Raw genomic sequence first — 57,387 nt, forward strand, 5'->3', positions numbered from 1 at the left:
GGGGAGACGATGACGGCCCTTTTTTTCATGCGACGAACGAAGCGTGCCGCCGACAAAATCCATAAGCCGTCGCCGGCTTGCCGAGAGCCGGATCGAATTCCTCATCGCAAAGTCCTTGTTTATAAGCAAGGGCTTTTTTGCCTTTCCAAACTAACGTATAAAGAGTTCGATAAAAAAACATTATATTACAGAAATAGACCATACAAACAAAGGAGGATTTGCATGTCACAGCAATTGGATGCCCGCGCAAGAGAGCAAGGGACCAGATTTCTCATTTATCCGCAAAATAAAACGGTGCCAGGATTCGAACAGCCTGAAGTGGTATATATCAATGTTCCCCCAGGATCCGTTCAAGCCGGGCCCGAAGATGAAAGAATGTACGTCGTCGATGCTTTGGATAAGATCCCGTTCGGATTCAGCGGTTCACCTGATTTTGCGTACCGATATCAAGGACCTCATGCCCCTCCGGTTCAACCCGATGCCCAAGGTCATTTCGATCATCTCCGTCCTGGAGACCGCGAATTTTCGGCCGCCACGATGTACGCGACGGTTCGTAGGGTGATGGATATTTGGGAAGATTATTTCGGGAGGACGATTCCTTGGCCGTTTAATCCACCCAAGCTCCTGCTAATTCCTCGGGTGGAATGGGGGAATGCCCATTCCGGATTGGAAGGTTTTCTCGAGTTTGGTTTTCCCGCTAGGCCTGACAGCCATGGTTTGGATTACGATAATCCCTACTGCGAAAATTTTGACGTTCTGGCGCACGAGATGGGACATACGATCAAATACTCCGTCATCGGTGTCCCGCAAATTCAAATTACGGATGAATACGGAGGACATCACGAAGCTTTTGGCGATCTTGTGGCTATTGTATCCACGTTACATTTTGATTCGGTTCTCGACAGTCTACTGCATAGCACCAAGGGGAACTTGTTTTCGGTAAACGAATTGTCTCGGATGGGCGAATTGCGAAATGGACGGTCTATCCGGATAGCATTCAACAATAAGAAAATGTCAACGGTGGGCCGTGAGGCACACGATTTGTCGGAACCGTTTACAGGCGGGGCGTTCGATATTTTGGTGGAAATGTTCCAAATCAATTTGATCGAGCGCGGACTCCTCTCGCAGCAGTTGGGAGATCGCGCCTATTCCGCTCATTTTGAACAGGTTCCGGAGGTACAGCAGCAATTCGCGGCACTGTATCAAGGGAAGGAAAAGGAATTCAAAGATGCGTTGCTAGATGCAAGGGATCGCTTCGGTAAATTAATGGCAACCGCTTGGAGCAATACGTCCAAAGAAGATCTGCATTATGGAAAGGTGTTACAGGATATCTTGAACGCCGACCGGCAGTTATATGAAGGAAAATACGAACGGACAATCCGCAGCTGCTTCGATTGGCGCGAAATTACGACGAACACAGCGGTCGAGGCCCCGCGGCTTGAAACCCATCTTGTGGATGAGCTTGTAACGGTATGATCAGGGTTACCGGGCGGCAATCGCTTCCCATCAGGCCGTAGGAATCCCAGCCGCATTCCGGAAGATCATTTTCTGCGTTCCGTCGCTATTATTAAGCAAGATAGATTTTGAAACGGGCACCTAGCCAATCGATGGATACATCCGAAGAATCGTGAGTTTGACGGGAATTGAGACAAGGAAAGAGCAGGGGATTTTTACGCCTCTGCTTTTTTATTTGTTGAGAATGATAATTCTCGTAATGTTGCAGACGGCTGCATTTATAATAGAGGTACTGGGATGCGCTAAATGATTTTACGGTAACCGCCGCCTGAACTAGAGGAATTGCGATTCGCTATTCATGTCGAAATATAGTAAAAAGCTTTCTACGCAGCAGAATAGCTCATCTGGGTTCCTTTAAGCTGTCAAATCGGCCGGAGCGAGGCAGGATAGCGCATTGTGGTTCCTCTATGCTTGGCTCATAGGGTGCAGTTGGCTTAGGGGAAGATTTCCAATGTTCCGGCGCTGTGGGGTGGAACGTTTACCGTAACATTTACTCCGGATGCTGCCGCTTATTACCGGTTTGCGGAATTCAAAGGACAGGATAATTCGATTATCATTATGTTTTCCCGAGTTATTTCGGATCATGTTTGATATTCTAAAAAAAGAATACCTAGTCGTAGTAACGGATTGGAGAGTGGAAGCGTGAGCGATACGGAACAAATCAAACCAACCGCCCATGAATTGATGAAAATGCATGTTGAAGCCATGTTTACGCATGATCGGAACATGAGGATTCGCACGATAAACGAGCCATGGCCCGGAGAGCCTCTCGCCCCTCGGTTTTTCTTAGGGCGAACGATAGAGGGTTCGGCTCTCTGCCGGTTTCGGAATGATGTCCCGGAGACGCTTGCCCGGCAACTGGAGGAATTGTGCACTGACGAACCGGTCGTACGAGATTTTCAAACGAAGCCGAAGCATTTCGAGGTCTATATGAACCTCCTTCAAAGCGAACGCTTCACGATGGGACCTTGCTATCTTATTCCTGATACCACCGTGCCGACAATGGATGTAATTAGCGTCACTCGTGAAAATATGACCGATTTGTTGCGCGGCGGCTTCGAATGGCTGATCTCGGAAATCGATTATGCTCAACCCTGCATCGCGTTCGTGCACGAAGGCAGGGCCGTCTCGATCTGCCGCAGCGTCCGCATCGCATCCCGGGCACACGAAGCGGGGCTTGAGACCTTGGAGGAGTTTCGCGGGAAGGGCTATGCCGCCTCTGTAGTTGCCGGGTGGGCGATGGCGGTGCGGAGCATGGAGTGCATCCCGTTATACAGCACATTGTGCGATAATTTATCGTCTCAGAATGTGGCAAGAAAATCGGGCTTGTCCTTCTATGGAGTCAATTTCACTATAGCTTGACCTCATGCCATGTCCCCGACATTTCGATAGCTCGTCAGCTTTTACAAACCTGTCTTTGAAAAGCAGGGAGCGGGCATTTGACGATGAACTTTAGCCTGAGCGAGAAGGTAGCTCAGGTTTTTTTACGTTTTTGTAATGCGGCCGCCGGTTTTTTTATTCGATTGTAACGGCTCGGGCGGTAAGATAGGTCCTGTACGAAACAACTTCATAAACCCCTGCTTGAAAATACGTTTCCTGAAAGCGAGATGACTTTGATGAAAACGAAAAAGATGATCACGGCCATGGCGCTGACGACTGCCGTTACGCTCGGTTCACTTGCTCCAATTCATGTATTGAATGTGCAGGCAGCGGCTTCATTCACCGATGTCAGCGTCTCGGCGCCATACCAGACGGCGCTTGAAGCGCTCGAAAAAAGCCAGGTCGTTCAAGGTTACGGCCAGCATGACTTCCGTCCGAGCCAAGCGATCACCAGAGCCGAGCTTGCGACGATGGCGGCCAAAGCGTTCAAGCTTCAAGCTGCAGGTCAAGCTGCCGCGTGGGGCGATGTTAAAGCATCCGACTGGTTCCACGAATACGTGAACGCGGTTGTTGGCCAAGGCGCCATGTCCGGGGAGAACGGCAGCTTTAAGCCGAACGATTCGCTGTCGCAGGATCAATTGATCGCGATTGTTGCCAAGGCATCCAAAGCCGATGCGGCCACCCTAAAAAATGCGCTGGGCACGGCTTATTCGGGAAGCAGCTCCATGACCCGCGGCGAAGCCGCTATCGTCATCCATGCCGCGCTGCAGGTCGCTTCCATTCAAGTGACAGAGTGGAAAGCCGTAAACCCGATCACACTGCAAATTACGTTCTCCGCGCCGCTGCCAAAGGAAGAGATCGACGTGGAGAAGGCGAAAGCGAACTTTACGTTCGACAACGGCTTGACGCCGCTTAACATTCCGCAGCTGAAATCGGGCTCGAAATCGACCTATATTTTGCCGGTTTCCCCGCAAAAAGCGGGTACGACCTATACGTTTTCCTACAAAGGCAAAAAAATAGGCACTTTCGAAGCGATGACGAACAAAATTTCGATGAACTCCGCGCAGCAAGTGGCTTCCGATACGTTCGAAATCGAATCGAAGCTGGAAGACGGCGTTACCGACTACGGCAACGTGGTCGTGGCCTACCAAGGAAAACGCGGCGGCCTTGAGTTTAGTCTGGATGACAACAACATGTACAACGGCAAAACGTATCAGCTGATTTCGTCCATGAGAGGCAAGCAAGTTACGATTACCCCGGAGAACGGAGAGCCGATTGTCGCTTCGTACGTGCCGTTTACGCAAGCAACGGACGGGCGCCAGGCTCCGAAATTCCGTTTGCCGGAAGGTCAGATGCTGAAGCCGGGCGTGAAGTATACGGTCACCTCCGATTGGTCGACTTTTGCCAATCCGACGTTTACGGCGAAAGAAATCGCGCCGCTTCAGATTCAAACCGTCGAACAAGCCGATGCCGCTTCGCTGAACGTGACTTTGTCGGCAGACCCGAAAGACGAGCTTTTCGCTCTCCGCAGCATCGTACTGACAGCCGCCGACGGCACTAAGCTGAACGCGACTTACAGGCTGACCTCGCGCAAAGGCGCTGTCGGGACGTTCGATCTGCAGAACGGCGGCAAGCTGACGCCGGGTACGACATATACGGTTGCGCCGCTAGGCAACTGGGCTACGGCCGCGAACGTTACGCTTACCGCGAAATAAAAGCGGTAGAGCACGAGCAATAACACAAACTAAAATCCATCGGTCCTTGGAAAAGGCCGATGGATTTTTGGCGTTTAACCGCCGTTTTGGATCATATAGCCTACGCCAGGGTAGGTTACGATCCATTGACCTTCGGGGAGAACGGCTTTCAGCTTCTGCCGGATGCGTGCGATGGTGACGCGCAAATATTCCACATCGTCGCGGTATTCGCTGCCCCAAATTTCGGTCAGCAGCTGCTCGTGGGTCAGCACCTTGCCTTCGTGCTGAAGCAATTGGACAAGCAGCTTGTATTCCGTGTCCGTAAATTTGATTTCGCTGTCGCCGTGCCACGCCCGGCGCTGCGCCAGATTGACGACGACGGGGCCGAGGCGCAGCTCCTTGGCGCCGGGCATTTGTCCGCTGCCGCGATCGAAGCGCCGCAGCACGGCGCTGACGCGGGCGAACAGCTCATCCAGCGAGAACGGCTTGGTCAAATAATCGTCGGCCCCCAAATTCAGACCTTGCACCTTGTCGCTGGAGTTGCTCCGCGCCGTCAGGATGATGACCGCCACGTCCGTATAGGTTCGGAGCCGGGTCAAAACCTCGAAGCCGTCCATCCCCGGCATCATGACATCGAGCAGAATAAGATCAGGATCGAACAGGTCAAGCGCCTCCAGCGCTTCTGCGCCGCTTGCGCACGTGGCGGTTTCATAGCCGGCCGATTTCAAATTGGCAGCGATAAACCGTAAAATTTTCGGTTCGTCGTCTACGATCATAATTTTATGCTTCTTCATTGTCGTCCTCCGTTTGGCCGTAATAGCTTGGCACCGAGACGATCATCGTCGTGCCCGCGCCTTCCGTACTGTGCACTTCGATCGAGCCGCCGTGCGCGTCGATGATGCCTTTGCAGATCGCAAGCCCTAGTCCCGTTCCTCCGGTACGGCGGCTGGACGAAACGTCGACCCGGTAGAACCGGTCGAAAATGTGGGGCAGATGCGCTTCGGGAATGCCAATGCCGTTGTCCTTGACGAAAATCCGCACGTTCAGCCCGTCCGGCTCCGCTGTGACCCGGATATGAGGCTTCGATTCGTTGTAGCGGATGGAGTTGGTGAACAGATTGATAAAAATTTGCTCCATTCTCCGTTTGTCTGCATAGAGGAACGGCAGTTCCTCATCCAAGTCGATATGAAGCTGCGACTCGGCCGAAAGGGTGTGGGGCAGTCTCTGCCAAGCCCCTTCGACGATGGAACGGACCCGGACAGGAGCAGGATGAATGCTCAGTGCTCCGGCTTCGATCTTGGAAATGTCGAGCCATTCGTCGATCAGCTCCTGAATCCGGCCGATATCCTCATGAATGCCTTCCAGCAGCTCCTGCTTGAACTCCTCGTCCCATCCGGCATGCTTGCGCAGCAGCGTCTCGACGCTTCCTTTGATGCTTGTAATCGGAGTCTTGAACTCATGCGAGGCGAGCGAGATCAAGTCGTTCTTCAGCGAGTCGATCTCATGCTCCTTCGTCATGTCCCGGAAGACGTAGCCGCGTCCGAATTCCTTGCCCCCATCCGTCACTTGAAACGAGGCCAACTGGACGACCCGTTCGTCGCCGGGGGAGCGGACCAGCGTAAATTTGCCGGTCAGATTCGGCTTGCGGCCTGTTGGGGCGAAGTCCTCGTCCGGCTGCGGCATTTTGCGGGCGATCCGGCTTAGCAGTTCCTCCTCCGTCAAACTTAGGAGCTCTTTGCCGTCAAATCTGAACAGCTCGGCCATCCGGCGGTTGGCAAGCACGACCTGCTGGTTCACGTCAATAAGGACGATGCCGTCGGAGTAGCTCTCCAGGACGGCGGCGAGTGTGGCATGCTGCTGCTGCAGGCTGAGCGTCCGTTCCTCGACCCGCTGCTCCAGCTCGCTATTCAGCTCAAGCAAAGCCTGCCGGTTGTCATGAATCTGCTCGGCCATTTGCGCAAATTGGCTTGCCAAATAATGCATCTCGTACGGCGCACCCGGTGAAGACAGCGGCTCGCTCGGCACGGTATAACGGTCGGCCGCGAGCGACTGCGTGTAGCGCACCAGCGCATGGATCGTCCGGTTTAGCCGCTTCGCCAAATAGGACCCCAGAAGCACGGTCAAGCCGAGTGTAAGCAAGAGCAGCAGAAACGTCGATTTAAGCGAGGCGAAGAAAGCCTCCTGTACCGCAGCGTATGAGCGGCCGACCCACACCGTCCAGCCCAGACTGTCGATCGTTTTGAAGGAAACGAGCTCCTTCTGTCCATTGGCGCCGGAGACGAATTTGTCCATCCCTTCCTTGAGGGAAGCCGCCGCTTGGACTATCGGTTCGCCGGACAAATCCGCGATGGACTGCACCAGCTCGCTCCGGGGGTGATAGATGACCTTGCCGGCCGGACCAAGCACGGCGGGATAAGCGCCCGGCCCGTAATCGTATTGGGTGACGAGCCTTGCGATTTGGCCCATGTCGAGTATTCCGATCACAACGCCTTCAAATGCCCGGCTTTCGCTGTAAAACGGGGCGGCGATGGCGACGAACGGAGCAGATCCGCCCTCGGCGCCATGCATCGGTTCTGAAATCGCGGGCTGCAGCGTCAGCTTCACCTTGGTCCAATACTCCCGCGAGCTTAGATCGGCGCCGACCGGAAGCGCATGCGCATTGCCGCTTTCCGCATCCGGCGAGAGAGCTTTGATCGCGCCGTTCTCATCCGTCACATAGAGCTGAGAGAAGCCGGGCAGGTTGTTTTTCACCGACTGGATTTTGCGCGTCAAGCCGGCCCGGTCGCGAAACCCGGGACCCGATGCGCTGATCGTTGTGGCGAGCGTATCTACGGCGTTGCGGTAATAATAAACGTACGTCTCGACGGCGTCGGCGAGACGCTTCGTGGCATGATCTTGCGTCTTGTTGTACTCCTGCGTCAGCTTGTTGATTTGCTGCACTTGAATGGTGCCCAGGATCAGCACCGGCACAATCGCCATAACCGCAAAGGCCAGTGTCAAATGAGTGCGTAGAGAACGATGATTCACGGGTTCCTCCCGGTTTGTTAGAGTGGGTTGGAAAATAGAAAAGCAGAAGCCTTTCCATGCGGCACGGCCGCTGGAAATTCCCCTGCTTGTACTTTCTAGTGTAGCTTGTATTCGGTCTCAGGTCAATAGAGGAGGCTATTACCTATGCATCTTCGAAAAAAACGAGGCGATTCCCGAATGGGTCCGTTACGGTAAGCTCGCGGGTGTCCCAAGGGGTGGTTTTAATGCCGGGCCGGGCGTACCTATAGTCTTTTGCTCCAAGCTCCGCATGGAATGCTTCAAGATTCTCGGCTTCGATGCGGATCGCAGCCCCCGGGCAGCAATCCCCATGATGCTCGCTTAAGTGGAGCGTACACGCTCCAAGCGAAATTTGCATGTATAAGGGCAAGTTTTCTTCGAAACGGTGCTCCCAATCGATCTGGAAGCCGAGATAATCCACGTAAAATGCTCTGGCCTTGGTTTCGTCGAATATTCGAAGAATCGGGGTAACCGATTTCAAGGCGAATGACCTATCGCTCATAGACGCACCTCCGTCACATTTATTTACTTTATTGTATAACAAAACCGGGCAGTAAATCTATGAAAATCGGATCTTTTCCGCCAATCTCGCCGCATCGCGGCCTACCCAGCCGAGCAGGGCTGAGCCCCGGGAAGACTGCCATGGCAGGCCGAGATAAAAAAGGCCCGATACCGGGCTGACTCCGCCTTGGTGGACAGGGTTCCCCTGTAAATCGATGGCTCTGTCGATCCGTATCCACCGGTAATCGCTGCGGTAACCGGTCGCCCACACGATATTGCTGACTTCCGCCTCGGTACCGTTTTCGAAAACAATGCGGTTTTGCTTCGTCCCGATCGCTCTTGGCTTAAGCAGCACTTTTCGATCCGCCATAAGGGATTTCAGTTCGAGTCCGTAAATTTGCTCGGGCTGCCTCTTCAGCCACGAACCGAGAAGGGAGCCTTTATCCGCCTGGATAAATCCGAACAGGTTGAAATACCAAAAAATATTTTTGCCCAGTACATGCATCGGTTTAAAATGCAGCTCGCTTCCGGCGGACAAATAAACCAGTCGCTCCCGTGACAGCTCTGCGGCGATCTGCGCGCCCGAATTGCCGGCGCCGACGACAAGCACAGGTCCGTCACGCAGCTCGCGGGGATTCCGGTATGCGCTGCTGTGCATTTGGTAGATTTCGTCCGGTAGCCCGGAGGCAAAGCCGGGGACGAAAGGCGTGTGGAACGGACCGGTCGCCACGATGACTTTATCCGCCCGATAGATCCCCCGATTCGTTTCGACGAGGAAGCCTTGGCTCGTCTTGGTCATCGAAATGACCTGCGTTTGCAATTGAACCGGCAGGGAATAACGTTCCGCGTAAGCTTCTAGGTAGTCTGCTACTTCGTCCTTGGTTGGCAGTCCGTTCGGATCGCCAGGCATAGGCATGCCCGGCAGCGCATATTTTCGAGGCGTGAACAGCACCAAGGAGTCATAGCGGTTCCTCCAGCTGTTTCCGATGCGGTCGCTTGCATCCAACAAGGTAAACGACACCGCTTGTTGTTTCAAATAATATCCCATCGCGAGACCGGCTTGTCCGGCTCCGATCACCAGCACGTCAACCTGCTTCATCCTCATCAAGCTCCTTAAACGACGTTATAGTTAATTAAAAATTATAAACATATGATCACTCATTCATATATTTATATTGTAAAATAGTTCATCCAACAGTTCAAGAGAAAAATTCAGATAACTTTTTAGCAGCAGGAATAAGCAGCCGGGAAAGGGCATCCGAAGGAAAATTTACCGATTGAATGCGCGCACACCGTAGGAGAGTTTCGTTACTTCTAAATTTAACCTTTCTATATTTTGTAAACTGTATATAATGGATGGTATACCAATCGGAGGTGTTTCATTATGCAAAAAAGCTTGGCCTATTCACTCAACCTAAGGATTACAGGAAAGTTAAAACAACAAGCGGCATGACCCGTCCATCGGTGTGCAAGAGGCGATAGCGTAAGAAACCGTACTGCCCTGTGTGACGTGCTGTCTGCCGGAAAGGCGGATCTGATTACATGAAATTTCACGCGTCACAAGTTTATAAGATTAAAGTCTTTATGACGTCGCTCGCCAATGCGACGGCTTTTACGACCTACGCGGTCTATTACATAAGTCAACTCGGATTGAATCCGTTCGAGCTGCTGCTCGTTGGTACGGTTTTGGAAGTGACGGTATTGATTTTCGAAGGAATTACGGGTGCGGTCGCCGATACGTATGGCCGACGTCTGTCGGTTATTGCGGGGATGCTGGTGATCGGAGGCGCATATGTGCTGGAAGGCAGCGCGCCGTGGCTCGGAGGCGTCAGTCCTTTAATTTCGCTGTTCGTGTGGATATTGATTGCCGAATGCATTCGGGGCGTCGGGGAGACGCTGATCAGTGGAGCCGACACGGCTTGGATCGTTGATGAAGTCGGCGAGCAGAATGTGGGGCGCCTTTTCCTGGAAGGCAAGCGCTTGTCGCTTGTCGCTACGCTGATCGGCATCGCGCTAAGTGTCGGGCTGTCCACGCTTGCGCCTAATCTGCCTTATGTTTTTAGCGGCCTGATGTTTCTCGGCCTAGGGGCGTTTTTACTCCTTTTTATGAAGGAAACCCAATTCGTTCGTCCGGAGCGGCTGGACAAATTCTCCTATTGGCAGGAGATGAAGTCGACGTGGCTATCCGGAGCACGGGTAATACGCCGCCAGCCGGTGCTGCTGATGATTCTCGTCGTCACGCTGTTCAGCGGCGCGGCGTCGGAAGGCTACGACCGGCTCTGGGAAGCGCATCTGATCAAGGAGATCGGTTTCCCGGCCGAATTGCCGTTCTCGATGGCGATGTGGTTCGGCTTGATCTCCGTCCTCACGACATTCCTCAGTCTGATTGTCGTACGACTGGCTGAGAAGCGATTGGATATGAGCAGCGAACGGGTGGTCGTCGTGGCGATGTTCGTTTTGACCGGCTTGCGGGTTGCGGCCATCTTGTCGTTTGCTTTTGCTCCCGGCTTTGCTTGGGCGCTTGGCTCCGTACTTGCGCTTGGTATCATTGGAGCGCTCAGCGGGCCGATCTATGACACGTGGCTTAATCTGAACATCGAAGGCAAAGTCCGGGCGACCGTGCTTTCGATGATCAATCAATCGGATGCGCTCGGCCAGACGGGGGGCGGTCCGTTCGTTGGATGGGTCGGCAGCCGTCTGTCGCTTCGGGCGTCCCTTGTGACCGCCGCAGTGCTGCTGCTGCCGATTTTGGCCGTGTTCGGCCGGACGCTGCGTAAACGATAAAGAACGGCAAGAGGGTGTCCCAAAAATTGGGACACCCTCTCAGGCGCTTTGCGCATGCTATGTTTATGGATTAAATGTTCTGCAATGTTCAACTGCGCCGCATGGCGGTTCGTACAAACCGTCTGCTTCGGGCGGCACTTTTATCCGTTGACAATCTCGCCGCCGTTGATATGCAGAAATTGGCCGGACATATAGGAAGAATCGTCCGACGCGAGGAACACATAGGCCGGTCCCAGCTCTTCGGGCTGCCCGGGCCGTTTCATCGGTGTGTCGCCGCCGAATTTCGCCACCTTCTGCTCATCGAACGTCGAAGGGATCAGCGGCGTCCAAATCGGTCCCGGCGCGACGCCGTTCACACGGATGCCCTTGCCGGCCACGTTCATCGACAGCGAACGGGTGAAGGAGACGATCGCACCTTTGGTTGCCGAGTAATCGATCAACTGGGGATTGCCCCGGTACGCCGTAATCGAGGCCGTGTTGATGATGGACGATCCTTCCTTTAGATGCGGCATCGCCGCTTTCGTCATATAAAAGAACGAAAACAGATTCGTCCGGAACGTCCGCTCCAGCTGCTCCTGCGAAACATCCTCGATGCCAGGCTGCGGATGCTGCTCGCCCGCATTGTTCACGAGAATATCCAGCTTGCCGAAGGTATCGACCGTCCGCATCACGGCTTCCCGGCAAAACGATTCGTCCCCTATATCGCCCTGAATCAGCAGACATTTCCGCCCTTCCGCTTCAATCAGACGTTTCGTCTCCTCCGCATCCCCGGTTTCGTTCAAATAGACGATGGCCAGATCCGCTCCTTCAGCCGCAAAGCAAACCGCCGCTGCGCACCCGATGCCGCTGTCCCCGCCTGTAATCACCGCAACCTTCCCATGCAGCTTTCCGCTCCCTTTATAGTTTCGGTCTACCGCTTTTGGCTTAGGGGTCATGCGGCTTTCAATGCCCGGCTGCCGATCCTGATGCTGTGCCGGCATCGTTTGCTTCTCCGTTTGACCTGTGCTCATGTTCGATCGCTCCTCTCCAGGTTTTAAATTGTATTTGTTAAGCGAAAAGCTAAGAGTAATTATGCGATGTCTCCACAGTGCCGTCTTTGCGGTGCACGATCGCGCTCGTATTCGCGTCGGAGGCCCATTGCTTCGCCTGCTTCACCGCCTCAGGCTTGGTGTCGGCTTGATAACGGACCTTCCCGCCTTCCTCTTTAACGGCCCACCCGTTCTCATGAGGAACGACGTGGAGCTTGGTGGGGCGTTTCTCCTGCGGATGCTTCGGATGCTCTTCGTTCCATTCCTTCGCTTGAGCGGTAGCAATCGCAATTGCCCGCCCTTCTTCGTATCCTTCATCCAGCAGAGCATTGGCGATGTCGACGGCCTTTTCCCTCACTCGAGGCTCCAGGTTTTTCATGGAAACCGGATAATCTCGTTTGTTCCATGGCATGGAACACCCTCCTCTCCTGAATGGCCTTACGCTTCTTACTTACCCGCCGGGCCTGCGATGAAACAAGCGTCCCGAAGCTTCCCTACTATAAAATAGACGCATAGAGAGGCAAGGTTCGTTCGATCTCCTTCAACGCGGCGAATATCTCCGGTTTCGCTTTGACCGCATGCAAAACAAAAAAGCCGCCGCCCGACGATCCGTCAGGCGCGCAGCCTTTTCCCTTCTTGCGTATTAACCTTTGCAATCGCATCATAGCTTGTCCGTGCTGTTATTTCGAGAAAAACCGGTGCATCAGCGACGCATGGAAATGCGAGAAGTCGATCTGCGCCCCGATAAAATAGCCGATGGAGATAAACAGTACGCACCAACTGAACGCGCCGACAGCCGAGAACAGCAAATATTTGCGCTTGCCCATGCCGATGACACCGGACAAGTAGCAGGTCAAATGACGGATGCCGGGAATGAAATAGCCGAAGCTGACCGTCCAAGGCCCGTAACGCTGGAACCAGGCTTCCACTTTTTCCAGCCGTTCCGGGGTCAGCTTAATCCATTTGCCGTGCTTCCACAGCAGCGGCTTGCCGAACTTGCGGCCAAGCGTGTAGCTGCAAAGCATGCCGGTCATCGCTCCCGCGAGACTGACGGCGACCGAGATCGAATAATTCAGCATACCGACCGACGCCAAATAACCGATGAAGGTCATCAGCAGCTCGTCGGGGATGGGCAAGCCTACAATGCCGAGCGCCAGGCTGAAGAATAAAGCGATATATCCGTACTGTAAGATCATCTCCTGTATAAATTGCATGCGGACACAGCTCCTCTCCAGCCGTAGGTGCTAGACGTTCTCGGTATCGTAATCGTACACGGCTTTGTTTGGACGAAATGCGGGAATCTTGATCGTGCTGATCATCAGGAAAGAAAGTCCGACAATGACCAGTACCGTCACCGCCAAAAGATGCGATGGCGGGTTCCACAAGGCAAAAGCGGACAACAGACAGCCTGCTCCGGTAATTGGCAGACCGATATGACAGCGGTTTTGACAGGTTTTTACGTTGAAGCGGGCCAGCCGCAGCGCGCCGCATACCATGAACAACCCGGTCAGCAGCGTACCGTATAGCGGCAGCTCGCGCAGGGCGACGACATAAATAATGATAGCCGGCGCGGCGCCGAAGGAAATCAGCTCCGATAAGGAACGAAGCTCCTTGGCGAATTCGCCCGACAGCTCCAGCTTTTCCGCGATATAGCCGCCGAACATGTCCAGCAAGGCCGCAATCGCGACCAGCAGCACCGCGGAAAGCACCTTGCCGTGAAACGCCAGCAGGAGCGAAACCATGCCTATACCCAGCCCCGCTGCTACGAACACAAACGGGATCGATTTTCTTAACATTGTGATCATTCCTCCTTAGGGGATGGGGGAAGCGCAAGGCGAATCGGCTGTCCCACCGTTTGAACCTCCAATAAATCAAGGATAAATACGAATGTCGGAATTCCGACGATCAGGCCCCAGATTCCGAAGAAATGCTCGGAGAACAGGAGCACGATAAAGGTGTAAAAGATCGGCAGATGCGTCTTCGAAGCCATCAGCCGTGGATTGAGCACGTAGGCTTCCAAGGCGTGAATCAAGGTAATTGTCACGACCAGATAGATGACATAGACAAACCCGCCAAGGCTGAACGCAATAGCGCACAGCGGAATCAGCGAGATAAATACGCCGGCGACGGGAATCAAGCCAAGAACGAAGATTAGGAGCGCCAGGCCGAACAAATTGGGAAAGCCCATCGCCCATAAGGCGATTGTCGTCAGCACGCAGTTGATCAGTGCAATCAGCAGCTGGGTTTCGATCACTTTGCCGAAGGTGAGGACGAATTTTTGGCCGAAGTATTCGATTTCTTCCACCAGCCATCCGATCTTGCTCGCCCGAAGCTTGTGCGTGAACCGGATGACGCTCGATTTGCTGAGCAGTAAAATCAAGCTCATAATGACGGCCAGAAACCATTCGAAGCCCCAATGGCCGACCCTTTTGATCATATCCAATCCGGGCTTGATGATGCTGTGAAGGTCGAGCTGATGAACGACGGAGACGAGATAGCTCACGATTTCGTTCTGCGGATGAGCGTATACGTGCTTGACGGTGACGATCAGTTGACCTATTTCGTGAACGAGGGAGGGAAACACTTTGAAGCCCCCGGCCACCAGTACCGCGACAAACAAAACGTACAGAATGGAGAGCAGCAGCTTGGAATCGACAGGAATGATCGGTTTAATCCAGCGATGGACCAAGTGATGAAGACGATCCATAAGGAACGTCATCAAAAATGTCAACAAGATGAGGTTCAGCATGCCTCTCAGCCAGAACAACAGCAGGCAGAAGAGCGCGAGAATGCCGAAGCGCCGCACATCTTTTCTTTGAAGAAAGGCCATCATATTCATACGAACATCCTTTCGATGGGAACGCGCCAAGTTTGTCTGCCAACATTATAACGCGCCGTTGTGTACTTCATGTGTCCTATCGGCAAAAGAAGGCTCTTGTTTTAATTGCTGCCCGGAACACACGAAAAACACAAAACACATGTATAATGGAACAGGTAAGCACGTTACCGGATAAACAGGAGTTGTCATTGCTATGGAACGAAAAGTTCTTCTCATCGAAGATGAGAGCCTCATTCGCGAGATTGTGGCGGATTATTTCGAAAGGGAACAGTGGACCGTCTACGAGGCGGAGAACGGCAGGCAAGCATTGGACATGCTGGATGGTCTGAATGCGGACCTCGTCATTTTGGATATTTTGATGCCGGAGCTGGACGGATGGATCGTATGCAAGCGGATCCGCGCCAAATCGGCGATTCCGATCATCATCCTCACCGCGAAGTCGGAGGAAGACGACAAAATGCTCGGCTTCGAGCTGGGCGCCGACGATTACGTCACCAAGCCGTTCAGCCCGAAGTTGCTCGTTGCCCGCGCTAAAACGCTAATGAAGCGCGTCGAGGGGACGGTCGGAAAAGAAGATCATATGCTCAGCTTTGGCCGGGTCACGATCAACAAACGGTCGCACCGCGTCGAAATGGAAGGGTTGGAAGTCGAGCTGACGCCCAAAGAATATGAGCTGCTGCTTTATTTGGTCAAAAACGAAGGGATCGTACTGTCCCGTGAAGCGATCCTGAATCAGGTATGGGGGTTCGATTATTTCGGCGATCCGCGGGTCGTCGATACCCATATTAAAAAATTGCGCGGGAAGCTGGGGGACGAGGCGCGGCATATTCGCACCGTCATCCGCGCCGGCTATAAATTCGAGGAGGACCGATGAGAAAAGGCGGCGTTACCTTCAAGCTGTTCGCGATCACAGCGTCTTTTTTCTTGTTGTTTTATGCAATCGTTCTACTCGGGCAATTGCTATTTTTTGAGAAGTTTTACCAGAATCAGAGATTGGCCGGATTGGAAAAAAAGCTGCAGTCCTTTAGCGAGCAGTATGCATCGAACCGTTGGGACGAGCCGCGTATCACCCGCGAGATGGGGCTGTTTATCAGCCAAAATAAAGCCCAGCTCGCAATCTTGAATCCAGAAGGAAAGGTGAAATACGACAATTTTTTTCGCATCGTCATCCGTGACGATAAAGGCGCTTCGGTCAAGATTTCCTTGATGCTGCTGTCCGAGTCCGACCAGAAGGAATTGCTGGCGGCCCACTTGCAGCGTGGCGACCGGATTCAGGTCGAGGGCGTATTCGATGACGAACAGACCAAAGAATTGATCTACCCGCTCGTCATAAAAAAAGCCGGAATGAAGGACATCGGCAGCGCGGAAACCAGCAGCATCGAAGGTCCGTTGGAGCAAATTTCCGGCGTCATCACCGACGCACTGCTGCCCAGCCCGAATCTATGGAACTTGCGCCAGGGCTTATTGTACCTTGCCATTGACGACTGGTTCCCGCTTACCGACGAGCAGAAAGCCGATTTGCAGAGCGGCAAAATGATCGAAAAGGAATGGACGGAGACGCTTACCGGCGTGCGCAGCTTTATCGCGGTTCAGCCCGTGATCCGCGAGGGCAAAGTGAGCGAGCTGCTCTTCGCGGTCACCTCGCTGCAGCAGATTAGCGAGGCTTACGACGCGCTGCGGCTGTTCTACCTATATATCGCGATTGGCGGCATTGTGCTGATCTTGCTGCTCTCGCTGATTTTTTCCAAATTCGTGACCAAACCGCTTCTTGCGCTTAACAAAATCGCGCTGCGCATGGCCAAGCTGGACTTCTCCGCCAAATCGCCCATCCGGGGTAACGACGAGTTCGGCAGCTTGTCCCTCAGCTTGAACAGCTTGTCCGAAACGCTGGATCATACGCTCAAGGAGCTGCATCAGGCCAACGAGCAGCTTCGGGCGGATATGGAGCAGAAGCAGCGGATGGAGCAGCGGCAGAAGGAGTTTGTCTCCAACGCCTCCCATGAATTGAAGACGCCGCTCAGCATTGTCAAGGGGTTTGCCGAGGGGCTGCGGGACGGCATCAGCGAAAGCAAGCGCGAGAGATATTTGGAAGTGATTCTGGACGAAACCGGAAAAATGGAAGACCTCGTCAAAGATATGCTGGAGCTGACGAAGCTGGAATCCAAGACCATCAAGCTGAAGAAGAGCCGGTTTATGGTAAGCGAGCTGATCGAGGATATCGTCGACAAGCTGTCGCATCATTTGAACGAAAAGGGATTGAAGGTCGTTCATATGGCTGCGGGCGAGCATCCCGTCTATGCGGATCAATCCAAGATCGAGCAGGTGCTGTTCAACATCTTGATCAATGCAATCCGTCATGCCGTGCCTAGCAGCGAAATTACCGTCCGCATCGAAAGCGACGGGGAGCGGCTCAAAGTCTCCATCGATAACGAGGGAGAGAACATTCCCGAGGATCAACTGGATGACATCTGGGAACGATTTTACCGTGCGGAACGCTCTCGCAACCGGAAAACCGGGGGAACGGGGCTGGGCCTGGCGATCGTCAAGCATATTTTGGAGCTGCACGAAAGCCGTTACGGGGTAACGAATACCGAGAAGGGCGTCAGTTTTTATTTTTTGTTATAAGCCGGAAAGCAAGTCACGCAGAAAAGCATCGGTTGGATCGACTCCGGGTTCGGAGCTCGACAAGACCGGCGCTTTTCATTTTATTTACAGAAAAGGTTGACGTATTCCTGGGGGCTCGTTTATGATAATCCAAATGATGGAAGGGAGGAACGGTCTATGAATAAAAAGACTAATCGAAGTTTTCGCATTGTTGTAAGCGCTCTTCTGGGTTTATCCATGCTCTCGGCCTTGATCTATTCCGTCCCGGCGCCGTCACTTGCCGCAGGGCCGCTCCCGGCCGATACGAACCTGGTGAAAAACGGAGGCTTCGAGCAGGGCAAGGCCGACTGGGAGGATTGGGGAGCGTCGACCGTAGTAACCACTGACGTTCAAAGCGGAACCAAGGCACTGAAGCTTGGTCCCACCGAAGGCGGCATGGGGCAAAAGATTGACGGGATAGGCGAAAATACGATCGTCACGCTAAGCGGCGCAGGCAAAGCCGGCACGCCGGGCGAAAAAGCCTGGATCGGAGCGGACTGCCTCGATGCCTCCGACAAGAAGCTGGCAGGCGGCAAATTTGTGCTTGGCTTCGAATCTACGGCTTACGAACAGAAGTCACTCTCGTTCCGGACGGTTCCGGGCACCCGGAAAGTACAGGTTTACGTATACAAAAATCCGGACAATGGCAAATTCGCCTATGTCGATGACGTCGCTCTCAAGATCGGCGGCAGCTTGCCGGATGAAGATCCGCCGGTCAAGTCGGTAGGTCCGCTCCCGCCGCCGCATCCCCCGGGCGTGTTCTTTGACGATTTCAAGAACGGCATCGACCCTGAAAAATGGCTGATCGCGAAGCAGCAGTGGGGCGGTCAAGACGTGAACGGCGGCGTGCTTCCGGCCAATGTGGCCGTCACCCGGGACGGCATCGTGGAACTAACCGGCAACGGCGATCTTTACAGCGGACCGGTCCGGGGAATTAACCGTGACGGCTCGACTCGGGCGGACGGCAAACGAACCGGGGCGTCCATCGTGACGAAATATGCCTATGCGTCGGGAAGCTATGAAGTGAGGGCCCAAATAGTGCCGAAGCTCGGTGCAGTGTCGGCCTTCTGGACTTTTTTCAACAACGGCGAGGTTAATCATGAGATCGACTTCGAAGCGCCCGGTGACAAGAGCCTCCGCAAGATCATGACAACGACCTGGGTCGTCGAAGCGCGGAATACTTCGCAGGTAACGGACTTTCCAGAGCAGATCGACGGCAATTGGCACGTGTACCGGTTCGATTGGCACACCGATCCGAAGAGAGTCGATTTTTACGTCGACAATAAGCTGATTCATACGAGCTATACGAACGTGCCCCGGGCAGCCTCGAAATTTTGGCTTGGCGTCTGGTTTCCTAAGGAATGGGCAGGGGTGCCTAACTTTGCTACCGATAAGATGTACATCGATTGGGTGAAAATTACGCCGTTTCTGGAGAAGGGGGATGTCCGGGCAGGGAACGGGGAAACCGGCGAAATCGGTCCGGGCACCGGCTGGGCCGGCTTGAACGAATATCCCGCTCCGCGGTAACGCCGGTTGTACTTACAGGGAAACGTCCCGGAACACAAATCAAGCCCTTGGCCGCTCCCGCTGGGAGAACCAAGGGCTTGTACGTTTTAATCCAACTGTCCATGCTCCGCCAGCAGGGTGACGGCTAAAATAAACATCGCGTGCGACCAAGTTAGCGGCACGACCCAAGCGGTTTCTCCCGTTTGTTTGTCGACCTGTTCGGGCAGAAGCCCTGCCGCCGTGCGGTGATCTATCGCCCATTGCAGGAGCGACTTGGCTTCGGCGTATTGTCCGCGATGAATCCGGTAATGGCACAGCCACAACGTCGTTAAAATCCACGGATTGCCGCCGATGTAATGGTCGTTCTCGTACCGCTTGATGCCGCCGACTGCGGGAGACGTCAAGTATTGCTCGATCGTATCCGCTGTGCGGATCATTCGTGGATCGTCGGCAGGGAAGACGCCGAACGGAACGGAAATGCCGATCAGGCTAATATCGACGATCGGGTCGTGCTCCAGGAAGTAGGTCGTATATCCTTTCGCATTGACACTCACGGAGGTGCCGAGCCCGTGCTGCTGGGCCTCGCGATAGGCCGCCTCCGGCACTGCCAGCTTTAACGCGCGGTAGAAAGCCCCATTCTCCTCGTTCCAGCACAGCTCGCCGATCGACTGGCGGATGCGCTCTGCTTCGAGGCTCCATTCGCTTGCCAGCTCCGGCTTGCCGAGCTGTTCGGCAAAAGAGGCTGCCGCGGTCAAGCCGCCAAAAACCGCGCCCGCCGAATACGTGTGCTCGGCGAATCGCTCTTCCCATAGGTCCATGCTGCAGGCGGGCAATCCGGTTTCGGCATCCATGTAGCCGGTAAGGAAGCGGGCGCCCCGTTCGACGGCCGGCCATACGTTTTGCAGGAAAGCTTCATCTTGCACCTGCAGATAATGCTGCCACATGCCCCAAATAATCGAGGCGCCTTCGTCGATCTGTAATCCCCAGGACGGAGCCAGCCGGCCGTCGTGGTAATGCCGCTGCTGCCAGGAGCCGTCCGGGTCCTGAGCTGTGAGGGTCCACTCGTAAAACTTGGCGGACAACTCCGTCAGGCCGACGCGGTCCAGCGCCGTCGTAATAAACGCGGCGTCGCGACCCCAGCAGTAAGAGTAGCCCCCGCAGCGGGAAAACTGCTCGTCGAATTCGGGAGCGGCCACGACGCTGCCGGACTTCTCGTCGCTCATCAGCTTCATCGCCAGCAGCGAACGCTCATACAGCTCGCGAATCTCGCTTCGCGATCCGGGGGCTGGTACGGCATCGTTCAGGAACCGGTGCCAGTAGCTCTCTGTGAAGTCGTACCAGTACGTATGCGGCTGACTCTTCGCTTTGGCCAGCGATTGCTGGGAGGCTTCGCGCGTCTGGCCCGCGGCAATGTATACGGGCACCTCGACAGCCGCGCCCGGCTCCAGCTTTTCAATGTGCCAGCACAGCGCGCCGTCCGGCTTCATGTCAATGCCGTTCCCGTTTAAACGGCCGGTCTGCGCTTGTTCCCACACAGCGGCTCCGGCTTGGTATCCTGTGCAAACGTTTGAACTGGAGACCGAAAAAATATACTCGTGCCGCAGGTGCATGAGCGAATCGTGCACTTCGTCGAACTGGGTCGTATGATAAAAAGGTGTTTCCATCGAGCGGAACGACGAGTAATACATAAAGCGGAACGATACCGGCGCCTCGCCGCGGTTCGTGAACGTATACTGGCGGACGACGAAATCTTCGCCCGGAACGGCGTAATCGACCGTCTCCGCGGACAGCGGGAAGCGTTCGGACACGGCCGTCGTCTTAAACATGTTCGTCCGGGGCACGTAGGAGGAATCATGCCGCCAGCCGTCTTCCTCGCCGTCGAACCAAGTCGTCACTGGTGTGGTCCCCTCGATGTACAGGCCGCTGCGGATTTCGTCCACATGCTGCGGGTAATCGATATGCGGCCACCACAGGCGGTACATCCGGCCGGTGCGGCCCAGAGAGGCGAGAAATCGGGAATTTCCGACGATCGCGTCGATCAAGTAAGGCTTTTTCGTTGTGTACATGTGCTGCATCTCTCCTAGTTTTTGACTTGAATGAGGGACGATTCCCGCACGATCAGGCGGTGGGGAATGATCACGCGCTTTTGGGGCATGGCTTCGCCCTTTACGGCCCGGATGAGCGTTTGTGAAGCGGTGTAGCCGATCTGGTATATCCCGATATCCATGGAGCTGATCGGCGGCGTCGACAGCTCGGATAACGAGATGTTGTTGAAGCCGACGAGGCTGAGATCATCCGGTACCTTGTAGCCAAGCTCTGTCAGCCCGCGCAGCACACCGAAAGCGACGACGTCGTCAATCGTCACAAGCGCCGTCGGCCGTTCGGGGAGACACATAAAAAACGACATCGCACGATAGCCGCTTTCCTGCAAAAAGTCTCCTTCGACGATCCATTCGGGGCGAGCTTCGATTCCGGCGTCCTTGAGCGCTTGCAAATATCCTTTCATCCGGTCGCCCGAAACGATCAGATTCGGCGGGCCGCTCACAAATCCGATGCGCTTGTGCCCTTGGGCGATCAAGTGGCGGGTAGCATCGTAAGCCGCCTGTATGTTGTCGTTGTCCACCGACAAAATATCGGGGAACTCGTCGCTTCGTCCGATCAGGACAAAAGGGAAGCCGTGCTCAAGCATGAACGAAATGAGCGGATCGCTTTGACGCGAATACAGCAAAATCACGCCGTCGACCCGCCGGCCCTTGACAAGCCGGGTAACGGCTTCAAGCTCTTCCCGCTCTGTTGTCCCCGTCGTCATCATGAGATCGTACCCCGTACGTGCCGCTTGGGTAACGATGCCGCGGATCACCTCGGAGAAGAACAGATTCAGGAACAGCTCCTCCGCCGGTCTGGGCAAGATTAAACCGATGGTATTTGTCGTTTTGGAGACGAGGCTCTTTGCCATAATGTTGGGGTGATAGCCAAGTTCCTTCAGCACTTCCCTCACCTTGGCCGCGGTCGCCGGACTGATCCGGGGATGATTGGAAAGAACGCGCGATACGGTGGAAGGGGAAACGCCGGCTTTTTTGGCGACGTCGACGATTGTGATTGCCATGGATGCATAACCTCCGGATGTTCTGTTGGTAGGAGAGTCGCTTTCTTGCGGAATATATGGCAGCAGGATGCTGTCTTGCAGGAATGAAGCTGCGTATGTTCCCCATGGTAACATATCCGAGACGCCAAATGTAGAATGCGACTTGTGCAAACGTTTGAACGCGAACCAGTGCACAAATGCATGCCATTTTAGGTTTAATGTTAGCTCAAAAGCGGGGCTGTTGTAAATATGCGTTTTCAAAATGATCACAAAATGGTTTATTTTCCCTAAAATACGGCTTTAGATGCTGGGAAGTTGAGAAAATGGAAGGATTAGGGGGATCGGAGTGAGAGATTTTGCCAAAATCGGCTTAAATGGGGTATGCAAACGTTTTTACAATTTTTCGTGCACGAGGTATGATATGTTGTGAATGAAGCGTTTCCAAGCTGGGATGTCGACGGAAGTTGAGTTGTTTTTAACAGGTATTGCAGCTTGGTGTGCAAAGGTTTGCGCGAATTGATTTTCGCAAGCGCGAAGGCAGGACGACTATTTTTAGATACTGAAAGGGGTACTCACAAAAATGGAATTTAAGAGAAAGCTCTTGGCGCTGGTTGCCGTATCTTCCTTATCCGTCTCGATGGCAGCTTGCTCCGGCACGAACAAACCGGAAGCCGAGACTCCGGCCTCAAACAACAATGCGCAGTCGCCGGCGGCAGCGGGAGAAACGGGCGCATTGACGCCGGAAGCGGGCGCAAAGCTGGTGATCTGGGAGAGTAAAGATGAACGCGTGTTCACTGATGAAATCGCGAAGCTGTTTACCGAAAAATACAACATTCCGGTTCAGATCGACGAAATCGCTCCGACGGACCAGGTTACCCGACTGACTAACGACGGTCCGGCTGGCGTAGGAGCCGACGTGGTAGTGTTTCCACACGACCATTTGGGCCGGGCCGCATCGGCGCAATTAATTCTGCCGAACGATTCGTTTGCCGAGGAAACGAAGAAAAACAATACGGACAACGCAATTCATGCCGTTACCTTCAACAACACGCTGTACGGTTTTCCGCGGGCCTCCGAAACCTACGCGCTGTATTACAATAAGGAGCTGGTGAAGGAAGCTCCGAAATCGTTCGAGGACGTCGTCGCATTCAGCAAAACGTTCACAAACAAAGACAAAAATAAATTCGGCATCATGTGGGAAACGGGCAATACTTATTTTAACTATCCGTTCATCGCTTCGACGGGCGGGTACCTGTTCGGCAAAAACGGCACGGATAAAACCGATATCGGCCTGAACAACGAAGGCGCACTAGCAGGAATGAAAGTGTATGCCAGCTTGAGAGAAATTTTGCCCGTGAAATCCGGCGATATCAACCCGGACATCAAGCGGGGACTGTTCACGGCAGGCGATGTGGCGATGGACATCAACGGTCCGTGGGAGCTGACCGGCTACAAGAAAGCGCTTGGCGACAAGCTCGGCATCGCTCCGATTCCGACGATCGGAGGCAAGCCGGCGGTATCGTTCTCCGGGGTAAAAGCATGGTACGTCAACTCGTTCTCGAAATATCCGAACGCGGCCAAGCTGTTCGCCCAATTCGCTTCCAGCAAAGAAGCCCAGCTTCTGCTGCACAAGAAGGTCGGAGCCATCCCCACGAACAAAGAGGCGCAAGAGGACCCGCAAATCAAGAACGATCCAATCATCTCCGGCTTTGTCGCGCAGTTCAAAAACTCGCAGCCGATGCCGTCGATCCCGGAAATGGACAGCGTCTGGAATCCGCTTGACTCTGCGCTGACGGAAGTATGGAACAACGGCAAAGATCCGAAAGAGGCGCTCAATACGGCGGCTACCCGTCTGAAAGAGCTCATCAACAGCGGTAAAAAGCAATAACGGACCGGGAGGCTGAGCCAGGGTTCACCCGTCGCGGAATACGGCGGGTGATTCCACATTTTTTTTCGGGGAGAGGAGCATCGTCGTACTATGTCTCAACATCGGATCACCGCAGCGGTGCTGTCATGCATCGGATTAGGCTTAGGACAATGGTATAACCGGCAATGGCTTAAAGGGCTGGTGCTGTTGCTCATCGAGGTGGCGACGCTGAAGTATTTCGTCCAAAATTTAGGCCAGGCGCTGTGGGGCATTGCAACGCTTGGCGAACAGGCGATGCATCTGGAGAAGGTGAACGGCATTGCCAAAATGGTTCCCGGCGACCACTCCATCTTTTTGTTGATTCAGGGCGTCATTACTTTGCTGGTGCTTGGCTTGTTCATTTTGCTGTACGTGCTTGCCGTCAAGGATGCGTATCTCGTCGGAAAGCTGCGGGAGGCAGGGGGAAGGCCGAATAATTTCATCCAGTCGCTTGCCTATATCCGGGACAGAAAATTTGCGGAAGCGTTTCTGATGCTGCCTGCGGCCGGTATTTTGTTTTTTACCATTATGCCGATCATCTTTATGATTCTGCTGTCCTTCACGAACTATTCTTCTCCGAACCATATGCCCCCGGCCAAATTGGTCGACTGGGTAGGGTTTCAGACGTTTAAGGACCTTGTCGGACTCAAGACTTGGAGCCATACGTTCTTCGGCGTCCTGCGCTGGACGATCATTTGGGCGGTATTGTCGACTATCACGACCTTTTTTGGCGGGTTTCTGGTGGCCCTGATCATTCAGCAAAAGGATATCCGCTTCAAAGGGTTTTGGCGGACGATCATGATCATCCCTTATGCCATTCCGCAGCTTATTTCTCTGCTGGTGATGCGAAATCTGTTCAACGGCCAGTTCGGACCGATCAATCAATATTTATCGTATTTCGGACTGGAGAAGCTGCCGTGGCTGACGGACCCCCTGTGGGCCAAAGTGACGGTTATCGTCGTGAACATGTGGGTCGGCGTGCCCGTTTCCATGCTGCTGATCATGGGCGTGCTGACGACGATTCCGCGCGATATGTATGAGGCGGCGGAAGTGGATGGGGCGACCGCGTTTCAGAAGTTCCGCATCATTACGCTGCCGATGGTCATGTTCACGACGGCTCCGATCTTGATTACGCAGTTTGCGGGAAATATTAACAACTTCAATGCGATCTTCCTGCTGACGGACGGAAATCCGGTCGAAGGGGAGTATCAATACGCAGGTGCAACCGATCTGCTTGTTACCTGGTTATATAAGCTGACGCTGAACCAAAGCCAGTTCAACATGGCCTCGGCGGTCGGTATTATCATTTTCCTGATCATTGCTTCGTTCTCGATCTACAATTACCGCAGGACCCGTTCGTTCCGGGAGGAGGATATGATCCAATGATAGGGAGAAAATTAAGCAATGCGATTCGGCTGACGTTCAGCTATCTGTTTCTGATCGTGGCGTGCATATGCTGCTTATATCCGGCGCTGTGGGTCATTCTGGCCTCCTTCCGGCCGGGTCGTTCCTTGTACAGCAAAACTTTACTTCCCGAGCAATTCGTGTTCGAGCATTATACGGAGCTGTTCACGTCCAAAAGCTTCCTGTTCGGTACCTGGTATTGGAATACGCTCAAAATCGCCACTCTATCGATGGTTTTCGGGACGTTAATGGTGCTGCTGTGCGGCTACGCGCTGTCCCGGTTCCGGTTCAAAGGACGCAAAACCGCGCTGTCCACCTTATTGATTCTCGGGATGTTTCCCGGCTTCATGAGCTTGATCGCCATTTACATCTTGCTGAAGGAATTGAACCTGCTGGATACGCATCTGGCGATGATCATCGTCTATTCCTTCGGCGCTCCGCTGCTTGGAAGCTTTATTGCCAAAGGTTTTTTCGATACGATCCCGCGCAGTCTGGATGAAGCGGCAAGAATCGACGGGGCGAACAACATTACGATCTTCGTCAAAATCATGCTTCCGCTCTCCAAGCCAATGCTCGCCTATGCTGCGCTGACGCAGTTTGTCGGCCCTTGGATCGATTTTATTTTCGCGCGGATGGTGCTGCGCACAAGAGACAAATGGACGCTGGCCGTCGGCCTGTACGACCAGATCAGCAGCAACCAGAACAGCAATTTTACGCTATTTGCGGCGGCGGCCGTGCTGATTGCGGTTCCGATCTCGCTCCTGTTCATTTATTTACAGCGTTTCCTGGTGGAAGGGCTGACGGCGGGGGCAAGCAAAGGTTAAGACCAGCGCTTGAAGACCAATCGAAACGGCAAAAAGGAAAGGGGACAAGTCCCGCATAACCTGCGGAGCTTGTCCCTTTTTTCGTGCGGACATTAGCTTGGGGAGGGGCGCTCTTTATTGGGCAAGCAGAAGACGGAAGCCGTTTGCGGGCAAGCACAGATGCAATTCGCCGTTGTCTGCGATCAGGTCTTCTTCGGTCAATAGGTCCCTCCAATGACGGCCGGCGACCGGCAGAGCCAGCGTATCGGCTTCAGCCCCCGCATTGGCGGCGACGATCAAGCGGTCGCTGCCCAGCGAGCGTTCGTAGGCAAGGCACATATCGTTTTCTTGCGTGAACAGGAAGGTCAGATCGCCCGTGCGCAGCGCTTCGTATTGTTTGCGCAGCGCGATGACCTGCTGGAAGAACGTGAACAGCTCACGGTCCTGCTTCGCTTCGTCCCATTCCATGCATTTGCGGCAGCCGGGATCGTAGCCTCCGGTCAGACCGATTTCGTCGCCGTAATAGACGCACGGCGTACCGGTGAGCGTGAATTGAAGCAGCGTAGCCAGCTTCATCCGCTGCTTGTCTTCATCGCAGAGGGTTAGCAGACGCACCGTGTCGTGGCTTCCGAGCAGGTTGAAGGCGGCTTCGTTCGCCTGCTGCGGATAGCTGGCCAGGAGAGCACCCAGGGCGTTGGCGAAGCTTGCGCCGTCCCGTTCCTTTTTGGCGGCAAATTCGATAATGATATTCGTCAGCGGATAGTTCATCACCGCGTCGAACTGGTCGCCCATGAGCCATGGCATGGAGTCGTGCATAATTTCGCCGAGGATGTAGGCATCGGGCTTGGCCTTCTTCACGACGTCGCGGAATTCGCGCCAGAAGCGGTGATCGACTTCATTCGCCACATCCAGACGCCAGCCGTCGATACCGACTTCTTCGATCCAGTACTTGGCAACGTTGAGCAGGTATTCCTTCACTTCGGGATGTTCGGTATTCAGCTTGGGCATGATCGGCTCGTACGCGAACGTATCGTAAGTCGGAATGCCCTCCTTGACGTCGAGAGGCCATTCCCGTACGTGGAACCAGCCGGCGTAACGGGAATCTGCTCCCTTTTCCTTCACGTCGAGGAAGGGAGGGAACGTGTGCCCGCAATGGTTGAAGACGGCGTCCAGCAGCACGCGGATGCCGCGTTCGTGGCAAGTCTCGACCAGCTTCTTCAGCGTCTTGTTCGTGCCGAAGTGAGGATCTACCGTCATATAATCGGCGGTATCGTATTTATGGTTGGTGGTCGCTTTGAACACCGGATTGAAATAAATGGCGTTGACGCCCAGCGCGCTCAGGTGATCTAAATGGTCGATGACACCCTGCAGATCGCCCCCGAAATAGTTTTTGGGCGTCGGCTCGCCGCCCCACGGTTCCACGCCTTCCGGATCGTTGCCCGGGTCTCCGTTGGCAAACCGTTCGGGGAAGATTTGGTAGAAAATGGCGTCTTTGACCCAAGCCGGGGGGGTGAACACGTCCGCCGGATTCAGGAAAGGGAAATCGAACATTTTGATGCTGTCCTTCGGCTCTTCGTTCAAAATGCCGGTCTCGATCAACCAGACGGCTTCTTCGCCCGCTTCCAGCCGGAAGGCGTACTTCATACGGCGCAAGGGCGGCTGCACCGCTACATGCCAATAATCGAACAGCGTGTCGCTGACCCACTTGGTCATGGGTAGCTCTTCGACAGTTCGGTCCCACGCGTATTTGTCGCCAACGATCAAAGCGACCCGTTCGACGTCATCCCGCTTGGTACGCAGGCGCAGATGGATCGTGCGCTCATCGTAGGCATAGGCCCAGTTGGATTTCGGGCGATGGTAAATAGCTTCCAGTAACATGATGGCATCCTCCTTGGCAATAAAAAAAGGCACAACCCCGATGTGAAACGCGAGGTTGTACCTTTTTTGCTTGGTAGCATTGCCTTTAATTTTAGCAATACTATAGCACCTCTTTGGCGGAAACTCAAGACCGATTCGACCTACTCACCGAGTTTTTTTGCCGGCTGCAATCGGGCCGCATTACGGCTGCCAGTTCACCGTTACGGTTGCCGTACCGCTGGAAGGCGTGGTGAACGTATGGTTGGAGCCACCTTCCCAGGTGACGGAACTGCCGTTTTTCTTGATAAATTTAAATTCGATGGCCGTTCCCGCTGGAACGCTGACATCGTAATACCAGTTCGGATAAGCGTACATCACCTTGTTAAACAGCGGACCGATCGCTTTAGCCGGTTCCCACTGCCCGAGCTCGCTCACGCTGCCTGTCAGATAAACGTTTTCCCCCAGCGTCGTCGAGGCGTTGTTCAGCACGAAGCGAACGCTGACCTGCTCCTTGGTCAGGAGGTTGAAGCTGCCGTACACGTTGCTGTCCGCCGCGCCGGCCGTTCTGACTTTGATGCCGTATTTGCCCGCTGCGGCCGCCGGTGCGACGACTTTGATCTCGGTATCCTCCCAAGAGACGATATTGGCGCCGGTAACGGCCGTCGTGCCGAAATAGACCGTGCCCTTCGTCGAGCCGAAGCCTCTGCCGTCAATGGTGACGGTATTGCCGGCTTTGGCCATCATCGGGCCGACATGTCCGATCGCCGGAGCCGTTTGCGCAGCTGTGTACTGCCAGACGGATACGCCGCCGGCGGCCAGCGTGAACGAGGATGCGGCGCCGCCGCTGCCTACCGACAGGCTACCGCCGCTAAGCAGTCCTCCCAGCGCATCGGTGTAAGTGCCTGCCGGCAGCGAAGTAACGAGCCCGCTGATCGAGGCGGGGGAGGTCAGGTTGCGGTTGATGGCGACGACCGCCGCGCTGCTGCCGAATTTGCGTTTGTAGATATAGACGTCGTTGTTGATCCACCGCTGCTGTGTTGTTCCGTAAGCGATCGCCGGGTTCGACTTGCGGAGCGGGGCCAGCTTCTTGATGACGTTATAGGCGGTGGTTGCCGTCGAGAACGAGGTCATCTTCGCCCGGTTGTTCGGATCGCCGTTCCCGGTCATATACTGCTCGGTTCCGTAATAAATGGCCGGTACGCCACGGGATGTCAGCGTAAAGGCAAGCGCCTGCTCCAGCTTTCGGTTGCTTGTGCCCGATAGCTGGAAACGGTCCATATCATGGTTATCGATGAAGGTCACCTGATCGTTCACTTGGGCATAATCTGCGGCCGTCCCGGTAATCATGCTGTCCAGACCAAGCATGGAGTCCGTATTGTCACGGAACACTTGCCGCACTTTTTGCCCGAACCGGAAGTCGAGCAGGCTCATGCCGCTTTCGTTGGCGAACTGATGATTGGCGGGATCTACCTCATTCGTGCCCAGAAACCATTCGCCGAACGTGAAGACGGGCTTCGTGTTATAGATGGAAGCCATCCAATTTTTTTGCCAGCCGAAAGGCATATGCTTGACCGCATCCACCCGGATGCCGTCGATCCCGAGATCCAGCCAGGTCCGGATCGCTTCTTTAAAATACGTATCGATGAAGCTGTTATTATGGTCCAGGTCCGCAAGATCGAACAGGTTTTTGTAGATTCCGTTTTCCAGCGTCGAAAAATCCGTTCCGCCGTTATGGTGGAAATAACGGTTCGTATCTCCGGTGTAGCTTCCGACCAAGGCGCCGTTATTGTACAGTTTGCCGTTTTCCGCGAAGGCGGTGTTCGTCTCCGTGGCCGGGGACGTATGGTTCGGCGCAAAATCGATAATGACCTTGATGTTTTTGGCGTGAGCGGCGTTGATCAGGTTTTGAAAATCGGTCATGCTGCCGAAGGCGGGATTGGTCTTTTGGAAATCGCGCGCCCAGTAGCCATGGTAGGCGGTGCTGTTCGTGCCGGAATAGTTGATGACGGAATAAATATTTTCGACAGGCTGGGAAATCCAGATTGCGGTTATGCCCATGCCGGTCAAATAGCCGTCATTGATTTTATTGACGATGCCCAGCCAGTCGCCGCCGCAATACAGCTTCAGATTGCTGCTGCAGGTGCCGTCGAACGCATTCCCCGTCGGATTGTTGCCCGGATTGCCGTCGGAAAACCTGTCGGTCACGATCTGGTAAATAACGTCCGTCGAAAAGTTTTGTTTGTTGGACACGGACGTATCTGGAGAGGCCGACGCCGCCGGCGAAAGCGGGGGCAGGGCCGCGGTCAGCGACAATGCAAGAACGGCTGCAAGAAATTTCGGGAATGTTTTCAATATCATGTCCTCCTGCTTCCTAAGTGTGTGTAAAAAAATGAAACGCTTACATTTTTGTCGTTCGATCCGGTTTCTGATGAGTCACCCCCTTTAAAACAAACAACCCCGGCGTCTCCTAAGAGATACCGGGGTTGTTTTTCAAACCGATAACAATATCGGTCTAAAAAATGCATGGCCCTTATGTTGATTTTCTACAAGATTATTGTAAATTCGATTGCATGAATTTGTCAATCGAGAGATTTTTTTCTTCAGCCCCTCATGCGGCGCGAAGCTTTACGGCTTCGTCTTGCGCCAATACACCCCGGTCCTATCGATCGGAATGAGCGGGTCCTCGATGTTGTGCGCCTTCCTGTAATCGTGTACCGCAGCCGAGCAATAACCGATCGAATAGTCGTCGATAATGACATAGCCGCCGACAGATACTTTGGGGTACAGGTTCGTCAAGCTATCCATCGTCGAGGAATACATGTCGCCATCCAGCCGGGCGATGGCGATTTTCTCAATCGGCGCCTTTGGCAGCGTGTCTTCGAACCAGCCTTTCAGGAAGCGCACTTGATCGTCCAGCAGATCGTACCGCTGAAAATTTTTGATCACGTCGGATAACGAGACTTTTAGAAACTCCTGCTCGTGAAATATAGCCCCCTTATCGACGGGATAGCGGGCTTCATCCGGGGCGGGCAAGCCTTCGAACGAATCGGCCACCCAGACGCGCCGGTCCTTCACGCCGTTTGCTTTCAAGAAGCCTCTCATAAAGATGCATGCCCCGCCACGCCATACTCCCGTCTCGATAAAATCGCCTTCGATGTTATCCGCGAGCACGGAATCCATATGCTGATGCAAGCTGTTCATGCGCAGCCTGCCGATCATACTGTGCGCGAGCATCGGCCAGTCCAAGCCTTGCCTGCGGTTTTCGACGGTAGCGCCGGGTTCGTGTTCGAGCCATATTTCATACAAAATCGTTTTCTTCAGCAACTCGAGATACAATTCTTTTGCCGTATCGCTCGGCATGCTCCCACTTCCTTTCGGTGTCGTTCCACTAAATCCAATATATTCGGTTCCAACGGCAAGGTGTGAGCGTTTGTCCAGCACGCGCGGGCGGGGAGGGCCGGTACAGCCGAAAATGTATTGACAAAACAGCTAATATCAGGTAATTTCATTCATGACAATGATAATCATTATCATTTTTGTGGCAGCCGTTTATTAAACACATTGGGGGAGAGCGTAGTTGTTAAAACAGTTTCGATTTAGAATGTCTGCTTTTTTTCTGCTTTGCATGATGATCGTCCTTGCGGGCTGCGGAACGAAAGCGCCGGAAACGGGCGGGAACGCAGCTAACGGTACCGACAGCAAAGGAGCGGCTACTGCATCCGCACCTGCGGCCAAAGCGGACGAGGTACGGAAGATCAAGCACATCATGGGCGAGACGGAAATCAAGGGAACGCCCAAGCGCGTCGTCGTCTTGACGAACGAGGGGACGGAAGCCGTGCTCGCGCTCGGCATCAAGCCGGTCGGAGCCATTCAATCGTGGGAAGGCGAGCCTTGGCATGACCATATCAAAGCGGAGATGCACGGCGTTGCGGTACTCGGCTATGAGGATCAGCCGAATCTCGAAGCGATTGCTCAGCTAAATCCCGATCTTATTCTTGGCAATAAAACGCGGCATGAGAAGATCTACGAGCAGCTGTCGAAGATTGCGCCGACCGTTTTTTCCGAAGACTTGACCGGCAGGTGGAAAATAAACTTTAATTTTTACGCCGATGTGTTGAATAAGAAAGCCGAAGGCGAAAAAGTGATGAAGGAATTCGATCAGCGCGTTGCTGATGCCAAAGCCAAGCTCGGACCGAAATTGGCGAGTAAAGTGTCCATCGTCAAATTTTCGTTCAAAGGCACGCAAATCTACAAGAAGGATACGTTCAGCGGCGTGCTGCTGGAGCAGCTCGGGTTCGCCCGTCCGGCATCACAGGACAAGCCGGAGTTTGCCGAAATGATCTCGCAGGAAAAAATGGATCTCATGGATGGCGACATTTTGTTCTATTGGGTGTCCGAATCCAAAGGGAAAAACGATGTCTCGAACAAGGCGAAGGAATGGTTCGACAGTCCGGTATTTAAAAACTTAAACGTCGCCAAAAATAATAAGGTGTTCAAGGTGAATGAGACGATCTGGAACACGGCGGGCGGCATTAAAGCGGCCAATTTATTGCTGGATGACATCTTGAAGCGTTTTGAAGTGAAGTAGCAGTGAAGTAGCATCTCGCTCAGGCGCGAAACAGTCGGAATTCTGTTTTAAGACAGGAATTCCGGCTTTTTTGCATCAGAGGGAGGTTTTCCTAGTAGCGGGCTTTCTACGGAGATTGACAAAGCCGACGGGGTCGTATATCATTTTGCTAAGTGGTCACTTAGTGAATGTGGATTCCATTGCGCAAAAGGATGAGTTCCGATGAAAACAAGAACAAGCCGCCAGCAGCAGGCGTTGGAAACGAAAAGCAAGCTGATCGATGCCGCTCTTCGGACGTTTTCCCGCAAAGGCTTCAGCGAAAGCACGACCAAAGATATTGCCAAGGAAGCGGGTGTTACGGACGGCCTGATCTATCACTATTTTCAGTCCAAGGAAGATTTGCTGTGGGCCATACTGGACAAATACACGCTCCTGCATTCCATCCGGCAAGCGCTGGCGGCCATGGACAAGCAAGCTCCGCTAGAGCACAATTTGACGGCGTATTTTCAAGCCTTGTTCCGCAATTTGCGCGAGCAGCAGGACTTGATCGTGATGTGCTTCGGCGAGGCTCAGCGCAATTCCGAGATTCGTGCCCGAGTGGAGGACATTATACGGGAAGGCGTCGAGCTGCTTTACGCGTTTGTTGCGCAGCAGGTTCGTTTGGACCCGCAGGAGCTGCTGGTCGCGATCCGCAATGTGCAGACGTCGATGGTTTTTTATTTCTTAATGACCGCCCGGTTCGCTGACGATGACACGCAGAGTACGGAGTATATCCGGATCTCGATCAAGCAGTTTTTGAACATCGTCACCTAAATTTTTTTAGCCATTTCATTAACTAATTACTTAATAAACGAAAATGGAGGTTGGTTTGCTATGAAAATAATCGACGTAGACGTCGCGGTCGTCGGGGCCGGACCCGGAGGGTGCATGCTCAGTTATTTGCTTGCGCGGAGCGGCGTGAGAACGGCGCTGCTGGAACGGCATAACCGCTTGGACCGCGAATTCCGGGGCTATTTTTTTCAACCGTCCGTCGTTAAGGTGTTCGATCAGATCGGTGCGCTGGAAGACATCTTACATATTCCGCATCAGCGTGTGCCCAAATTTACGTTTGTCGACCATGGCAAAACGCTGTTCGAGGTTCGCTTCGACGAGCTGGAACCGCCGTACAATTACGGTCTGACCATTCCGCAGCCTCCGCTGCTTGAGTTTTTCATCGGGCAGGCTGCTCGTTACTCTAACTTTACGTACTTCGGAGGGACGGCGGTGGCGGACCTGATCGAAGAAGATGGCGCGGTGCACGGCTTGATCGCCAAAAACCACGAGGGCGAGGAATTGGAAATGCGCTGCCGGCTTGTTGCCGGAGCGGACGGGCGCCACTCCACGATTCGAAAGCTGGCGGGCCTAGGCCAGACGATGGGGGAGTTCGAGTTGGATTTCGTATGGTTCGATATGCCCAAAGTCCCGGGCAAGGATTATCCGCTGCAAATCCAGATCGAAGACGAAGGCATGCTGATCTATATTCCCAAAGGCGAGGATCAAGTGCAGGTCGGCTGGGTGATTCCGAAAAAGACGTATCCGGAGCTCGTGAAAAAAGGTATCGAAGATTTCGTCCGTACCTTAATTGCCGTCGAGCCGGATCTGCAGAACGTGCTTCCGTGCCATCTCAGGAGCTTTAAGCAATGTTCGGTGCTGGACATACAGGTTGGCATGACCGATACATGGGTGAAGGACGGCTTGCTTCTGCTCGGAGATGCGGCACATATCGCTTCACCGTTTTCCGGGCAGGGCAACAGCCTGGCCATTCAGGACGCGGTCGTCGCGCACGATACGGTGATGAAGGCGTTGGAATCCGGAGGCTACGGCATTGTGCCTGCCGAGCTTCTGAAAAGGTACGAGCTTTACCGCAAGCCGGCGGTAGCTGAAATTCAGAGCATGCAAGCGATGCAGGCCCGCTTGATCGCCATGAAGTCCCCGGGGCTGCTCAGACTGCGGCGCATGCTCGCGCCGGTGATGCGCCGGACACTGCTATTTCATCAGATGAGGAATAAGATTGCTCTAGGCGTTCAGCGGGTGGATGTGAACACCTCGTATTTTATAAGGTAAGACTGGCCTCAAACTAGATATATTTTGACAATCGGAATCCCTTTCGTTTAAAGTAGGTAGTATACTAACTACTATGAGGGGGAACTATGGAAGACATATTCAAGGAACTGCAAAAGCTCGGTTTTTCGCCATACGAGTGCAAGGCTTACGTCGGCCTGCTGAAGTCGCACCCTGTCACAGGCTACGAAATAAGCAAGCGTTCGGGCGTCCCCCGGTCGATGATTTACGAGGTGCTCGGGAAGCTGATGGACAAAGGCGCGGTTCATCTTGTCCCATCCGAGCCGGTAAAATATGCCCCGGTGCCGGCGGACGAATGGATCGGCCGGTTGAGGAAACAATTCGACCAGTCCTTTGCATATTTGGAGAAATCATTGACGATGCTTCAGCAAGAGCGGGAAATGGATGTCATCTGGCATATCCGCAGCGATGAATCGGTCATGAACGAAATTGCGGATCTGATCGGCAGAGCGGAGAAGGAGCTGTGGCTTTCCGTCTGGGAGCCGCAGGTTCCCGAGGTTAAGGCATCGGTGGAGCGTCATCTCCGGGAGGGCGTACCTGTTTTTTCCGTTCTGTTCGGAGCGCCGGGGACGCAGATCGGGACGACGTTTCACCATGACTACATGACTCCGGAGGTGGTGAAAGAGCGGACCGGCGGCTGTTTGACGATTGCCGCCCGGGACGGGGAAGAGGTGCTGATCGCGAACTTTTCGGGCAAATCGACCGCTTGGGCAGTCAAGACGCACGACCCGGCTCTCGTGCTGGTAGCGACGGAATATGTCCGGCACGACATCATGCTCGAAGAAATCACGGTCCAAGTCGGTCCGGAGAAGCTGGATGCGCTGTGGCGGAATAACCAGGCCCTGACCCATGTCGTGACCGGAAAACGGAACGACGGGCGGGAGGAACCATGAGCGAGAAACCCATTCATGCAGTTTACCCGGGGAGCACTGGAAACGAAGAAGGCTTTATGCAAGGCGTGAAGGACTGCTTGCCTACGGTGCTGGGCTATTTGAGCATCGGCTTCGCGGCCGGCGTCGTCGAGAAGACGGCAGGGATGTCCCTTGCCGAAATTGCGCTGATGTCCTTGCTGTTGTATGCCGGTTCGGCGCAGTTTATCGCTGCCGGCATGATGGCGGCTGGGAGCCCTGCCACGGCTATTATATTTACCGTATTTTTCGTCAACCTGCGCCATCTCCTTATGAGCGCTGCGCTTGCGCCTTATTTCCGGCATCTGCCGGCATGGAGGAATGCGGGGATCGGCTCCTTGTTAACCGACGAGACGTTCGGCGTAGCCGCTTCCCGATTAACGGGCAAGTCCAAGGGCAGCGAGAAGTGGATGTTCGGCCTCAACGTGACCGCTTACCTCAACTGGCTCGTCGCCAACGTGGCCGGGGGCATTTTCGGTCAATGGATCCCCGACCCGGAGAAATTCGGGCTGGACTATGCTTTGCCTGCTATGTTCATCGGGCTGTTCATGCTTCAACTGATGGAGCGGTCGAAGCCTGGCGTAGATCTCCTCGTAGCATTTAGCGCCGTCGTGACGGCCATTGCCGGGAGTGTTTTTATATCCGAAAGCGCAGGCGTGCTGATCGCGATTTTGTTCGCCGCAAGTATAGGAGTGTGGATTGAAAAATGGAAATAAGGCCGAGCTTTCTATGGATGCTTCTGGGAGCGTCGCTCGTGACGCTGCTCCCGAGAATTTTGCCGCTTATCGTACTGAGCCGCGTCCGTTTGCCGGATTGGGGGCTTCGCTGGCTCGGTCATATCCCGATTGCCGTCATGTCCGCTTTGCTGGCGCAAGAGCTGCTCGTTTCGAAAGGCGCTTTCTCGCCGCAGCCCGTCGCTCTGCTGTCCGCCGTTCCCGCCTTTGCCGTAGCCTATTTCACGCGGAGCTTGTTGGGCACGGTTGTGACGGGCATTGCGGCGACAATGCTGTTCCGTTACGTTTCATCGCTGCTTGCCTTATCATGAAATTGAGCATCTAGAGGGGATAGGGAGTTCCGTGGATGATTCTTGTCTGCCCTGCATGGCGAGAAGCGGGACTGACCCGTCCTCTGTTTCCTAATTCAGAAACGCGTTGATGTAACCCCTCGCGGTTAAGTACTCCACCACTTTGGCTGCGCTTGCTTCTTCGGTTTCCTGTTCCGTATCGACAACAAGGTCGGGCTGCTCCGGCTCTTCATATGGATCGGAGATCCCCGTGAAATGAGCAATTTCCCCGCTTATCGCTTTTCGGTAAAGTCCTTTGACGTCCCGACGGATGCATTCTTCCAACGAACATTTCGCATATACTTCGATAAAAGGGTCGATTTCCTTGCGCGCATAGTCTCTCATGGACCGGTAAGGGGATATAAAAGAGGCCAACACGATCACCCGGTTGCGGGTGAGCAGCCTGGCCACGTAGGCCACACGCTCGATGCTTCGGAAGCGGTCTTCGCGCGAGAAGCCAAGATCGGCACAAAGCTGCTGCCTTACCACGTCGCCATCCAACCGTTCGACGGGGAGCCCGGCGGCTGCGAGCTTCTCTTCGACCCGACGGCAGATCGTTGTTTTTCCGGCGCCGGACAGACCGGTTAACCAGACCGTAGCTCCGCTGGACATATGCATTTCTCCTTCTTTTTTCATTTAACGGACATAGACATATTAAGAAAAAAACTTGAGATGGCACCTATCATCAACGAACCGTATCCGGACTTAGATGTCACTTTGAACGAAAAGGGGAATTGGAATGGATATCATTATCTCGGCCGTCGCTAACCGTACGGGCTCTACCCTGGTTCAGCGCATCTTCAACGCACGCCGGAAAACGCTGATTTGGGGAGAGCACGGGGGAATCGTATCCGAATTCGTCAGAATCGGCGAGCTGGCGGGATACTTCTCGATCCAAGGCAGGGAGGAAAAGGAAGCTTACTTCAAGAGCGGCGAGAATCCGAACACCTGGATCGCCAATATGTCGCCCGATTTGATACGAGTCAGGGAAGGAATCGTACAAGGCGTTAGAGCATGCTTCAGCGCCATGTATGCGGAATACCGGGACAGTCACGACCGAATCGGCTTCAAGGAAGTCCGTTACGGGAAACCGGAAATCGAACTGCTGAAAACATGCTACCCTGATGCCGTGATCGTTCTGTTGGTCCGTCATCCCGTTGATGTATGGAAAAGCGAGACGTCTTACTGGTCGGGGGATGCCGGCTTGTTCGCTCGTACCTGGAACGAGCGGGCGCTTCAGTATGCGGAGCTTCGCGATCCGGGGCGGGGCATTCATCTGCTGCGGTACGAGGAGCTTGTCGAACGGGACGAAACCGCGCTCGGTCTGCTGGAGGAGCTGGCCGACGTTTCGCGCGACGAGATCGACAACGTGCTAAATGTGAGCTTGAACAGCACCCGTACCGAACGAGCGGCCATCGACATCGAGCAGATCCGGGCGATGTGTCAGGAAGGGATGGAGCGGCTTCGCTACATGGATTAAATGGTGCAGCCAATGCGTATCTTTCCTGATAATAAGCGGCAGGGTCGATGTCGAAAAGGGCGTAGGTAATGTGGTCCTTCGTAAAAGGAGATTTTTCGCTGAACGTACATTCCTCCTCAGATTGTGCGCGACCCGCACAGATGCATAAACCACTATATTCTGCGACCCCATGCGGCGAAACTTCAAAGACGACTTCTTGCGAAATTTGACATTCAGCCGGGAAACCGAGTAAACTAATGTTGAAGTGAACTTAATAGTTAAGGTGATTAAGATGACTGAAGAGCTGATCCGTTACGTGAAAGAGATCAACAAAGCCGAATACGACACCAATGTGATGCTAACGCTGGAATATGCCGCGTTGGTCGATGAGACGATTACGGATAAGCAGCTCATTGTGCTCGGGATGGTCCATAAGCACGGCCGGCTCAATACGGGCGAGATCGCCGATAAAATGGGAATTACGCCAAGCGCCGTCAGCCAGTTTCTCGGCAAGCTGGACAAAGCGGGGTACATCAAGCGGTCGATCAATCCAAGCAACCGCAGGGAGATCATTGTTGAACTGGATCGGCGGGGCACCGAATATATGGCCCGAAACGAGCAGATCGAACGTTCCATTATTGAGCGTTACTATTCAAAGCTGGGGATGGACGATATTTTGACTTTGAGAAATATTGTTTTGAAGCTGAAAGCTATTGTTGAAGAGGAACAGGCGAAAGGAAACTAATTTTTTTGACCTACTGTTAAGTTAACTAAAATATTAATTAAAATTAACTGTTGATAACGAAATCGGCTCCATGAGAGGAGAGCAACTCGAATGCGCGTGAATCATACGACGAATATTGAACAAGCTGTCGAACGTATCGTTCAGCCTTATGTCAGCAAAAGGAGGCATGCGGTGCTGTCGGTCGGCATCTTGCGCGGAGGGGAGAGGCTTGTGTTCGGGTTCGGGGATTTGCGGCCGTTCGGAGCGGTGTCCTGCGATAACCTTATATACGAAATCGGTTCGATCACGAAAGTATTTACCACCTCGCTGCTCGCGCTGCTGATCGCTGAAGGGGCGCTTCGCCCGGACGATTCGCTCGGGAAGTTCGAGCCATCGCTTCCCGGCAATCATCCGGTGACGCTTGCCCATCTGGCCACGCATACGTCGGGGCTGCCGGGCTATCCGATCTTCAAAGCTTGGCGCAACCGTTTCGATAAATCGCAGCATCGCGATCCATACTGCCACTTTACGCTGCAGGAAGCTCTTTCCTATCTGCAAAACGTACCTCCGGGCAAAGTAGGGCGAAAATTTCGCTATTCGAACGAGGGAACGGGGATACTCGGCCAGGTTCTGGCGGGATGGCTTGGAACGGACTACGAGACGGCCATCACCGAACGTCTATGTGTGCCGCTGCATATACCGGATACCGGCATCACGCTGACTTTGGAGCAGCAGGCGCGAATGGTTCCGGGCTATGCGGGGAAAGACGTGCAGCGGCCCGAGACGCTGCTGCGCGATTATGCGGGAGCGGGAGCGCTTCGCTCCACGCTCAACGATCAACTGACGTTCCTGTCCGCCCATTTGGGCGACCATCCCAACGAAGAGCTGTGTCACGACCTGTTGATCAGCCAACAGGCCTATGGGCGACACAGTAAGACGATCAGCGTCGGTCTGGGATGGATCATCGACGAGCGCGGCAAGTTCGCTTGGCATAACGGATCGACGCATGGATTTTCCAGTTTTATGGGGTTTCATCAAGACCGGTCGTCCGGCATCGTCGTGCTCTCGAATTACCGATCCGGTCTCTTGAGCGATTCGGTCGACCGGATCGGCCTTGAGTTGCTCGATCTGTTGAAGAAGCCATAGCCCCGCTACCAGTCCGCAGCCTCATCGATATTCGCTCCGATCGATTGGAGCTTTAAGACCGCGATTTCCTCGTCAAGCAAGTAAGGCACCTTCATGACTTCATTGCCCAGCCGGTCGTAATGCTCGTTCATATATTGGAGCGACAAAGCCATCAGGGCCAAACGCATATCGGTCACCTCGGCGCAGTCAACGTCCGCAGTTGCTTCGCTCGCGGGCGGTTTGGCGTCATAGATATAAATGTTCCGTCCGTCGATAAGCTCGTATCGCTCCAGATTGTTCCGAACGGTGCAGTGCGATACGGCGATGTCCGCAAGCTCGCTCGTATTGATCTCGCCGTTGGCTGGACCTGTCTGGCAGAGCAAGACGCCGTCTTTCATCAAAAAGCAATGCTTCCCGCCGATCGTATCCGAAGCTCCAGTAGTCGTGATCAAAAGATCTCCGATCAAGGCCGCTTCCTGCAAGCGCATGACTTGGCAGCCGTCCATAAAGGCCTCGACCGCTTTCGAGGGATCGATTTCCGCGACCACGACATGGGCGCCGAGGGCTCTGGCCTGCATGGCGATCGCTTTGCCGCGCCGGCCGTAGCCTGCGACCACGACGGTTTTGCCTGCTACGGCGAAGTCCGTTGTCTGAAGCATGGCATCCCATACGGACGGTACGGTTCCGCACCGGCGGTCGAACGTATTCATGCCGAGAGCATCGTCCAGTACGATCATCGGAAACGGAAGCCGCTGTTCCTTTTCCAGCCTCGTCAGGTGCAGCAGGCCGGCTCTCGTCCGCGCCACGCCGCCGCGAATGTCTGCCAGCAAGTCCGGGTGCTCCGATTGGAGCGTGCCGATCAGCTCCCCGTTGTCGTCGACGATCAGATGAGGCCGCCCCGTCTCCATGGCGCAGATAAGCCGTGCCTTGGCAGACTCCGGCTCCGAATCGGATTCGGCGATCACGGTGATCCCGTCGGCTGCCAAGGCGGCGCCTATCTCGCCATCGTTCGAATGGGGGCCGCTGCCGGTTATGACCAGCTCCGCACCCCCGGCCTGAAGCGTTTTCCCGAGACAGGCCGCCGCCGCTTCCAGAGGAAGAGCAAGGGCGATCTTCAGTCCCTTGAGCGGCTGCCCGAGCGCGAACCGATCCCGAATTCGGCCCAGAACGGGCATTTGCGAGCTTGCCCGGCTGATCTTCAGCCGTCCTTCCTGCACCAAGGCGCTATCGTCAATCGAAGAATGGGCTATGGCTTGCATCGTTGTTTATCCCTTCCTTTCCGCGGTAGGATTAGAAATACGCAAACGATTAATAGTGCGATCATCCGATAGGGAGATTCGAGCCAGCCCAGGGCATAGCCATAAATAAGATAACCAAGTTCTTGGAACGGAATCGTTTCGCCCGTCGCCATCCGTGAGATCCAGGAGAGCAGCGACACGATATCCATCGTCAGCCCTCCTCCTTACGGCATACATACACGAACGCCGGAGGGACATTAAACGGAACGAAATAAATCCCTTCAATGGCAAATTGTTTGCTGAACTGCTTGCGCATTTGCTGCGAATATTGGAAAGCGACAAACCGTCCACCCGGTCTGAGGGAGGCCGTAATTTCGCTGAGTAGCTGATCGCGCAAGCTTTGCGGGAAATTGAAATATGGAAGTCCGCTGATCACGCAGTCGAGCGAATCGATTCCTTCCGTTCGTAGAACGGATTGCAAGCATCGGGCATCGTCGTAACAGGCGCAGTCGGCAAATCTCTCCTGCAACCGATCGCGCAGCTCCGTATCTCTTTCGAACAAAAGAACGCGGGTATTGTCCTTCTTGGCCTTCTGAATATATTCCGTAATCGCACCTGTACCGGCGCCAAGCTCCGCGACAGCGCTCACTTTCTCCCAAGCCACCGATTCGACCATCTTTTTCGCCAAAAACGCGGAGCTTGGCGTCACGCTGCCGATTTGTTGAGGATCGCGCGAAAATTTATATAAGAACAGCAGCTTTTCCTGAAGCGTGCTCATGCCAATACTCTCCCTTCTCCATCTGCTTTCTTCATCCTATCGAATAAATCTTCAGAACGAGCGCAGAAATTTCTAAAGGAATTCTGAAGAATTTATAAAGCGGGATTAATCCAAATTATTCGACGTGTGGGTTTGCGGCAACATTTTTGGTAAAATGGTACATGTTCCGCATGTACTGAACTTCTGCATATGAAGAAAGGGGATCGAGATGACATCACGGACTGTTTTGCCGACGCCGGATGATTTGAAGCGGCGCTTGCTGACGCTTGCAGCCTTGGACGTGATCTTATGCCCGGAAGAATGGCTCCGGTATCATACGTTTATTCCGAATTGGGCGCCAAACGTCTCGCTTGCGAAAATCGACAACGGCGCCGGAGACCACTTGTTCGTTTTGTTTGCGCCGGAGGGCGTCATTTTGAAAGGGTTCGACCATGAATCCGAGCTCAGCCCGCACGCCCGGGACGAGTATGCGGTATGGCCGGGAATCTACGACGGGGCGCCGGAAGCTTTGCTGGCTTTCCTTGAGGATGAAGCGTTGGAGAAAGAAGACGTAACCTTCTGTATATGGCGCGAATCCGGCGACTCGCAGTGGAGAACGGGGAAAGTGCGGATGCCGAAAGGCGCAGATGACGGCTCGGAGTTTTTGCTCGGAACGATCTGCGAAACGCCGGAGGACTATGCGGACTGGGCGGAAGGCTACTTCGACATGCCGATTCCGGTCGAGCCCGTCAAAGCGTTGTATGCGGCCCCGGCGATCAGTGTAGAGGCGATCCGTTCCCTGAATCCGGAACGAAACGTCGAGGAAGCTCTTCCGGAGCTTGAAGCTTTAGGGATTACGGTGACGGACCGGGGCAGGTTATGATGAGGATCGAATCGCTTGGCGCGGAGCCTGTAGAATGCTTCGCTTATCGGACTGCGACCGGCTCAGGCGGTATTGGGGAAGCGCAGCTGCCTGTGTACGTGGGACAGATGAGCGGTTTGCCGCCTTCGGTCGACGCGCTGATCGTGACCTCCGATTTGCAGGGGACGATGCGGACCACGGACGGGAAGGACGTCATGCTCGGCGAAGGACTCCCCGACTATTTGTCGCTGCTGATCGGCATCGAGCGGCCTGATCTTGCCCCCGATCGGGTCGGCGTCCTGCTATGCGGCGATCTGTATGGCGACCTCCGGCGAGGAGGCAGCGGCGATCCGTCCGGCGTATGGTTTACGTTCGGCGAAACGTTTCGTTGGGTCGTCGGAGTGGCCGGCAATCACGATCTGATGGACGATGCGAAGAAGCGACAGCTCTCCGGCCGAAGCAACATCTGTCTGATCGACCGACCGGGAATCGTCGAATTCGGCGACGCGGCATGGGGTGGTCTCGGAGGCGTGATCGGCAGACCGGACAAGCCGAACCGGATGATGGAAGCGGACTACCTGCAAGCCTTGCGTAAGCTGCTTAAGAAGCAACCTCATGCGCTGCTGCTTCACCAAAGCCCGGACGTGCCGGAGCGGGGATGCGCAGGCAGTCCCGAAATTCGCACGGTATTGGAAAGCGGACCGGAAGCGCTCGTATTCTGCGGACATTCCCATTGGAACGATCCGCTGGCTTGCCTGCCGGGCGGAACGCAAGTCTTGAACGTCGATGCCAAGGTGTGCATCTTTACAAGATAGGGCGGAGGCAGGGGGGAAGCAACAAGAAACACCGGCCATATCGGACCGGTGTCTCTGTTCTCTAACCTGCGGCTAAGGCTGATCCTTTCGCCGCTCCGGATCGAACGCCCGGTAGCTGCCGGGCAAATCCTGCTCCGTCGTCAGCTTGGTCAGCTCTACGGTTTGAATGTTCCCGCTCAGATCCATCGCTTTAATCTCGACGCTGTGATAAGTCAGCTTCCGCTCTTGCAGCGTTCGAAGAACGGCTGCGCTTTTGGCCAAAAACGCTTCCTTCGTCAGCTTCTCGTATCTTGCATCGGACGCGCCGAATAGGATCTCGTAGCGCAGCTTCCCGCTCTCGCTGGCCCGCAGCTTCTCCGCTTTGTCCAGTTTGTCGGGGGCCAAATAATAGAAGTTGGCGTTCAATTCGTCCTGCGTAATCTCCAGCTCGGCTTGCGGAGAAGCTTGCACGTTGAGCGAAGGCATCGGATCGACCGCAGCGGCAATCGCAGTTTTCAAATCGTCGCTGCGTTCTTCGCTAAATTGGTTGTCCAGCTTAAATTTGTACTCGTCGGTCACGCTGCCGTCCCGGTGGAAGCCGATGCTTGCCGTCTGCCGCACGCCGTTCATCACAAACTCGAACTTCCCGTAATGCCGCCTGTCTTTGAAGTTGAAGAACACTTTCTTGAAGTCGAGCGTCCCTTGTTCATACGTCCGGTTGACGTATTCATTCGTTTGAAGCAGCGCCTTCGTATATCCGACGGGATTGCCCCAGAAGGAGAAATAACTGGCACAGCCGAAGTAAAGGATCGCCGCTCCAAGCGCGATTAATCCCGTTTTGGCTGCTGTTTTCGCCTGCCTGAGCCCCTGCTTTACCAATAGCGCAGCCCCGATGCCGATAGCCGCATTGACAAGAGCGATAACGGTAAAGAACGGAATATAGCTCGAATTGTGCTCGCTTAACAGCCCGCCCAGCAAGCCGAACGGAATCGTTGACGCAACAATCGGCAGCGTACGGGAGTAGTATAATCGGCACACGAATGGAGTGAGGATCAGGAATGGAATCGTCGACAGAAAGTGAACCTCCGCACCGCTGATAATGCAGGTCATCAGCATCGCCACCAGTACGCTGACCAGCTTGATCCTGCGCTGATATTTGCCGAGCTGCGCTATCAGCTCCTCAATCTGCCGCTTCTTGTCCGGCTCGGGCCGGCTCTGCTCGTGGCTCTCATAATCCTGCTTCATCGTCTCATAATAGCGGCGGCACTCCTCGCAATCCGCAATATGCCGTTCCACAAGCACGGCGCTCTCTTCGCTCGAGAGCCCCTCCACATAGAGCGGCATTAAATCTTTCACGATACTACATGTGTTCATCCTCGCCGTACTCCTTTCTCAGCTTTTCTTTCATCCGGTAAAAATTAACGCGGCAGTACGTTTCGGTCCGGTCGGTCAAGTGCGCAATTTCCTTAAAAGATAGCCCATGGAGCAGCCGCAGCCGCATAATATCGCGGTGGGGCGGGTCAAGCCTGTTCAACCGTTCCACGATTTGCTCAGCCAGTACCTTGTCGCTAAAATCCGTATGGGCGGCGAGCTCTGCTTCGGGAGAATCGTCCAGCGGAAGCTGAAGTTTGTTTTTTCGCAGGCTCCGGTACAACTGATGCTTGGCGATGCCGAACAGCCACGTTTTGATCGAGGAACCGCCCTTGAAGCTGTCCATATGCCGGAGCGCTTCGAGAAACGTATTTTGTATAATGTCGTCGATATGGTCGGGGTTCGGGTACCGGGTAATCAGGAAACGATACAAATCGTCGTAATAAAGCAGATAGATCTTCGTTATCGGATCATACATTAACGCACCTTCTTGTCGGCTGGGTTTCGTAAGAGCTCTCTTTCTTATTAGTGCCATCAAGCGGGGATTTCGTTACAGCCGTCCTTTCCAAAATTGTAAAATAACACGCAAGGTTTGTCAGCCAAATGCTGGCGCTTTTCACATCGAAGTAGATCGAAAGCCACGAGGTATGCTACCATGTTCGGTAGAATGGAGTGGACAAGGTGGACAAAATGAAAATTTTAATTATCGAAGACGAAGAAGCGATCGCGGACTTGCTGGCCTACGGCTTGAACAAAGAAGGCTTCCTTACGACGATCTCCCATACCGGAGCGGATGGACTCAAGGCCATCGAGCACTTCCAGCCGGATATGCTGCTGCTTGATTGGATGCTCCCGGACGTCAGCGGGCTCGATATATGCAAAAAGGTAACGGAGACCCAAAATATTCCGATCATCATGCTGACGGCCAAATCGGACATTACGGACAAAATTGTTGGCCTGGAGTTTGGCGCCGATGACTATATTACCAAGCCGTTCGACCTCCGGGAAGTGATCGCGCGCATCCGGACGATATTCCGGAGAATGACCCATCCCCTTAAGCCTGCGGAGGAGCCGGCCGACGAGCCGATCCGGTTCAAAAATATTGAAATCACCGAAAGCGAGCGGCTGGTCCGGAAAAATAACGAGATCGTCGAGCTGACGCCCAAGGAGTTCGATCTGCTGATGACGTTGTACCGGCACCGGGGCAAAATTTTTACCCGGACGGAGCTGCTGGATTTCGTATGGGGCTACGAATATGTCGGCGATACGCGGACGGTCGATATTCATATCCAACGGCTGCGCAAAAAGCTGGAAGCGGGCGACGTGATCGTGACCGTGTTCGGGGTGGGGTACAAATTTGACAAACAGGTGGATTAAAGGCATGATCCCGGCTCCGACTATCAAAGTGAAATTTTTGTTGGGTCTCTTTGTTATTTTCGCCGCCTCGTTTTTGCTGCTCAATCACTTTATCGTGCAGATTATCGAGACCAGCAACGAGAAGATCATTACCCAAGATTTGATCGGCCTCAAGAAGAACAGCAGCGTCTATGTGAAGCAGGCTTTTATGATCAATCATTTCGGCAACGACGAGATCTATTTCCGCCAAATGGCGAAAGACGTGGTGGAAGAGCTTCGGCAGGTTACTTCCAGCGAGATTAGCGCTTACGGCGTGAATGGCGAGCTGATCTATGCATCGGGTAACTGGAAGAATTCCAATACGGCGGGCGACGATCTGGACCATGCCTTGAACGGCAAAACCTCGTACACGATCAACTACACGGATAGTGCTGCGGAAGCTTACTATTCGTATCCGGTCGTCATCGACGGGCAAAAAGTAGGGATTTTGCGCTTCGCCAAAGATTTTTCCTTGCTGTATGAGCAGAGCAGGAATATTTTGGATTTTATTTCGTGCGTTACGATCGCCATCTTCGCTGCTGCATTTATCTTTTCGTATATTTTATCGCGAAACATCACGATCCCGATCGTCAAGCTGACCAAGGCTTCGACGGAAGTGACGAACGGCAATCTGGATATTCGCCTTTCATTTCGAAGGAAAGACGAGATCGGCCAACTAGCGGATAACTTCGGTACGATGATCGAGAAGATCAAGGCCCAGATCGGACGCATTGAACAGGACCGGGACCGTTTGGAGGAGCTGAACCGCCATCGCAAGCAGTTTTTCGACAATGTGACGCACGAGTTAAAAACGCCGCTGACGTCCATCCTGGGCTACGCCCAAATGATCAAGGAAAACGGACAAACCGACGAAGCCTTCTTCGGCAAAGGCATGAATCATATCGTCGACGAGAGCAAGAGGCTTCACGATATGGTGGTTAAATTATTGGAGCTTTCCAAGGAAACGTCCGACCGGGAAGCGTTCGAGCCTGTCTTGGCCGGACGGCTGCTTCAAGACGTCTGCGAGGGCATGAAATTTAAAGCCGAGCGATACCGGAAAACGATTCGCTGCGAGGTGGAGGACGGATTGTGCGTTTATGGGAGAGAGACCCAATTAAGGCAATTGTTCATCAATATTATCGATAATGCGATTAAGTACGGCTTCGCGCATACGGCGATTTCGGTGAAGGCGCAGCTTGTCACAGGCCGCGTGCACATGACGGTTGCGAATCAAGGGGAAGACATCCGCCCTGAAGATTTGGCGAAAATTTTCGAGCCGTTCTACCGGGCCAATATGCGGAAGTCCAAAGAACTGGGCAGCTGCGGCTTAGGGCTCAGCATCTGCAAAGCGATTGTCGACGACCACCAGGGGAGCATCGAGATCCGGAGCGCCGATCAGGAAACGAGTGTAGCGATTGAACTCCCTTATACGAAGCCGAAGAGAGGACATGCAGAATGAAGCGAATATTCCTGTGGGCGGCGGCGTATGTTCTGCTGGCCGTTATCGTCACCGGCTGTACGGGGGCGCTGAAATCGAAGACCGTTATTATTCCCGACACGGATGAAGGCCGCGAGCCGCAGAGCTTAAGCGAGACGTTCGAAGTGAACAAAATTTATAAACTGCAGGAGAACGAGGATGGCGAGCTGTTCGGCTGGACCGACAAGGAGCACGTGCTTGGATATTTTGGTAAAAGAGGCCGGGAGCGAGGCTTCGAGCAGCTGGACTACGAACTCAAGACCCGGCAGTCATGGCCGGACATTAATGGATTTGTGCACGGCGTCAAAGTATCTGCCGACGGCGCGTATGCTTCGTTTTCCGTTCAGACCGGCGGCAAAGAGAAATTAATGCTGCTTCATTTGGCGGATCAAAAGCAAACCGTCCTGCGGGAGTGGACCAACAAAGAGGGTGCTGTCGTGGCGGGACAGATGTCGTGGTCGAATAACGGGCGCTACGTCTCCTTTGTGCAAGAGAACGGGAACCAGGAGGCTGTCATTGTCGTTTATGACGTGACACGTCAGGAGACGAAGGAATTCAAGTTCACCGGGAAAACGGAGAACGATCACATTTACTCCGTTCAGGTTTCGGATGACGGGGCAAGCGCGTTAATTTTCAAAATAGCGGCTCGTCAGCCGTATATCGTTTTCGGTTCACTTCAAGGCGATGCCTTCGTAAGCCAGTATGAGCATCCCGTAAGCAGCGAGGGAAACGGCGATTTTGTGAATGACGATCAAATCGTTTTTGTCGGGGAGGAAGGTTCGTTAACGTTATTCGACCGCCGGAATACGAAGACAACGATTTTGCTTGAACGGAGCGGCGTGTTTCAGCTCTCGCGCGACCGCAAATATATCGCCTACTCCAAAGGCCGCGAAAATCTGTACGTGGCCAAGCTGCAAGGAAACAATATCATGAACGAAAAAGAAATCTACAAGGGAATCGTTCCCGAGCAAATCGAGTGGAGTCCGGACAACCGGAGGATGCTGCTGAACGGCAGGAAATTGTATGAATCCCGTCCTGTCGTCAGCACTCCGAGTCCCGCCCCTTTTTCCCAGAACAACTCCCTATTTATTATTGAGTTTAAGTGAAGCGTCCAAAGTTAAAACATTTCAATCGACATCTATCTACAGGAATTTGCAACTTCTATACAAGAAAATACAATTTTTTAGCGAGATAAACTAAATCTTACAAATCGGAAACGAGATAGAATATCATTACTTTTGTTCGGACTCAAACTAATCTGAAACAAAGGAGAGATGATTGTTTAATGAAAAAGTCCTTGTTGATGTTATCGGCCTTCACACTTCTGATGTCCGCCGCTCCGATCAGCGCTTTCGCGAAAGAGACGGCAACTACTCCGCAAAACGTACAGACTGGCGATGCAGGCTTGTTCTCGTACAAGTATTATTTCGAGCTCGGAACGGGGCTGTTAACCAGATTTGGTAAATCGGGGGAATTTCGGCCTGTTAGTGATGAACTGACCTTGACGGTTTCTCAGTCCAGCTCGGGAGATACGAAAGTTATCTATATGCTATACGAAGTAGAGGGGATTAGGGAAACAAAGGTCGGCGACATCGTTGTCACAGGGAATAAAACGGACGAAGCGCTCGAGAAAAAATTTCATGTGAACCCGGACAAACAGCACATTATCGCTGTGGCGAACAAAAGCAACAATAGAACGAAAGTGCATGTGAAAGTTAGCCCGTAAGCCGGGGAAACTCAAGGAGCAGGAGGGATAACCTTGCTGCTCTTTTTTGTGTCCCGCCAGTGTCATCATCCTGGTTAGGGATTTTTTTGCGTTGAGAACCCGCTATTTTGCCGGATTTTGTCCATCGTTGTCCATCTCCGTTACATTTTGTTTACAAGTTGGAGAAGTTTTGGTAACAACGCTGACTTATAACTAGGTTCATGGAAACAAATTTCATAGAAAGGTAGAACGAGATGAAGAGGATAAGACGACTATTGCGTTTGCGGATTGGTATCGTTGTGCTCGCGGTGCTATCCAGCTATTTCATCGCCGATGCGATGCTTCCCCAGACGGAGGCAAAAGTTAGAGAAGTAAAGGGAGAGCAAGTCCAGAGTCAGGCGAACCTGAAGCCGCCGAAGAAGGAGAAACAGGTTGCATTGACCTTTGACGATGGGCCGGATGCGAAATATACCGTCAAAATTTTGGATATTTTGAAAAAACATAACGCGAAAGCGACTTTTTTTGTCGTCGGCTATCAGGCGGAGAAACACCCGGATGTGCTGTCCCGCATCGTCAAGGAAGGGCACATGCTGGGGAATCATACGTGGAGCCACAAGGATCTGACCAAGCTGAGCGGGCAGCAGATCAACAATGAAATCGTCAAGATGAACAAGGTGATCCAGAACGCAACGGGCGAGGCCCCTAAGTATGTCCGGACGCCTTACGGCGCGGTTTCCAAAAAAGTAACCGAAGCCATCGAACAAAACGGTCAGCACAATGTGCTGTGGAATGTCGATACACGCGATTGGGCCGGAGCGACGCCGGAGGACATGCTGAAAAACGTCAAAGCGAATCTGAAGCCCGGAGGCATCATTCTGATGCACAGCTTCGGCGGCAAAAAAGGCGATCTGAGCAATACGATTGAATTGCTGCCCAAGATGATCGAGGAATTGCAGGAAGAAGGCTATTCGTTTGTGACGATTGATGAATTAAAACCAAAAAGCTCTTAACAGGAGGAACAGAACATGAGAAAAGCATGGCTAAGCCTAAGCGGCTGCCTATTGATGATCGCGGCGACGGCTTGCAGCGCCGGTGGAGGCCCTGAAGGAGCGACGCAGCAGGAAGGCGGCCCGAACAAGAACGAGGCGCAAGCGGAAACGGCAAACAAGACCGCCGAGTCTGTCCAATCGCAAGGCGGCAAGAAGACGGTTGTGCTCTCGACGTTTTTTGAGGACGATTTTTTCAAAGACGCGAAGCGCAAATATGAGGCGAAGCACCCAAATATCGAGATCCAGCTTCAGTATGTCCCGACGGACGACAGTCGCGGCGAGGAGAATGTGGAAAACTTTATCAAAAAGACGAACACGCAGATGTTATCCGGGAAAGGGCCGGATCTGGTGGAGATGGACCTGCTGCCTATGGATAACTACGTGAATAAGAAAGTGCTTGCCAATTTGAGCGACATGATGGAGAAGGACCCTGAGTTCAAGAAGGATCAATATTTTCAGAACATTTTGGAAGGGATCAAGCTGAACGGCGGCGTCTACGGGATGCCGATCAATTTCTTCTTGTACGGTCTTGTCGGGGACGAAGAGGCGATCCGGAAAACGGGGGTGACCTTCGACGACGCCCGTTGGACCTGGAGCGAATTCAGCGAGACCGCCAAAGCGATGGCGAAAAAAGGAGATCAGCGTTATGGTTTTATGAGCTATCCCGCCGGACTGTTAAATGAAATGGTGAAAAATAACTATTCCTTATATGTCGATCAGGCCAACCGGAAAGCCAATTTCCAATCCGAGCCCTTTATCAACTTAATGAAGCAAGTGAAATCGTTGTTTGACGAGAAGGTCGTGACGCAAGAGGCGCGCCAAGCGTATTTCAGAATGACGCAGATCAACTCGCCCGCGGATTATATTTTGACGCCGAAGGAAAATTTCGATCAACCCAAGCTGTATTCCAAACCGAAGGGAGAAGGCCAAAAAGCCGGAGATTTTTTCCGGACTTACCGGACGATGGGCATAAACGAGAAATCCGCCGTCAAGAAGGAAGCCTGGGATTTTATCAAATTTCTGATGTCCGAGGAGATGCAGCCTTCACCGGAACGGGCTGGCTTTCCTCTGAACAAAGCCGTATTTCACAAGCAGGTGAAGCAATTGCTCCAAACCGGAACCGTCAAGGCTCACGAGCTCGGACCGCTGAAGGGCAAGACGTTCCAAGTCACCGAAGCGGATTTTCAGGGATTGGAGCGGCATCTGTCGGGGGCCGTTTATCAGGTGGCGTTCAAGCCTTCCAAGCTGGAAGCCATTATTATCAAAGAATCGGAAGCCTTCTTCAAGGGCCAAAAGTCCGCGGAGGACGTGGCAAAGCTGATTCAAAATCGGGCGACGACGTTCTTGAACGAATGAAGATGATCGGAAACATTTTGTTTATAAGTTGGAGAATTCAGGAGAGGTGTTTGTGTGGAGAAAACTTTCGGTCGGTCGAGTTTTTTAGCCGAGATCGACCCGGTAGATAGAATAAGTACCTTCGCAGGGAATGCGAAGGTTCTTTGTTTACGCTCATTCGTTGAAGCAAATAAAATAGAAAGTAATACAATATCCAATAAAGGTAAGTATAATACTCAGTAAAATTAACTTCGCATACGGAGTCTTGCGGATCTTATAGTATGCTATTCCCAACGCCAACATACTGACTAAAAAGAAGATAAGCATTACAGTCGTAAAAAATTTAGATCATTCCTTTCCGTATGTCAGCTAACCCTGTGGTAATAATATTTTGCATCCTTCGAAGCCGACCACCAAATGTACGAAGGGCGAAGAAGCCTATGTTAAATGTGGGGGCGCAAATCTCAAATGAGCTGCGGAAGGCGTCCGGGCAACCAACAACATAGATTTAAAGAACAAAGGTCACACCGCAATATAAGCGATAGTGACCTTTGTTTCTAGCGTTTTCTCTTAAAATTAATTACCAATGCCAAGGTAGCAAGCGGACCGATAATAAGAGAAATGAAAAACCAGAATAATCCATTCAGATTCTTACTTTGAGCAAGCCCTGTGTTTACAAGCGCAAGCGAAAGCCAATATATAAGATGGTATTCTATCTAAAGCACCTCCCAATTATTTCAAGGTATGGGTGCTATCATTATACCAAATTTGCTGCCAAATGCCTTTATTGATGTTGTTTAGAGCTGGAGTATTCCCTTCAAATTTGGCATATCCTGCATTCCCATCTCCTTTTAAATAGCCGATAAGAGCATATTCAACGAAGCCTCCAGCGGGAACCATTTTTGCCGTCCAATTCTGCCTTGCATATGCTTCGCTGCCGGAAGTCTCCTTTGATGCTGACCCAGACTCGCTGATAATAACCCCGGGGTTATAATTTCGGTGTGCTCCATTGGCATCGACAACTTTTGTGACACGCCCACCATTGGCGAGATCGAACCTGTACGTAAGTGTCAGGTAAAAAGTTGTAATGCTAACACCTAAAACAGTTGATTCCCATTGAGCATTCAACGTATTAGGTAGGTCAGAAACAAAAGTAGCTTTTGTTTCTACTGGTACCCCCTCAATCATCACAGTCTGATTTTTGAGTTCCAACGCTTTCCCAATTTCAGAGGATTGAAGAACTTTCAAAAACTTCTCTTGATCGTAGGAAGAAAGAGCTTTGAATTTTTCCAATACCTCAGTTGCGCCGGGATCAGTCTTTTGTTTCTCCGTCAAATACTCCACATACCCGGAAACCGTTAAGGAATTGCTTTGACTAGGGGCAGCAGAAGTAACGGTGGAAAACATGGCTAAAATAATGCACACAACGAGCGACCAAACAGTTACTTTTTTGCTTAAACCAATTGACAAAGACATTCAAACCGCTCCTTAAAAAATATTTTGAACAATGGTCGGCCGACTGACTTGTTCAAACATAAATTATCACAATGATATAAAATATGGGATAGGAGCAGACGTCTATTTTTGCTTCTGTAATTTCCTCAAAATGCACAAGTGATTACAGTGATTGCCAAATAACAGTTAAGTTTTGTAGAAGTTTATCGAATAGTTGTGTTTTGTGTAAGATTTACGGAGGTATTGTAAGAACCAATAAATTGTAAGACAGAACATACTTTGCTATAATTAACCAGTGTAAAATTATTGTTAAAGGGAAGGTATGTATTATGGTGGATATCAAGCATCAGAATAAAACCATCTCAGATATCATCTTCCAGATTAGAAAAGAGAACAACTTGACATATTCGGAACTTGAAGAACTGACGGGCGTAAGTAGAAGTGTGCTAAATAGAATAGAGCGTGGAGAAACGAAGCGGCTCGAATTTAAAAATTTGAAGTCTATAGCCACAGCTTTTCCTGCACAATATTCCGAGATTATGGAATGTTACCTACAAGAAGAAAACCGGATTAACACTTTGTTTGAAGTACTCGAAGAGGTGACTACCTGTGAAAAGAGCTTTTTGCTAGTTCCGAAAGTGGGGGCGCGGATATTGGAGTTGCATACGGTAGAGACGGAAGAATCGCTTCAACGATTGTTTGACTTTACCAGAACAGTAAACAATGATTCACTGAAAATATCGCTCTATTCATTAATTATTAAGTTTTCAAGAGAACGCGGAGTACCGCATTACGTAGCTAAAGGACTGTTGCAAAAATATTTGATTGAAAGGAACGATTTGAAACAACTGGAAGAATCGTTTCGGATGGGACAAGAAGTTCTTTATTATACCGACTTTTTATCACGCGAAGAGAAAATTATTTTTTATTTCAGAATGGCTTTGCATGCGAAAAATATAAATAAATATAATGAATGTATTGAACTTTGCGAACTTGGCCTTCCTTTAGAGACAGAAGATACGGAATTAAAGACAAGGGCATATCTGGCTATGATAAATTCATTTTCTCATCAAAAAAATTATGAGGCAGTCGAGAAACATTTGGACATATACGAAAAAATGAAGAATGAATTTGTTGTCGAGTCAGCAAAAATTACTAGAGCATTAACAAAAGCGAGAAAAAAGGAGTTTGATATAGCTATACCCCTGCTAAAAAAGTATTTAGACGAGGTTAGTATTGATCACAAGATCCATATTGCTGACGAGCTTTTGGACATTTATCTTCAATTAGGGGAACTTGGATCAATTGCTGTGATATTAGAGAAGGAAAATGAATTGTTACCGGAACAACCACAAACACCACAGAAGTTTATAGCTATTGGGAGATTCCACAAATATAAAGGTAATTATCGGTTAAGTGTAGGTTTAGTTGACGAGGGAATAGAAAGCTATGCGAAAAGTTTAAAAACGTTCGGTTGCGTCAACGCCCTAGAAGAAAAAGATGAATGCATGAAGGAATTATTATATTATCACATAAAATTATCGAAACCTTTGGAGTTAAGGAATATAATGAAGTTAGAGGAGGCATATAGATAAAATGGTAAAAAATAACATAAGAATTGGAGGCGGGAACTGTGAAGAAATTTGTACTGATGGCTGTATCTTTAGCTGTTTTTGGAGCTATGTTTATTGTATCACCGGATGTAAACGAGCACCCGAATCGAATTGTTTTATATACTGATATTGATACAGGGCATTAAGTATTCATACATAAATTAAACATTTATGAACAGGTCATTATAAACCTGTTCTTTTTTTGTTTGTTTCACAAACATTCGTTGCATCAAATGGAATAATAAGGTTTTTGTGAGATGTATGATACAGTTAATTTGTAAAAATAAAAAATTACAACTGTTGAAAAAGGAGAGTGTTATATGCCTTTGTCAGTATCCAGAAAGGAGGACTATGCCCAAGATGATATCAGCGACGAGGCATTGCAGAAAGGTATGGAAAGCATCCTAAACCAAATGAAAGAGGCGGTACACCAAGGCGAAAGCTTATCGAGTGAATATGTGGTCCAGTTGAGTCAACAATTAGATACATACGTTTTAATTGCTCAAATTCGAAAAATGCGATGTGTGAGCTAGAAAAAGTTTTTGTTTGAGGTGTACTTATGCAAGAGGATAGAAGAACTGGAATTGTTAGAGTGGTCGACAATGTAGGAAGAATCGTAATTCCTACGGAGCTTAGGTATATGTTGAATCTTAATCCCAATGTTCAGACGGAGTATTTTTGCGATGACGAGAGAGAAAGGCGATTATGGTTTATAGATATCATAGTAAAGAATGTTTGTTTTGTTTGGGTGAGAAACAAACCATTTACTTCAAAAAATTTTATATTTGTATGTCCTGTATTCAAAGCCTTCCGGTGCTTCAAGTTTTCTTGGCGCAAGTAGAACGTGAACGAGCAAGTGAGAGAAACAAGAAAGAAATTACTTCGAGAAGGAAAAAAGCATTGGATCGGCTACATCAAGCGATGAAGGAAAACCCTAGAGCCTCACAAAAAGAGTTAGCCAAGATCTTGGGATGTTCTCCAGCATGGGTCAGTAAGTTGATTAGGGGCCAATAGATGGATCGGGGGCTAAACATCAGAAACAAAAAGAGTCCGGGATAGTGGTCAGGGACTCTTTTTGTTCGTCCTGGAAAGTTATGGAAAATGTACGTTGAGATTTTCATCGGTCGGACGTATAGTGAGAACGCATATTCGCATTTGCTCCGAAGGGATGTACTCGATGAATCAAACGGCTATGTCACGTGAAGAGCTGCTTCGCGATTCCGTTCTGCTGCCGCATGCGCTGACCCTGATCGAAGAGGAGGCGCGGGCACTTTCCACTTCAAAAGACCCGATCCGCCGGCTATACATTGCGGCAGCGAAGGTGATAGACGTCCGGCTGACGAATGAGTTGGCCGCTGTACGGAAGGAGCTGCAGCAGCGGGGGATACTGGCAGAAAAGATAGATATTGACCGCGAGGAAGCGAGGGCGGTTATTAGTGAGCAGCTACGGTGGTACATAAGAGAAATTACAGAAGAGTTGCAGCGACATCACAGCAATTAAATGCATCCGACAAGTTTTTTTTGAAAATCGACTTATTTTGTACAGGATAATGCCGCTTTTCTGCCAGATAATCCAAATATAATACATAAACAGGAAAATATTGTATTATTGGAATTGTTCAGACATTCTGAACTAACTTATTTCAAGGAGGGTTTGGTATGAAAAAAGCGGTTGTCGCAGTTGCGGTTTTGGCAATGGTGGTTTCAGCAACCCCAGCATTTGCTGCGAATGCAACAGGTACTAACGTAAAGAACACATCTCAACAAGAACTCGCAGGGAGGCATTCTTACAGTTTAGACTCCCGTGAAACGTGGAGGTCTCCCACTGTTAGTACACCAACTGGTTATTCTAGAATCAACCTGGATATCGATCAATACAGCAAAAAGTTCACTGATTTCTATTATAGAGTCTATGAAGTAGTTGATGGAAAAACGACAAGGTTGGATGATTTCCACGTTACCGGAGACTCTGGCACTTCTGATTACTGGAAGGCCAAGGATGGAGCAGAATATTATATTAAAGTTACTAACTACAGCAGAGAAAGTTTTGATGAATCATCCCCGGGTATATCTGGCAGTGGAAGTGTTAATATTTATTTTACCAAATAATTCGCAGGAATAGGAGATTTGTTGGAATTTGAGAAAGGACAAACAGAGTCCCGGCTAGTAATCAGACTGGTCAGGGACTATTTTTTAGGTGATCGCGGCTACAACGTAATGCACGACCATCACGGCAGCTTTAGTTTATTTGCCATTGGTTTCCCTCCTCATTCAACATATAATATCCTAATCTCCAACAGAAATATCCAGATAAAAGCACGTGAGAATAAATAGTGCCCTAAAATACGTGTCAAGAGGCTGGTACCTAGAGCACTCCAC

General features: G+C 52.3%; 53 protein-coding genes. 32 read left to right on the plus strand and 21 right to left on the minus strand.

Annotated features, from left to right (window positions below; genetic code table 11):
* The first annotated feature begins 9 nt into the window (after positions 1-9).
* The 3 genes from QMG93_RS30995 (at position 10) to QMG93_RS31005 (ending at position 4,610) form a co-directional block, all read left to right on the plus strand.
* Positions 10-1,476 (plus strand): hypothetical protein, encoded by a 1,467-nt coding sequence (locus tag QMG93_RS30995; protein ID WP_281943448.1) that lies wholly within the window; start codon positions 10-12, stop codon positions 1,474-1,476.
* Positions 1,477-2,157: 681 nt separating this feature from the next.
* On the plus strand, positions 2,158-2,877 hold the full coding sequence (gene aac(2')-IIb, locus QMG93_RS31000; protein WP_281943450.1) for a kasugamycin N-acetyltransferase AAC(2')-IIb: 720 nt from the start codon (positions 2,158-2,160) through the stop codon (positions 2,875-2,877).
* A gap of 254 nt (positions 2,878-3,131) precedes the next feature.
* Positions 3,132-4,610 carry an S-layer homology domain-containing protein gene (locus QMG93_RS31005; protein ID WP_281943452.1) on the plus strand — a complete coding sequence of 493 codons (1,479 nt, stop codon included), beginning with the start codon at positions 3,132-3,134 and terminating at the stop codon, positions 4,608-4,610.
* Positions 4,611-4,684: 74 nt separating this feature from the next.
* On the opposite strand, the gene QMG93_RS31010 is transcribed toward QMG93_RS31005, so the two are convergent.
* The 4 genes from QMG93_RS31010 to QMG93_RS31025 form a co-directional block, all read right to left on the minus strand.
* On the minus strand, positions 4,685-5,383 hold the full coding sequence (locus QMG93_RS31010) for a response regulator transcription factor (RefSeq protein WP_281943454.1): 699 nt from the start codon (positions 5,381-5,383) through the stop codon (positions 4,685-4,687).
* Positions 5,370-7,616, minus strand: a complete 2,247-nt coding sequence (locus QMG93_RS31015) for an ATP-binding protein (protein WP_281943456.1) — start codon at positions 7,614-7,616, stop codon at positions 5,370-5,372. The genes QMG93_RS31010 and QMG93_RS31015 overlap by 14 nt, the downstream gene beginning before the upstream one ends.
* A 142-nt stretch (positions 7,617-7,758) precedes the next feature.
* Positions 7,759-8,136 carry a glyoxalase superfamily protein gene (locus tag QMG93_RS31020; RefSeq protein WP_281943458.1) on the minus strand — a complete coding sequence of 126 codons (378 nt, stop codon included), beginning with the start codon at positions 8,134-8,136 and terminating at the stop codon, positions 7,759-7,761.
* Positions 8,137-8,193: 57 nt separating this feature from the next.
* Complete coding sequence (locus QMG93_RS31025) at positions 8,194-9,234, minus strand: flavin-containing monooxygenase (RefSeq protein WP_281943460.1); 1,041 nt, start codon at positions 9,232-9,234, stop codon at positions 8,194-8,196.
* A 443-nt stretch (positions 9,235-9,677) separates the two neighbouring features.
* On the opposite strand from QMG93_RS31025, the gene QMG93_RS31030 reads away from it, so the two are divergent.
* On the plus strand, positions 9,678-10,919 hold the full coding sequence (locus tag QMG93_RS31030) for an MFS transporter (RefSeq protein ID WP_281943461.1): 1,242 nt from the start codon (positions 9,678-9,680) through the stop codon (positions 10,917-10,919).
* A 140-nt stretch (positions 10,920-11,059) separates the two neighbouring features.
* Here QMG93_RS31030 and QMG93_RS31035 read toward each other — a convergent pair whose 3' ends face one another.
* The 5 genes from QMG93_RS31035 to QMG93_RS31055 all read right to left on the minus strand — a co-directional run bounded on the left by QMG93_RS31035 (position 11,060) and on the right by QMG93_RS31055 (position 14,786).
* A complete protein-coding gene (locus QMG93_RS31035) occupies positions 11,060-11,929 on the minus strand; it encodes an SDR family oxidoreductase (RefSeq protein ID WP_281943463.1) in 870 nt (289 codons plus the stop codon).
* Between the two features lie 49 nt (positions 11,930-11,978).
* Positions 11,979-12,359, minus strand: coding sequence for a DUF2188 domain-containing protein (locus QMG93_RS31040; RefSeq protein ID WP_281943465.1), 381 nt, complete (start codon positions 12,357-12,359; stop codon positions 11,979-11,981).
* A gap of 268 nt (positions 12,360-12,627) precedes the next feature.
* A complete protein-coding gene (locus QMG93_RS31045) occupies positions 12,628-13,161 on the minus strand; it encodes a DedA family protein (protein WP_281943467.1) in 534 nt (177 codons plus the stop codon).
* A 30-nt stretch (positions 13,162-13,191) separates the two neighbouring features.
* Positions 13,192-13,743, minus strand: coding sequence for a CDP-diacylglycerol--serine O-phosphatidyltransferase (gene pssA, locus QMG93_RS31050; protein ID WP_281943469.1), 552 nt, complete (start codon positions 13,741-13,743; stop codon positions 13,192-13,194).
* Positions 13,744-13,748: 5 nt separating this feature from the next.
* Positions 13,749-14,786 (minus strand): AI-2E family transporter, encoded by a 1,038-nt coding sequence (locus QMG93_RS31055; protein ID WP_281943471.1) that lies wholly within the window; start codon positions 14,784-14,786, stop codon positions 13,749-13,751.
* Between the two features lie 193 nt (positions 14,787-14,979).
* On the opposite strand from QMG93_RS31055, the gene QMG93_RS31060 reads away from it, so the two are divergent.
* The 3 genes from QMG93_RS31060 to QMG93_RS31070 all read left to right on the plus strand — a co-directional run bounded on the left by QMG93_RS31060 (position 14,980) and on the right by QMG93_RS31070 (position 18,956).
* Positions 14,980-15,660, plus strand: coding sequence for a response regulator transcription factor (locus QMG93_RS31060; RefSeq protein WP_281943473.1), 681 nt, complete (start codon positions 14,980-14,982; stop codon positions 15,658-15,660).
* Positions 15,657-17,411 (plus strand): sensor histidine kinase, encoded by a 1,755-nt coding sequence (locus QMG93_RS31065; protein ID WP_281943475.1) that lies wholly within the window; start codon positions 15,657-15,659, stop codon positions 17,409-17,411. The genes QMG93_RS31060 and QMG93_RS31065 overlap by 4 nt, the downstream gene beginning before the upstream one ends.
* Positions 17,412-17,567: 156 nt before the next feature.
* On the plus strand, positions 17,568-18,956 hold the full coding sequence (locus QMG93_RS31070) for a family 16 glycosylhydrolase (RefSeq protein ID WP_281943477.1): 1,389 nt from the start codon (positions 17,568-17,570) through the stop codon (positions 18,954-18,956).
* Between the two features lie 86 nt (positions 18,957-19,042).
* Here QMG93_RS31070 and QMG93_RS31075 read toward each other — a convergent pair whose 3' ends face one another.
* Together QMG93_RS31075 and QMG93_RS31080 are read right to left on the minus strand one after the other, a co-directional pair.
* A complete protein-coding gene (locus QMG93_RS31075) occupies positions 19,043-21,001 on the minus strand; it encodes a glycoside hydrolase family 15 protein (RefSeq protein WP_281943479.1) in 1,959 nt (652 codons plus the stop codon).
* 14 nt (positions 21,002-21,015) lie between these two features.
* Positions 21,016-22,041 carry a LacI family DNA-binding transcriptional regulator gene (locus tag QMG93_RS31080; protein WP_281943481.1) on the minus strand — a complete coding sequence of 342 codons (1,026 nt, stop codon included), beginning with the start codon at positions 22,039-22,041 and terminating at the stop codon, positions 21,016-21,018.
* Positions 22,042-22,600: 559 nt separating this feature from the next.
* Between QMG93_RS31080 and QMG93_RS31085 the strand changes: the two genes are divergently transcribed.
* The 3 genes from QMG93_RS31085 (at position 22,601) to QMG93_RS31095 (ending at position 26,154) form a co-directional block, all read left to right on the plus strand.
* Entirely contained in the window at positions 22,601-23,908 is a 1,308-nt protein-coding gene (locus QMG93_RS31085) for a maltose ABC transporter substrate-binding protein (RefSeq protein ID WP_281943483.1), read from the plus strand.
* Positions 23,909-23,998: 90 nt separating this feature from the next.
* On the plus strand, positions 23,999-25,312 hold the full coding sequence (locus QMG93_RS31090) for a carbohydrate ABC transporter permease (RefSeq protein ID WP_281943485.1): 1,314 nt from the start codon (positions 23,999-24,001) through the stop codon (positions 25,310-25,312).
* Positions 25,309-26,154 carry a sugar ABC transporter permease gene (locus tag QMG93_RS31095; protein WP_281943487.1) on the plus strand — a complete coding sequence of 282 codons (846 nt, stop codon included), beginning with the start codon at positions 25,309-25,311 and terminating at the stop codon, positions 26,152-26,154. The genes QMG93_RS31090 and QMG93_RS31095 overlap by 4 nt, the downstream gene beginning before the upstream one ends.
* A gap of 114 nt (positions 26,155-26,268) precedes the next feature.
* Here the strand turns inward: QMG93_RS31095 and QMG93_RS31100 are convergent, their stop codons facing one another.
* The 3 genes from QMG93_RS31100 to QMG93_RS31110 form a co-directional block, all read right to left on the minus strand.
* Positions 26,269-28,011, minus strand: a complete 1,743-nt coding sequence (locus tag QMG93_RS31100) for an alpha-glycosidase (protein WP_281943488.1) — start codon at positions 28,009-28,011, stop codon at positions 26,269-26,271.
* A gap of 180 nt (positions 28,012-28,191) precedes the next feature.
* A complete protein-coding gene (locus QMG93_RS31105) occupies positions 28,192-30,342 on the minus strand; it encodes an alpha-amylase family glycosyl hydrolase (RefSeq protein WP_413789362.1) in 2,151 nt (716 codons plus the stop codon).
* 273 nt (positions 30,343-30,615) lie between these two features.
* Positions 30,616-31,350 carry a TylF/MycF family methyltransferase gene (locus QMG93_RS31110; RefSeq protein ID WP_281943492.1) on the minus strand — a complete coding sequence of 245 codons (735 nt, stop codon included), beginning with the start codon at positions 31,348-31,350 and terminating at the stop codon, positions 30,616-30,618.
* 241 nt (positions 31,351-31,591) lie between these two features.
* Here QMG93_RS31110 and QMG93_RS31115 point away from each other — a divergent pair, with 241 nt between their 5' ends.
* From QMG93_RS31115 to QMG93_RS31140, 6 genes are all read left to right on the plus strand, one after another.
* Complete coding sequence (locus tag QMG93_RS31115; protein ID WP_413789363.1) at positions 31,592-32,578, plus strand: ABC transporter substrate-binding protein; 987 nt, start codon at positions 31,592-31,594, stop codon at positions 32,576-32,578.
* 201 nt (positions 32,579-32,779) lie between these two features.
* Positions 32,780-33,370, plus strand: coding sequence for a TetR/AcrR family transcriptional regulator (locus tag QMG93_RS31120; RefSeq protein WP_281943494.1), 591 nt, complete (start codon positions 32,780-32,782; stop codon positions 33,368-33,370).
* A 60-nt stretch (positions 33,371-33,430) separates the two neighbouring features.
* Positions 33,431-34,660, plus strand: a complete 1,230-nt coding sequence (locus QMG93_RS31125; protein ID WP_281943496.1) for an FAD-dependent oxidoreductase — start codon at positions 33,431-33,433, stop codon at positions 34,658-34,660.
* Between the two features lie 86 nt (positions 34,661-34,746).
* Positions 34,747-35,571 (plus strand): TrmB family transcriptional regulator, encoded by an 825-nt coding sequence (locus QMG93_RS31130; RefSeq protein ID WP_281943498.1) that lies wholly within the window; start codon positions 34,747-34,749, stop codon positions 35,569-35,571.
* Positions 35,568-36,302: an AzlC family ABC transporter permease gene (locus QMG93_RS31135; RefSeq protein WP_281943500.1), complete on the plus strand. Its 735-nt coding sequence runs from the start codon at positions 35,568-35,570 to the stop codon at positions 36,300-36,302. The genes QMG93_RS31130 and QMG93_RS31135 overlap by 4 nt, the downstream gene beginning before the upstream one ends.
* Positions 36,293-36,631 (plus strand): AzlD domain-containing protein, encoded by a 339-nt coding sequence (locus QMG93_RS31140; RefSeq protein ID WP_281943502.1) that lies wholly within the window; start codon positions 36,293-36,295, stop codon positions 36,629-36,631. Before QMG93_RS31135 ends, QMG93_RS31140 begins: the two co-directional genes overlap by 10 nt.
* Before the next feature lie 90 nt (positions 36,632-36,721).
* On the opposite strand, the gene cysC is transcribed toward QMG93_RS31140, so the two are convergent.
* Positions 36,722-37,261: an adenylyl-sulfate kinase gene (gene cysC / locus QMG93_RS31145; protein ID WP_281943504.1), complete on the minus strand. Its 540-nt coding sequence runs from the start codon at positions 37,259-37,261 to the stop codon at positions 36,722-36,724.
* A gap of 127 nt (positions 37,262-37,388) precedes the next feature.
* Between cysC and QMG93_RS31150 the strand changes: the two genes are divergently transcribed.
* The 3 genes from QMG93_RS31150 (at position 37,389) to QMG93_RS31160 (ending at position 39,978) form a co-directional block, all read left to right on the plus strand.
* Positions 37,389-38,129 (plus strand): sulfotransferase, encoded by a 741-nt coding sequence (locus QMG93_RS31150; RefSeq protein WP_281943506.1) that lies wholly within the window; start codon positions 37,389-37,391, stop codon positions 38,127-38,129.
* A 271-nt stretch (positions 38,130-38,400) separates the two neighbouring features.
* Entirely contained in the window at positions 38,401-38,853 is a 453-nt protein-coding gene (locus tag QMG93_RS31155) for a MarR family winged helix-turn-helix transcriptional regulator (RefSeq protein WP_281943508.1), read from the plus strand.
* Between the two features lie 90 nt (positions 38,854-38,943).
* Positions 38,944-39,978 carry a serine hydrolase domain-containing protein gene (locus tag QMG93_RS31160; protein WP_281943510.1) on the plus strand — a complete coding sequence of 345 codons (1,035 nt, stop codon included), beginning with the start codon at positions 38,944-38,946 and terminating at the stop codon, positions 39,976-39,978.
* A gap of 5 nt (positions 39,979-39,983) precedes the next feature.
* Here QMG93_RS31160 and QMG93_RS31165 read toward each other — a convergent pair whose 3' ends face one another.
* The 3 genes from QMG93_RS31165 to QMG93_RS31175 are packed head-to-tail and all read right to left on the minus strand — an operon-like array spanning position 39,984 to position 41,973.
* A complete protein-coding gene (locus QMG93_RS31165) occupies positions 39,984-41,216 on the minus strand; it encodes an adenosylhomocysteinase (protein ID WP_281943512.1) in 1,233 nt (410 codons plus the stop codon).
* Positions 41,204-41,404, minus strand: coding sequence for a hypothetical protein (locus QMG93_RS31170; RefSeq protein ID WP_216793629.1), 201 nt, complete (start codon positions 41,402-41,404; stop codon positions 41,204-41,206). Before QMG93_RS31170 ends, QMG93_RS31165 begins: the two co-directional genes overlap by 13 nt.
* Before the next feature lie 2 nt (positions 41,405-41,406).
* Positions 41,407-41,973, minus strand: coding sequence for a class I SAM-dependent methyltransferase (locus tag QMG93_RS31175; protein ID WP_281943515.1), 567 nt, complete (start codon positions 41,971-41,973; stop codon positions 41,407-41,409).
* Between the two features lie 208 nt (positions 41,974-42,181).
* On the opposite strand from QMG93_RS31175, the gene QMG93_RS31180 reads away from it, so the two are divergent.
* Positions 42,182-42,835, plus strand: coding sequence for a hypothetical protein (locus QMG93_RS31180; protein WP_281943516.1), 654 nt, complete (start codon positions 42,182-42,184; stop codon positions 42,833-42,835).
* Entirely contained in the window at positions 42,832-43,629 is a 798-nt protein-coding gene (locus tag QMG93_RS31185) for a metallophosphoesterase family protein (protein ID WP_281943517.1), read from the plus strand. The genes QMG93_RS31180 and QMG93_RS31185 overlap by 4 nt, the downstream gene beginning before the upstream one ends.
* A 72-nt stretch (positions 43,630-43,701) precedes the next feature.
* Here the strand turns inward: QMG93_RS31185 and QMG93_RS31190 are convergent, their stop codons facing one another.
* Together QMG93_RS31190 and QMG93_RS31195 are read right to left on the minus strand one after the other, a co-directional pair.
* Entirely contained in the window at positions 43,702-44,982 is a 1,281-nt protein-coding gene (locus QMG93_RS31190) for a zf-HC2 domain-containing protein (protein ID WP_281943519.1), read from the minus strand.
* Complete coding sequence (locus QMG93_RS31195) at positions 44,969-45,457, minus strand: RNA polymerase sigma factor (protein ID WP_281943520.1); 489 nt, start codon at positions 45,455-45,457, stop codon at positions 44,969-44,971. Before QMG93_RS31195 ends, QMG93_RS31190 begins: the two co-directional genes overlap by 14 nt.
* Positions 45,458-45,660: 203 nt before the next feature.
* Here QMG93_RS31195 and QMG93_RS31200 point away from each other — a divergent pair, with 203 nt between their 5' ends.
* The 6 genes from QMG93_RS31200 to QMG93_RS31225 all read left to right on the plus strand — a co-directional run bounded on the left by QMG93_RS31200 (position 45,661) and on the right by QMG93_RS31225 (position 51,961).
* Positions 45,661-46,356 (plus strand): response regulator transcription factor, encoded by a 696-nt coding sequence (locus QMG93_RS31200; RefSeq protein WP_281943521.1) that lies wholly within the window; start codon positions 45,661-45,663, stop codon positions 46,354-46,356.
* 4 nt (positions 46,357-46,360) lie between these two features.
* Positions 46,361-47,833 (plus strand): sensor histidine kinase, encoded by a 1,473-nt coding sequence (locus QMG93_RS31205; protein ID WP_281943523.1) that lies wholly within the window; start codon positions 46,361-46,363, stop codon positions 47,831-47,833.
* Positions 47,830-48,957, plus strand: coding sequence for a hypothetical protein (locus QMG93_RS31210; RefSeq protein ID WP_281943525.1), 1,128 nt, complete (start codon positions 47,830-47,832; stop codon positions 48,955-48,957). The genes QMG93_RS31205 and QMG93_RS31210 overlap by 4 nt, the downstream gene beginning before the upstream one ends.
* Before the next feature lie 179 nt (positions 48,958-49,136).
* Positions 49,137-49,577 (plus strand): hypothetical protein, encoded by a 441-nt coding sequence (locus QMG93_RS31215; RefSeq protein ID WP_063184896.1) that lies wholly within the window; start codon positions 49,137-49,139, stop codon positions 49,575-49,577.
* Between the two features lie 254 nt (positions 49,578-49,831).
* Complete coding sequence (locus tag QMG93_RS31220; RefSeq protein WP_281943527.1) at positions 49,832-50,566, plus strand: polysaccharide deacetylase family protein; 735 nt, start codon at positions 49,832-49,834, stop codon at positions 50,564-50,566.
* Positions 50,567-50,581: 15 nt separating this feature from the next.
* Entirely contained in the window at positions 50,582-51,961 is a 1,380-nt protein-coding gene (locus QMG93_RS31225; protein WP_281943529.1) for an ABC transporter substrate-binding protein, read from the plus strand.
* A 711-nt stretch (positions 51,962-52,672) separates the two neighbouring features.
* Here QMG93_RS31225 and QMG93_RS31230 read toward each other — a convergent pair.
* Complete coding sequence (locus tag QMG93_RS31230; RefSeq protein WP_281943531.1) at positions 52,673-53,416, minus strand: hypothetical protein; 744 nt, start codon at positions 53,414-53,416, stop codon at positions 52,673-52,675.
* A gap of 308 nt (positions 53,417-53,724) precedes the next feature.
* On the opposite strand from QMG93_RS31230, the gene QMG93_RS31235 reads away from it, so the two are divergent.
* The 5 genes from QMG93_RS31235 (at position 53,725) to QMG93_RS31255 (ending at position 57,117) form a co-directional block, all read left to right on the plus strand.
* Positions 53,725-54,990 carry a helix-turn-helix domain-containing protein gene (locus QMG93_RS31235; RefSeq protein WP_281943533.1) on the plus strand — a complete coding sequence of 422 codons (1,266 nt, stop codon included), beginning with the start codon at positions 53,725-53,727 and terminating at the stop codon, positions 54,988-54,990.
* Between the two features lie 38 nt (positions 54,991-55,028).
* Positions 55,029-55,154, plus strand: a complete 126-nt coding sequence (locus tag QMG93_RS31240; protein ID WP_281943535.1) for a hypothetical protein — start codon at positions 55,029-55,031, stop codon at positions 55,152-55,154.
* Between the two features lie 174 nt (positions 55,155-55,328).
* A complete protein-coding gene (locus QMG93_RS31245) occupies positions 55,329-55,541 on the plus strand; it encodes a Spo0E family sporulation regulatory protein-aspartic acid phosphatase (protein WP_281943537.1) in 213 nt (70 codons plus the stop codon).
* Between the two features lie 644 nt (positions 55,542-56,185).
* Positions 56,186-56,509 (plus strand): hypothetical protein, encoded by a 324-nt coding sequence (locus tag QMG93_RS31250; protein WP_281943539.1) that lies wholly within the window; start codon positions 56,186-56,188, stop codon positions 56,507-56,509.
* 158 nt (positions 56,510-56,667) lie between these two features.
* Complete coding sequence (locus QMG93_RS31255; RefSeq protein WP_281943541.1) at positions 56,668-57,117, plus strand: hypothetical protein; 450 nt, start codon at positions 56,668-56,670, stop codon at positions 57,115-57,117.
* Positions 57,118-57,387 lie beyond the last annotated feature (270 nt).

This window comes from Paenibacillus tyrphae (genome assembly GCF_027925525.1).
Classification (GTDB): domain Bacteria; phylum Bacillota; class Bacilli; order Paenibacillales; family NBRC-103111; genus Paenibacillus_G; species Paenibacillus_G tyrfis_B.

What these genes read in the sequence shown, in the direction of transcription:
- QMG93_RS31235 (WP_281943533.1), top strand. Translation starts at nt 53,725, where the DNA reads ATGGTGGATATCAAGCATCAGAATAAAACCATCTCAGATATCATCTTC.
- QMG93_RS31010 (WP_281943454.1), bottom strand. Translation starts at nt 5,383, where the DNA reads ATGAAGAAGCATAAAATTATGATCGTAGACGACGAACCGAAAATTTTA.
- QMG93_RS31135 (WP_281943500.1), top strand. Translation starts at nt 35,568, where the DNA reads ATGAGCGAGAAACCCATTCATGCAGTTTACCCGGGGAGCACTGGAAAC.
- QMG93_RS31095 (WP_281943487.1), top strand. Translation starts at nt 25,309, where the DNA reads ATGATAGGGAGAAAATTAAGCAATGCGATTCGGCTGACGTTCAGCTAT.
- QMG93_RS31180 (WP_281943516.1), top strand. Translation starts at nt 42,182, where the DNA reads ATGACATCACGGACTGTTTTGCCGACGCCGGATGATTTGAAGCGGCGC.
- QMG93_RS31100 (WP_281943488.1), bottom strand. Translation starts at nt 28,011, where the DNA reads ATGTTACTGGAAGCTATTTACCATCGCCCGAAATCCAACTGGGCCTAT.
- QMG93_RS31230 (WP_281943531.1), bottom strand. Translation starts at nt 53,416, where the DNA reads ATGTCTTTGTCAATTGGTTTAAGCAAAAAAGTAACTGTTTGGTCGCTC.
- QMG93_RS31195 (WP_281943520.1), bottom strand. Translation starts at nt 45,457, where the DNA reads ATGTATGATCCGATAACGAAGATCTATCTGCTTTATTACGACGATTTG.
- QMG93_RS31190 (WP_281943519.1), bottom strand. Translation starts at nt 44,982, where the DNA reads ATGAACACATGTAGTATCGTGAAAGATTTAATGCCGCTCTATGTGGAG.
- QMG93_RS31075 (WP_281943479.1), bottom strand. Translation starts at nt 21,001, where the DNA reads ATGTACACAACGAAAAAGCCTTACTTGATCGACGCGATCGTCGGAAAT.
- QMG93_RS31185 (WP_281943517.1), top strand. Translation starts at nt 42,832, where the DNA reads ATGATGAGGATCGAATCGCTTGGCGCGGAGCCTGTAGAATGCTTCGCT.
- QMG93_RS31210 (WP_281943525.1), top strand. Translation starts at nt 47,830, where the DNA reads ATGAAGCGAATATTCCTGTGGGCGGCGGCGTATGTTCTGCTGGCCGTT.
- QMG93_RS31080 (WP_281943481.1), bottom strand. Translation starts at nt 22,041, where the DNA reads ATGGCAATCACAATCGTCGACGTCGCCAAAAAAGCCGGCGTTTCCCCT.
- QMG93_RS31255 (WP_281943541.1), top strand. Translation starts at nt 56,668, where the DNA reads ATGAAAAAAGCGGTTGTCGCAGTTGCGGTTTTGGCAATGGTGGTTTCA.
- QMG93_RS31020 (WP_281943458.1), bottom strand. Translation starts at nt 8,136, where the DNA reads ATGAGCGATAGGTCATTCGCCTTGAAATCGGTTACCCCGATTCTTCGA.
- QMG93_RS31005 (WP_281943452.1), top strand. Translation starts at nt 3,132, where the DNA reads ATGAAAACGAAAAAGATGATCACGGCCATGGCGCTGACGACTGCCGTT.
- QMG93_RS31250 (WP_281943539.1), top strand. Translation starts at nt 56,186, where the DNA reads ATGAATCAAACGGCTATGTCACGTGAAGAGCTGCTTCGCGATTCCGTT.
- QMG93_RS31090 (WP_281943485.1), top strand. Translation starts at nt 23,999, where the DNA reads ATGTCTCAACATCGGATCACCGCAGCGGTGCTGTCATGCATCGGATTA.
- QMG93_RS31170 (WP_216793629.1), bottom strand. Translation starts at nt 41,404, where the DNA reads ATGGATATCGTGTCGCTGCTCTCCTGGATCTCACGGATGGCGACGGGC.
- QMG93_RS31175 (WP_281943515.1), bottom strand. Translation starts at nt 41,973, where the DNA reads ATGAGCACGCTTCAGGAAAAGCTGCTGTTCTTATATAAATTTTCGCGC.
- QMG93_RS31140 (WP_281943502.1), top strand. Translation starts at nt 36,293, where the DNA reads ATGGAAATAAGGCCGAGCTTTCTATGGATGCTTCTGGGAGCGTCGCTC.
- cysC (WP_281943504.1), bottom strand. Translation starts at nt 37,261, where the DNA reads ATGTCCAGCGGAGCTACGGTCTGGTTAACCGGTCTGTCCGGCGCCGGA.
- pssA (WP_281943469.1), bottom strand. Translation starts at nt 13,743, where the DNA reads ATGTTAAGAAAATCGATCCCGTTTGTGTTCGTAGCAGCGGGGCTGGGT.
- QMG93_RS31030 (WP_281943461.1), top strand. Translation starts at nt 9,678, where the DNA reads ATGAAATTTCACGCGTCACAAGTTTATAAGATTAAAGTCTTTATGACG.
- QMG93_RS31045 (WP_281943467.1), bottom strand. Translation starts at nt 13,161, where the DNA reads ATGCAATTTATACAGGAGATGATCTTACAGTACGGATATATCGCTTTA.
- QMG93_RS31245 (WP_281943537.1), top strand. Translation starts at nt 55,329, where the DNA reads ATGCCTTTGTCAGTATCCAGAAAGGAGGACTATGCCCAAGATGATATC.
- QMG93_RS31070 (WP_281943477.1), top strand. Translation starts at nt 17,568, where the DNA reads ATGAATAAAAAGACTAATCGAAGTTTTCGCATTGTTGTAAGCGCTCTT.
- QMG93_RS31085 (WP_281943483.1), top strand. Translation starts at nt 22,601, where the DNA reads ATGGAATTTAAGAGAAAGCTCTTGGCGCTGGTTGCCGTATCTTCCTTA.
- QMG93_RS31165 (WP_281943512.1), bottom strand. Translation starts at nt 41,216, where the DNA reads ATGCAAGCCATAGCCCATTCTTCGATTGACGATAGCGCCTTGGTGCAG.
- QMG93_RS31130 (WP_281943498.1), top strand. Translation starts at nt 34,747, where the DNA reads ATGGAAGACATATTCAAGGAACTGCAAAAGCTCGGTTTTTCGCCATAC.
- QMG93_RS31155 (WP_281943508.1), top strand. Translation starts at nt 38,401, where the DNA reads ATGACTGAAGAGCTGATCCGTTACGTGAAAGAGATCAACAAAGCCGAA.
- QMG93_RS31150 (WP_281943506.1), top strand. Translation starts at nt 37,389, where the DNA reads ATGGATATCATTATCTCGGCCGTCGCTAACCGTACGGGCTCTACCCTG.
- QMG93_RS31120 (WP_281943494.1), top strand. Translation starts at nt 32,780, where the DNA reads ATGAAAACAAGAACAAGCCGCCAGCAGCAGGCGTTGGAAACGAAAAGC.
- QMG93_RS31225 (WP_281943529.1), top strand. Translation starts at nt 50,582, where the DNA reads ATGAGAAAAGCATGGCTAAGCCTAAGCGGCTGCCTATTGATGATCGCG.
- QMG93_RS31035 (WP_281943463.1), bottom strand. Translation starts at nt 11,929, where the DNA reads ATGAGCACAGGTCAAACGGAGAAGCAAACGATGCCGGCACAGCATCAG.
- QMG93_RS30995 (WP_281943448.1), top strand. Translation starts at nt 10, where the DNA reads ATGACGGCCCTTTTTTTCATGCGACGAACGAAGCGTGCCGCCGACAAA.
- QMG93_RS31125 (WP_281943496.1), top strand. Translation starts at nt 33,431, where the DNA reads ATGAAAATAATCGACGTAGACGTCGCGGTCGTCGGGGCCGGACCCGGA.
- QMG93_RS31060 (WP_281943473.1), top strand. Translation starts at nt 14,980, where the DNA reads ATGGAACGAAAAGTTCTTCTCATCGAAGATGAGAGCCTCATTCGCGAG.
- QMG93_RS31215 (WP_063184896.1), top strand. Translation starts at nt 49,137, where the DNA reads ATGAAAAAGTCCTTGTTGATGTTATCGGCCTTCACACTTCTGATGTCC.
- QMG93_RS31025 (WP_281943460.1), bottom strand. Translation starts at nt 9,234, where the DNA reads ATGAAGCAGGTTGACGTGCTGGTGATCGGAGCCGGACAAGCCGGTCTC.
- QMG93_RS31065 (WP_281943475.1), top strand. Translation starts at nt 15,657, where the DNA reads ATGAGAAAAGGCGGCGTTACCTTCAAGCTGTTCGCGATCACAGCGTCT.
- QMG93_RS31055 (WP_281943471.1), bottom strand. Translation starts at nt 14,786, where the DNA reads ATGAATATGATGGCCTTTCTTCAAAGAAAAGATGTGCGGCGCTTCGGC.
- QMG93_RS31115 (WP_413789363.1), top strand. Translation starts at nt 31,592, where the DNA reads ATGTCTGCTTTTTTTCTGCTTTGCATGATGATCGTCCTTGCGGGCTGC.
- QMG93_RS31110 (WP_281943492.1), bottom strand. Translation starts at nt 31,350, where the DNA reads ATGCCGAGCGATACGGCAAAAGAATTGTATCTCGAGTTGCTGAAGAAA.
- QMG93_RS31160 (WP_281943510.1), top strand. Translation starts at nt 38,944, where the DNA reads ATGCGCGTGAATCATACGACGAATATTGAACAAGCTGTCGAACGTATC.
- QMG93_RS31205 (WP_281943523.1), top strand. Translation starts at nt 46,361, where the DNA reads ATGATCCCGGCTCCGACTATCAAAGTGAAATTTTTGTTGGGTCTCTTT.
- QMG93_RS31040 (WP_281943465.1), bottom strand. Translation starts at nt 12,359, where the DNA reads ATGCCATGGAACAAACGAGATTATCCGGTTTCCATGAAAAACCTGGAG.